Origin of the sequence: Nonomuraea sp. NPDC049625 (assembly GCF_040675285.1) — a bacterium.
Lineage (GTDB): Bacteria > Actinomycetota > Actinomycetes > Streptosporangiales > Streptosporangiaceae > Nonomuraea > Nonomuraea angiospora_A.
The window spans coordinates 12285-68210 of record NZ_JBFAOQ010000030.1 but is presented as its reverse complement, the minus strand read 5'-3'; the positions used below and the strand labels follow the sequence as shown (position 1 = coordinate 68210).

The window sequence follows — 55926 nt, the reverse complement described above, 5'->3', positions numbered from 1 at the left end:
GCAGCACCAGCAGCAACTCCAGTCGTCCGGCCGTGGCGGTGACGGCCGCGATCGCGGCCGCCGCGGTGAGCACGGCATACAGCAACTGATCGCGGAACCCGATGCGCGAGCGTTGTTCGGCCTTGAGGGCGTCGTACTCGCTCAGCAGCGCTGTTACGGCCCGCTCACTCGTGTCCATCGGGTTACTCATGAGGTTCTCCCGATGAGGGTCAGCGGCAGTGCGGCCGCCATGGCCAGCAGCGCGAACAGCAGCAAGTGCACGGCGCGGCGCAGCCAGCGGTACTTGCGGTCGGTCAGCTTCGAGATCTGCAGCAGCTCATGGCCGAACTGCACGCTGATGCCGCTCTCGTGGAGGTTGAGCCCGGCGATGAGTTCCTGGACGGTGCCGGCGGCGGCGTGCCGGACGAAGCCGTAGCCGCCGGCGGCCTGGCTGCCGGCGGGCAGGGCGGGCCGGATCACGGCCAGCAGCACGGCCACCGCGGCCGCCAGCAGCGCGGTGCCGGCGACGATGGCCAGCAGGGCGGGCAGCGGCAGGCGGGCGATGCTCGCGGCCGCGGCCAGGATCGCCAGCGCGGTCCCGGCCCAGCCGATCAGCGCGGTCGCCTTGGCGTCGATCCGGGCCAGCTCGGCACGGACGACCTCCAGCTCGCGCAGCAGCCGGGCGGGCGCGCCCGGGAAGGTGACGGTCGCGGTGGTGGTGCTAGCCGTCGTACCGGCTGCCGTGCCCACGTTGCGCGGGTGCGGGGTGCCCGGATCGAAGGCCGGGATGGGCTGCGTCATGATGGGAGTTGCCTCCTGATCTGTTGGGATCGGATGGGGTGTGCGGGCGCGCCCGCCGTGAGCGTTCTTGGCGGAAGGTCACGGTGATGCGCGCCCGTCTGAATGTGTGGCGGGCTCGTCAGGGCAGGCACGCGGGATAGCGCTGGCTGGGCCGCCGGGTGCAGGCCCGGATCTGGGCAGGCGTGGCGGAGCGCTCGTAAGCGGCAAAGCGGTTGAGGATGCCGACCATCAGGACCTTGTCGGCCTTGGTGCCCATGACGATCCCGGCCGGGTCGCTCTTGGACGCCAGCGGAAACGACGGGGCGGCGGTGCAGGCTGATACAGACAGCGCCACGGCGGTGAGCAGGGTGCGGAGCATGGCAGCGAGTCCTCTCCTCATGCGGCGCCGGTCATGGCGCCGTACAGCACCGCGGCGCGCAGGGCGAAGCCGGCGCCGTCGTCGTCGGGCTCACGTTCGTCGTCGTTGGCGGACTGCAGGTTGCCCGCGGTTCGGCGCAGATACAGGTCGTGCTCGCCGCTAGCGGCAGCCAGGAACGCCAGCATCGGCTCGGCGTTGCGGATCACCGCCAGCGGGTCGTGCCGGTTGATCGTCAGGCGGCTGGCCCAGCGCAGCGCGTCGGCGCGGGCGTAGGCCTGGTCGACGTGGTCGATGCGGCTGGCGCGGTTGTGCGGCGTGCGGGCCGGCTCGACGGCCCCGGGGTCCAGTTCGACCACGATGAGGTCATCGATGTCCAGACCGTCCTGGCCGCGGCTGTCGTCGTCGAAGTCGTTCATCGGCGTGTCTCCTCGGGATGCGTGATGGCGGACCGCGCGGCCAGCAGGGCGTAGGCCAGGCCGGTGAGCGCGGACTGCACCAGCAGGTCGCCGCCGGTCGGGCTCTGCGTGTCGGCCAGGTCGCCGGCGTCTCGCAGGTGCTCCAGCGCCTGGCCGCCGGCGACGGGGCCGCCCGCCAGCGTGTGCAGGATGGCCAGCAGCGTGTGGGCGATGACCGCCTCGTGCGGGTCGGCGCTGTCGATGGTGTGGTCGCGGAGCCGGTCGCCGGCCTCGCCCAGCCGCTCGGCGCCGCGTCGGTCGCCCAGCAGGGCACCGGTGGCGCCGAGCACGGCCTGAAGGACGGCGTGGTCGATCGGGTGGGCCAGCAGGTCGGGGTGCTGGCGGGCCCGCTCGGCGGCGCAGGCCAGCAGGTGCCGGGCCTCGGCGCGGGGCGGGCGCTGGACGATCGTGGTGGTCATGGGATTGATCTCCTTTGGTCAGTCGGACGTGGGGTGGGGGTTCGGGCCGGGCCTACTTGGGTGGCCAGCCGATCGGGCGCCACCACACCGGCGCCAAGTGCCACCAGCCCGGACGGCAGCGGCGCAGCTCGCTGTCGCCCGCGGCGCGGTGCGCGGCGCGGTGGGCCTTCGAGAGCAGCCGCTCGCCGGTGGCCACGCAGCACAGCGCGGTGCGCCAGTCCAGGCGGCCGGCGCGGCGGCCGCTGCTCAGGACGTGGACCCGGTCGACGTCGCTGGGGTGGGAGGACAGCAGCCACCCGACGTAGGTGTGCCAGGCGTCGTAGGGCCGGTTGGCGGGGTCGGTGAGCATGGCCGTGACGATGCGCTGGCCCGGCAGGTCATGGCGGTCGAGGATCTCCGCTGCACGAGTGTCGGCGTCGTACTCCTCCAGCCGCATGAGCCATGCGCGCAGGACGTCCAGCGCCAGCGCGGCGACGAACAGCACGGCCGCCGCCCACCACCAGCGCCAGGTGAGCGTGATCGGCGTGATCAGCGCGGTGAAGGCGGCGAAGGCGGCGCCGATGTTGGCCAGGCCACGGATGATGGCCAGCCAGGACGGCAGGGTCCGCTTGTGGTGGGCCAGGTCGCGGTGGGCCAGCTCGTGCGCGAGGGTGCCGGTCAGCGTGTCAAAGTGGTCGTCGTCCAGCAGGTCGCGGCCGATGGCGATCAGCGGGGCGTGCCCGCATCGGTGGCCTTCGACGGTGGCGGCGTTGTCGCCGAGCTCGGGGTCGATCACGACGCTGACGGCGGCCAGGCGGCCGACGTGCTGGACGCGCCAGACCAGCCCGGCCAGCCGCTCGGTGTCGGCTTGGTCGACGGCGTCGGCCGTGCCGTGATGGGCGACGGGTTCGAGGGGACTCATCATGCTCCTTTCGGGTCCAGGAGAGCTGGTCGCTCCGGGCACCGGCCCGGCCTGGTGGCCGGGCGAGCACCCGCAGCGGTCAGCGCTGATCACGGCAACCGGGCCAGGACGGCCCCCAGCGCGTCCTGGCGCTTGATCAGCACCTCGCAGGCTTTGCCCCCGTGGCTGGGGCCGACCACGCCGTGCTGGAACAGCTGGTCCATCAGCGACTTGGCGTGGGCGTGGGTGATGCGCAGCTTGCGCTGCAGCATCGACGTGGAGCCGAACTGGGTCCGCACGACGATCTCGGCGGCTTCGGCCAGCAGCCCGGCGTCGGCCTGGCCGTCCCCGCCGTCACTGCGCCCGCCGTTCTGGTGCCCCTCGTTCTGGTGCCCGCCATTGCCCTGTCCGTCGTCGCCCTGTCCGTCGCGACGGCTGGCCCCGGCCAGATCGGCGACAGGAGCGCCGCGTCGGCCGCGGGCCACGATCTGGGCGATCTCCTTGTCGGAGACGAAGGCGTTCTGCAGCCGGATCGGCGCGCCGGCGCCCATCGGCACGAACAGGGCGTCGCCCTGGCCCAGGAGCTTTTCCGCGCCGGGCTGGTCGAGGATGACCCGGGAATCGGTCAGGCTCGAGACGGCGAAGGCGAGCCTGGACGGCACGTTGGCCTTGATCAGGCCGGTGACCACGTCCACGCTGGGCCGCTGGGTGGCGATCACCAGGTGGATGCCCGCCGCGCGGGCCAGCTGCGTGATGCGCACGATGGAGTCCTCGACGTCGCTCGGCGCGACCATCATGAGGTCGGCCAGCTCGTCGACGATCACCAGCAGGTACGGGTACGGCTCATAGGTGCGTTCGCTGCCGGGCGGCGGCTGCAGCCTGCCCGCGGCCACCGCGGCGTTGAAATCGTCGATGTGCCGGAACCCGGCCGCGGCCATGTCGTCGTAGCGGCGGTCCATCTCGCCCACCACCCATTCGAGGGCTTCGGCGGCCTTCTTCGGGTTGGTGACGATCGGCGTGATCAGGTGGGGGATGCCCTCGTAGACGTTGAGCTCGACCCGCTTGGGGTCGATCAGGATCATGCGCACCTGCTCGGGGGCGGCCCGCATCAGCACCGAACAGATCAGCCCGTTGACGCACACGCTCTTGCCCGCGCCGGTGGCGCCGGCAATCAGCAGGTGCGGCATCTTGGCGAGGTTGGCGATGATGACCCGGCCCTCGACGTCCTTGCCCAGCCCGGCGATGAGCGGGTGCTGATCGTGGCGCGCCACCGGCGAGCGCAGCACGTCGCCCAGCGAGACCAGGTCGCGCTCGGCGTTGGGGATCTCCACCCCGATCGCGGACTTGCCGGCGACCACCGGCAGCACCCGGATGGCCTCCTGGCCGGTGGCGTAGGCGAAGTTCTTGGCCAGGCCGGTGATCTTCTCCACCTTCACCCCCGCCCCCAGGGTGATCTCGTAGCGGGTGACCGAGGGGCCGCGGGTGAAGCCGACCACCTGGGCCTTGAGGTTGAAGTCGGTCAGCACCTGGTTGAGCTGGTCGGCCACGGCCTGGGTGGTGCGGGCCGATCCCTTGCTGGCGCGGCCGGCCCGCAGCAGGTCCAGGTCCGGCAGCGTCGAGCCGACGGCCCCGGTGCCGGGCTGCGCTGGCGAGGTGGTCGGGTTGTCGGCGAGCGTGCTGGCGACCACAGGGCTGTCGTACGGGGTGGACTCGGTGACCAGCTCGGGGTCGGGCACCGCCACCGGCATGGCAGCCGTGCCAGGCGCGGCCGTCGCGACAGGCACCGTGGCGGCCGGGCTGCCCGCCCGCGTGACGGCGGCCGCGGCCCGCGTCGACGGTGCAGGGCCAGGGGCTGGAGTGGGGGCTGGGGCGGGTTCGTCGTCGGCGGCGGGGGTCAGGTCCTGGAGAACGGGCCGGGCCGCCCTCGCCTCTGCCGGCCCTTCCGCGCCGTCCTGGTGGTGACGGTCGGCCAGCGCGGTGACGGCGTCGGCGGCGATCGCGCCCAGCGCGGCCACCGCGATCAGGCCCAGCACCGGGTAAACAATCATGATGGGGAGCGCGGCGGCGGCCGGGGTGGCGATCGCCCAGCCGACCAGGCCGCCCCCTTGCCCGGCTCGCACGGCGGCCTCGGCCGGGGGCTGGCCGGCGGCCAGGTGGGCGATCCCGGCAACCGAGATGATCAGGAAAGTCCATCCGGTAACCACCCGGACCAGACCGTGCTCGCCATGGCGCAGCAGGCGCCAGCCCAGGGCGGCGGCCGCCACCGGGACGACGGCGGACGCCGTGCCCGCCAGCGCCGCCACCACGATGTTGATCATGGGGAGTGGCTGCCAGGGGTTCGCCAGGACCAGGGCGGCGGCCGTCACCGCCGCCGCGAGGAGCAGGGCCAGGCCCTTCTCGTCATGCGTGCCGGTGAGATCCGACTCCGCCGGGCGTACAGCCTGGCCGATGCGGTGGGCGCTCCACCGCCACACCCGACCGGCCCGGGAGGGGCCCCTTCGGCGAGGGCGGGCGGCTCGAGGGCGAGCTGTGCGGGGTCGGGCAGCGGTGCGGGGCTTGCGGGCGGAACGGCGGCGGGTTGCCATGGCTGTCTCCTCAGCAAACGATCATGAAAGGTGGATCGTGGGGGGTGGGCGGTGCCCGTCCTCGGTCGGCGCGCCCTCCCGGCCGGGCCCTCCCGGCGCGAGGCAGGCGCCGGCTCACCAGTCGTCGTCGTCCAGATCCACGCGCCCGGCGTCGAAGGCCACGGGCTCCGCCCCCTGGGCGCGTTCGACGGCGCGGACCACCGTCACGATCTTGTGGGCCAGGGCGCACGTCAGGCCGACCACGAGCATGGCCAGCCACGGGTCGGTGGTGACGGCCAGGAACACCGCCCACCCGACCACGCCCAGCAGGGCCGCCACCTGCAGCATCGGCAGCAGGACCTCCCAGGGCGGCGGCGGGGAGACGAGCGGCGGGGTGGGGGTGATCGGCGTGCGGAACAGGTGGCGGGACGGGCGCCAGGATGAGTGGCGGTCGCCGGGCGCAGGGCTCCAGGTCACGGGAAACGCGCCTCCTCCAGTCGGTGGCGTGGCGGGCTGCGTGGTTACGGTGCGTGCGCGGCCGCCTGGCCGCGCGAGAGGCTGGTGTCGCTGTCCCGGGGTTGTTTGACGGTCGCTGTTTGACATCCCGGGTCCTTAGGGAAACCAAGATCGTTAGGCGATTTGTCTGTTTAACGGCGGGCGGGTCGTTGTCAAACAACGGGGGCCGGACAACGCCCGCGACGGCCCCCGTTTGGTCACTGTGCGTAGCTGAGCTCGGGCTTGGGGTCGGTCTCCAGGACGACGTACCGGCCCCGGGCCGCGGTCGCGTCGATGTAGCCCTGGCTGGCCAGCAGCGGCAGGGTTTGGCGGACCCAGGTCCCCGAGTGGCCAGTGCGCTCCTGCACCGCCTGGTACAGGTCCTTGGGCGCGAACTCGTTGCCCACGCCGATCCCGGCCAGGATCTCCACCAGGACCGCCACCGCCTCCGCCTTGGACGGCTTGGGGCCCTCCGGCGGCTGGCCGGGGAACTCGATGTCCGCCGACTCATCACGGACGAACTCGCCCGGCGCGGGCAGGTCGCCGGCGGTGCCGAGCCGGACGTCGTCGGTCGCGGCGCGCAGCTCGGCGGCGGTCTCGAACGCCAGGTCCGGGTCGTCGTCGCGCTCCACCATCTCGGCGAACGATGCCGCTAGTTCGTCGGCTGCTTCGTTCTTCATCTGGGTCTCCTCCTCGGGCGTGAGCTCGTCGGGGTCGTGGTGGTCGGGCTGGGAAGGGATCAGCATGGCGATGCCGTCCAAGGTCGGCGGGGTGGATGAGGGGGCGGGTGATGGTGCGGGGGAGGTGAGCGCCGCGGCCTGTGCCGACGCGACGGCGCCACCGTGGGCGGCCGGGTTGAAGGAGTGCTGGCGCGGCGCGGCCTCACGAGCGGCGACGCGGGTGGCCACGAACTCGGCATACGGCTTGCCGAGCGAGTCGGCGGTGACCGGGTCCAGGTCCTGGAACAGGTGCCGGTACTCGGCGACGGCCGCCTGCAGGTCAGCGGCGCCGATGTTCGCGTAGCGGGCGGGCATGGTCCGGCGGGCCTTGGGCACCCACGGGGCCTCCATGTACACGTAGCCCGGGTTGTCGGTGCCCCACGCCGACGGGTCGGCGCCCAGGTCGACCAGCCGATCCGAGAGCACCATCCGGGCGTCGACCTCGTCTTCCACGCCGAAGGACTGGCCGGCGCCGAACATGGCGCGGGCGTCGGTGTCGACCTTGGTGTGGGAGGCGCGCTGCAGCTCGAAGTCAATCCAGATGCCGACCGAGCGGCAGCGCTCCACGATGGTGGTGACCGCCTCCACCCCGACCAGCGCGCCGGCCTCGGCGAAGTGGACCGACAGGAACTTCAGCCCGCAGCCGGGCACCCAGTTGGTCAGGTGCTTGCCCAGCAGGTTGCGGGCGGGGTTGCCCAGGTACGCGGCCCGCGCCGGGATGGTGTGGTTGACCAGCCGCGTCAGCAGCCAGCGGATCATCGGGGCGGTGCTGGCCACGTAGGCGGCGGCCTGGTCGAGGCCGTGCAGCGACTGCTCTGCCTTGACCGAGTCACACAAGATCAGCGCCGACTCCGCCCTGCAGGCGATGGAGAAGTCGCTGACCTGCCCGGCCTCGGTCTTGCCGGCGCCGGGCATGCCCGCGGTCAGCAGGTGCGCCACGACCTTGGGCTTGCCGTTGATTGTGGTGTGCGGCAACACCATGGCCAGCGGGGAGCCGTCCCGGTAGCGGCCAAGCTCGATGGGCTCGATGATGCTTTCACCCGGCGCGTGCGGGCCGTGCCAGGGGATCGGGCTGTCCAGGGCGTCCTTGCGCGGGATCATCAGCAGCAGCTTGTTCTGGAAGTTGCCGACGATGGCGGTGGCGCCCTCGCGGATGCCGCCCGCCCACGACTCGATGCGGGGCAGTTCCTCGGTGATGTCCTCGGGGACCTGGCCGGGCCGCAGCTCGACGCCGGCGGTCAGCCGCTCCCCGGAGTCCTCCAGCACGGTCAGCTGCGAACCGTGCGCGGCGGGCAGGTTCTCCGCCGTCCAGGCCCGCCACTCAGCGGCGCGGTCCTTGCCGCCGCCGGCCTGCCCGGCGGCGGCGGTGGTGACCAGCTCGCCGCCCTCGCTGTGGCGGGCATGGCGCATGTTGTGCGCGATCGCCAACGTGATGCCGACCGCGAGGAAGGTCAGCATCACCTCCACGTGGTAGCCGAACGCCACGACCAGCATGATCAGCGTCAGCGGCGCGGCGACGTCGGCGACCTCCAGCACCTTGCGCCACCACGTGCGCTGGTGCGACAGCTTCCAGCGCAGCAGGCTCAACGCCACGGCGGACCCGCCGAACAGCACGCCTCCCAGCCATTCGACCTGCCAGGCGAAAAAGGCGAGCTGCAGCACCGCGGCGGCCAGGAACGTCAGCGGGATCAGCGCCCACGGGGCGCCGATGCGCAGCGCCTTGGGGAACTCATAGCCCTGCTCACGGTCGGTGCGCCGATCGGCGCCCATCTGCCGCGACAGCTTGCGCACAGCGCGCGCCGCAGCGCGGTCGTCGTCGAATCCGTTCATGATGTGTGCCTCACACGTCCAGCGGGTCGTGATCAGGGGACTTGGTCTTGCCCTTACGCCGGCGCAGCTCCTCCAACTCCACGCCGCAGAACTTCTCGATCCGCGGGTAGATCCGCTTGGCCGCCAGCCGCACCGCGCGCAGCGCGATCGTGGCGGTGTAGATGGTCGCCACCGACCGCGACGCCTTCCACCCGATCGACTTGCCATCGCCGATGTGGTTGGCCTTGCAGTACTTGAGCATCGCGATCAACGCGCCGCGCAGCTCATGGGCGCGGCACTCCAGCTCGGTAATCAGGTCAAGCGCGACCTTGTCGAGTTCGCGCCCATAGCCGCGCACGTCCTCGGTGGTCCTGGTCGGCAGGTTCGCGAGATCTTCGTATCGGGCCATGCCCTAGGTCTCCTTCGGGTTGCGGGTCACGACCACCACGCCGCCGGGCGGCGGCGCGGGGTCGGCGGTGCCGGCCGGGCCGGGGGGCCTGGCCCGCTCGAACGTCTGCGGTGGGCCACTCAGCTCAGCCACCTCGCCGAGCACGGCGCCGACCACGTCGCGCCGGTCGTCGGGGTCGCGCAGGTCGCCGGGCAGATCACCGGGCAGGTCGTCGTGGGCGGGCTCGCGCAGGTAGGGGTAGGGGTCGGGCTGGCCCAGAATGCGCCGGTCGGCGGCACTGGTACGCGGCTCGACCCAGTCGGCGCCCAGGCGCAGCCAGTACCAGACCAGCGCCCCGACCCCCACCACCAGGCCCACCCCGACGACCAGCACGACCAGGGCGGCACCGAGAGCGCACGCCCCCGTCAGCAGGCCAGCGGCCAGCAGCACACGGGCGTAGCGGGCCCAGATCCGGCCCGGCCGGCGCAGGTCCCGCTCGTTGCGCCACAGCGCCCGGGGGTTGATCCCGGCGTGACCGGCCCGGACCCCCAGGGCGAGCGCCCCGGCCAGCAGCACACCGGCTACCAGCCAAAACAGCGGTGTGGTGAACAGCCAGCCCGCTTGTGAAACAGACCAAACAGACGAAACAGACAGTGGGGCGGGGCTCTGGCCGGTCTGCCCGGCCAGGGCCGCGACCACGGCGAGGGCGCTCATCGCCGCCCCCCGCCGTTGGCGGGCTCACCGTGCTCAGCCCAGTCCAGCCAGCAGCACACGGTGCGGCTGGTCGGCTCGGAGCGGACCTCGTAGCTGTCGGCCAGCTCCCGAACGAGGGCCAGGCCGTGCCCGCCCTCGCCCTCCGGACGGGCCGCCCTGACCAGCACGGGCCCCAGGTCGATGCAGGTCACCCCCACGCTGTGAGCGGCCGCGTCCACCTCGACCTGCAAGGCGAACCGGCCACCCGGCGCCCCTGACGCCGAATGCATCACCGCGTTGGTCGTCAGCTCGCTGACGACCAGGACGACGTCGTCGACCCGGCCGCAGCCAGCCGGCAACAGCTCCCGCACCCAGGCTCTGGCCTGCGCAATCGCGGCCGGGAGCCCGTCGAACGCGCGCGAGCTCGCGGTGGGCGCGCTGATGGTGATCGCCATCTACGCCACCCCCGCCCGGTGCGTCGACGGGACGGCGGCCTGGGCCAGCAGCCGCACCGGCCGCGCCCCAGCCAGCGGCAGCTGGCCGTGCTCGGCGAGGTGTTCGCGCACGTAGACCAGCGGGTCGGCCTCGCCGAGCTCGGCGGCCGCCACGCTCGCCCGCGCCGCAGCCAGCAGCTCGCTGTAGGCGGCCGCCAGCATCACCAGCTCCTCGCGCCCCAGCCCGCAGGCGGGCGACACCACCGCGGCGGTCATGACGCACCATCCAGCGCGGTCTGGAAGCTGGCCAGCAGAAACTCCTGCACGGCGCCCACGCCCAGCAGCAGCTCCGCGTCCCCGGGCACCGCCAGCAGGATGTCCCTGCTGCGGGCCCGAATGACCCGGCGCGCCCGCTCGACCTCGCGGGCCAGCTCGTCACGGCTGACGCGCCAGCTGACCAGGGAACCGACACTGCTGGGCACGGTGATGACCACCATGGCCCGATCCGTGGGGTCGGCGGCCAGCGTGCCGGTCCGGGTACGCCCGAAGCAGCCGTCGGCCTCGCGGAAGGTCACCTCGACCCGGTGGCCCAGCAGCGCGGCCAGCTCCCGGTCCCAGTCGATCCGCTCGTGCTCACGATCGATCGGGACCGCCTCGATCGTGGCCTGGGCGAACTTGGCCACCAGCGCGCGGGCGGCGAAGAACTTCAGGGCGATGCTGTGCTCCGGCACCAGCGTGATGACCAGGTAACCGGCCGCCTCGTGCGGGCCGACCTGGACATCGCCTTGCCCTGCGGCCGTGCCCTGCCCGACGATCAGCAGAGTCCGGGCGAACTGCCAGGACACCATCTCGCCGGCGTCGCCGTGCGAGTGCGGGAACAGCAGGTGAACCGCGTACGGGTCGTCGGCCTCGAAGGCCAGCACGGCCTGCACCGGCTCCTGGCCCTGCGGCCGGGAGTGCCGGCGGCCGGGCCGCACCTGGTGCTGGTCGACCGGCCACAGCGTCAGCGCCTGCGTCACGGAGGTCGCGCGCTTCATGCCGCACCCCCGACCCGCCCAGCAGCCTGCCCAGCGGCCTGCGCCACGATCGCCTGCTTGACCTTGCTCGCTGGCGTGCTGCCACATCCGAGCGCCTCGCGGAACTTGCCCACGCCCGCATCAGCCGACAGTTCCCCCGCGGCGATCAGGGCGCGCGCCCGGGCCGTCAGCGCCTCGATGTCGACCCTCTGACGGGGCGGCGGAGCGCCGTACTGGCGGCTGGCGTTCGCCCTGTACTGAAGGCCAGTACGGCCATCAGTACGGCCTGTACCGGCCTCCGGTACGGGCAGCACCTCCAGCACCGACCACAGCGCGGGCAGCACCCAAACCGAGGTCACCGCCACGACCGGGCCCAGGCCGTGCACGATCAGGGTCAGCAGATTGAACGCCACCCCCGGCGCGAACGCCGGCGCGCAGTTGAGGATCAGCGTCAGCGCCAGCAGCAGCGCCTCGACGCGGAACATCTTCTTGCCCGCCGGCGACTTGCGGTCGACCACCTTGCCACGCATAGCCGAGTAGGCCTGCACCGCGACCGTGCCCAGCAGTGGCATGCTCATCGCGGGCTCGTAGAGGAACGCGCCCCACCAGGCGATGGAGAACTTCTCCAGGGTCAGCGCCGTGGCCACCGACGCCTGCACACCGATGCTGGAGACGGCCAGGCCGATCGCGACCCCGACCATGACCATCACCGTGGTGGTGCGGCGCACCCGGGCGTCGCGGTAGGCCAGCGCCACCGGATCCTGAGCCAGCTCATGCAGCCGGGCCGCCTCGATGGCGGCGAGCCGACGCCGACGCACCTTCTTGCTCTCGACCAGCAGCGGCGCCTCATCGGCCTGCAGGTCCACCAAACGGCGCGCCTCAGAGACCTGGCGCCGCAGCCGCCGCACCAGCTGGGTCTCCCCGCTGACGTCGTCGTCCGTGGGCATGAGCTCGCCCTCGACGATCTCGCCGTCCTCGCCCTGGTCGGCGTCCTCGTCGAACTCCTCGCCGTCGTCCTGGGCGTCCTGGGTGTCGACGTCGGCCTGAGCGGCGGGCAGGGGCTCGAGGTCGCTCTGTCGGTCATCGACCGGCTGGCCCTCGGGCAGCGGTGCCGGCGGCAGCGCGGGCGGGGCCTGGTCGAGCACCAAACGGCGCTCGATCTCCGACAAGAGACGGTGCACGTCCTGGTGGGACGGCTCCCGGTTGGGAAGGGCGATGCTCATCGAGCGTCCACCTCCGCTCGCGCTGCCACGGCCTGCGCGGCAACCACCTTGAGCAACTCGGTGAGCCGGTCGCTGACGGCCCGCACGGACTCCATCGACGGCACCCCGGCCGGGCCCATCTCCTCCAGCGCCGAGCCCAGGCGCAGCACGGCGTCCTGCACAGGGCCGGAGACGCTGGAGTCCACCACCTTGGGGATGACGGCGTGCGTGGCCTCCCACGTCTCGTAGAGCGTGGCGGCCAGGCCCTGCCGCAGCCCCGATCGGTTGGGGTTGTTCGGCAGCGTCACGGCCCAGTCGGCCAGCACCTCCCGCAGGTGGGCCAGCTGTTCCAGGGCGCGCTGGCCGGCGGGGATCGCGGGGACCAGCGGGGCCGTGTCGAGCGGCGGGAACGACTGCGTCGCCTCGGCTACGCGCTCCGGCTCCGCTGCGGTCTCACTGGCCGCCATGGCGACGTGCCGGCGGCGCGACGGCCACAGCCGCGACCACCAGTGGCCCCGGCGACGGTCGAACAGCAGCGTCATCGTGTCGGCCATGGCGGCCAGGCCGTCCTCGACCTCAGCACGTACGGCCTGGACCTGGTCGGCCTGCGTGTCCATGCGCTCGGCGAGCGTGCCGGTCAGCGCACGGATCGCGCCGGCGACGTCGGCGTCGCGTTCGGCGGACGCGGTCAAGGCGGCGGCCAGGCCGCGCAGCGCGCTGGCGAGCTGGAACAGGTCCTCGCGGGGGGCGCCGACCGCCTGGCGCACCTCCGCGCGCAGCTCGCCGAGCTGGTCGACGACGCCCAGCACCGCGTGCGCGGTCGCGGCCTGCGCCGCGTACATCGCGGTCGCGGCGTCGTCGCCCTTGCGCAACGCGTAGCGAAGCTGGTCATCGCAGATGGAGGAGTTCTCGTAGAAGCGGTCCTTGTTCGCCGCGTCGGCCAGCAGGGCCTTGGCCTGCTCGGCGGCAGTGAGCTGTACGGGAGATGTGGCCATCACGCCACCTCCACGAAGTCAGCGGGGATCTGCAGGGCGGCGTGAACCTCGGCCTCGGGGAATCGGAGGAGGCGACCCCCCGGCGTGCGGATCGCCGCGATCCGCCCGGTGACGGCCCACCGGGCCACGGTCTTGGGGTCGACGCGGAAGAGACTGGCGACCTCCTGGGAGGTCAGCAGCCTGTCGCCGGTCGGGGACAGATCAGCGATGATTGTCATGAGTCGGGTAATCCCTTCAGGTGTCGCGACTCGCCGCGGCCCCGGTGCACCACCACCGGGGCCGCAACTCTTTGCCGAATCGGGCATTCGAGACGTAAAGTGAAGTGACCGACAGCAAGTGCTGTACAGCACTTACGGTAGACGTGTCACAGGGCGCGGTCAAGCAAGTGCTGTACAGCAATTCACGTAGGGTGGATTCATGCAGCACTCCAAGGAACAGATCCCGCCTTCGCGCCGGATCGCCGATGACCTGAGATCGGAGATCAAATCCGGGCAGCTCCCGCCTGGATTCAAGCTGCCCGCCGTGCGGGTGCTCGCCGAGCGGTACGGCGTGACACAGAATCCCGTGCTCAAGGCGCTGGCCACTCTGAAGGCCGAAGGGCTGGTCAACGCCGTTCATGGCTCTGGCGTCTATGTCCGTCAGGCCCACCCCGTCCGCCAACTGGGGCCCGACCGGTATGCCCGCCACCGATGGCAGGTGACCACAGTTGAGGCTCACACTGATGGCCGCGGCGACAGCCCTGCCATCGTCCAGCAGGGCGGCCAGTCGCAGGATGTGGCTTTGGTGCAGGCCGATGAAGCAACGGCGGCGGCGCTGGGAATTTCCGTTGGGGATCCGGTGTATGAGCGCGCCCGAGTGATGACCCGCGATGGCGCGCCAACGCACACCATGACCTCGTACTACCGCCAGGCCGACGTTGATGGCACGCCTCTCGTAGACGCCCGACCGGGGATAGCAGGCAGTTCCGGCGGCTTCCAGGTGCTGACCGACCAGGGGCTGCCTCCCCAAGAGATCACCGAGAACCTGGCAGCGCGAATGCCGACAGCCGACGAAGCCCTGCTTCTCGAACTCCCGGCCGGCGAGCCGGTTGTGGAACTGCACCGGATCACTCGGACAGCCGATGGCAGGCCGATCGAGTACGCCCGAGGCATCCACGCCGCGAGCCGATTCTCCTGGTCGTACTCCTTCGACATCCCCGACTGATCCACCGTTTGGAGCCATCGATCCTCCAGCGAATCGGACACGAATCGCGCTTGGAATACACGGTACGTACCGCCTACTTGGCCATGAGTAGACCCTGGCGCCCACCAGCTGTCAAGTAGGCGGTACGTACCTCCTGCGACTAGGTACCGCGTACCGGGTAGAGTTGCGGCTTATGAGTGGCATCCCGAAGCGAAGCGTGTACCGCCATGTAGCGGACGTGATCCGCCAGGCCATCGCCGACGGCGACTACCCCCGGGGCGGCGCTCTGCCAAGGGAAGATCTGCTGGCCGACGAACTGGGCGTCTCCCGGGCCACCGTCAATGACGCGATCCGAGTGCTGGTTGCAGAGGGGCTGGTGCGCATCCATCGCGGCAAGGGGATGTTCGTGAGCGAGCTTCCACCGATCGTCCGCAACGCCGAAGCCCGCTACAGCACCGATGCGCGTGAGCGTGGCCGTGGCGCCTTCGATGTCGAGGTGAGGGCCCTTGGCCGCACACCCCGGGTCAGCGTTCGCATCGAACGGGTAGTCCCGCCAGCCACGATCGCCGAGATCCTCAAGGTCCCCGCTGATGAGCCGAGCACCGTTGTGCGGATTCGTCACATGGGTGCCGATGACATTCCGCTGCAGATCGCCACGTCCTACATCCCGCTGGACATCGCTGCCGGTACGGCGATCGAACAGGAGGACACCGGCCCTGGCGGGATCATCTCGCGCTTCGCCGAACTCGGGCACAAGCAGGTCAGGATCACCGAGCGCATCACCGCACGCCCACCTACCGCTGAGGAGGTCTCCTACTTGGCGATGACGGAGGATCAGCGTGTCTTCGAGATCGTTCACACAGGCTGGACCGCGGAAGACCGGGCCGTGGAAGTCTGCATCCACGTGATGCCCACCCATGCTTGGACACTCGACTACGGGTGGAAGACCATCTAAGAGGAGTTGGCGCGGAGGTGCCGAGCGGTTGCTGCCCCGAGCCTCAGACGATCAAGTTGGTCCCGTCATGGAGCCGTACCTGCGGCGTCGGCTCCGCTGTCACAGCGTCCTGCAGGCGGATGGCGAACGCCTCGACCATCCGGTGCGCGATCTCCTCAAGCGTGAGCCAAGCCACCTGAGTGGCCTCCTCCGTAGGGCGTGGCTCGCCCCCGATTATGTGGCAGCGGAAGACGAGCGAGACGACGCCCAAGGCCATGTTCTTGTACACGCCGGTCAACGGCCCGGGCTCGACCAGCACGGCGGTCTCCTCCAGCACTTCGCGCCGCACGGCTTGAAGCGGGCCCTCATCCCGCTCCAGGATGCCGCCCGGCAGTTGCCAGGCGCCGTTGTCGCGCCGGCGGATGGCCAGCAGCCGGTTGCCCTCGCCGACCACGGCCGCTCCGACGCTGACGGAGTGCAGAGACCGCTCGTCTGTGGTCACCACGCCTCCATCGGGAACTGAACGAAGGCGAGCGCCTTGTCGTCGTGGGTCTTAAAGCGTGGCCAGCGCCGTGCTTGTGGGTCGCCGAGCTCGGTCTGATGAACGAGATCAAGCATCGCTTCCACTCCGCGGTCCTTCGCCATGGCGAATCCGGCGGCCCAGTCGTCGATTACTCGATAGGTGTCGACACCGGCGGCGGCACCGTCAGTGGCCAGCAGCGCTGCGGCTACTTCTTCGCGCGGCCAGACACCACGTACAGCCTCATTCGCGGCCTCTGGTACAGCTTCGGCTACCCAGTAGCCGCCAGGCCGGTTGCGGTACTCGCGGGTGAACGCCTGCATGTACCGGAGCCGCTCGCGGTCGAAGGCGCTGCCGGTCCTGATGGCTTCGAGATAGGCAGCCCGGTGGGGGTGGTCGAGCTTGTGGAGCCGATCGTCATGCAGGACGGTGGTCTGTTTGCCGAGGCTCTGGAGGGCGAGGCTGGTGTCGCAGAGCACCAAGCCCTCGACCACCTGTGCCGTCCAGCGCAGGATGGTCACCGCGGCGGATGGGGCCCTGCCCGGCCGAAGGTCGTGAGTGACGGCCAGGCTGGCGATCGCTTCGGCGAGCGCGTCGCGTAGGTCAGGGCCGTCAGATGAGGCGAGTTGGCGAGCCAGTTGCTGCCCAAGCATGTCGGCGTACCAGCCGCCACTTCCTGGCCCAAGCTCCACGCTTGTGGCGCCGTCCAGGACGATCACCGCTTGGGGCAGCAGAAATATCCGGTCCTCGGACTCGCCGTCACCGGCCCGCTCTGCGGTCTCGACGGTCGCTTCAACGTGTGTATGCGGCATGTGGACTTAGCTATGAGGCACGTGCACCAATGTCTGAGTGTGGTGTACCTGTATACCAGCTCAGCAGCTCGATGCCGGGCTCGCGGGGCCGGGGCCGGGCAATCCGCCCGGTCCCCGCCAAGGGTCCTGCACTCTCACCTATCCCTTGATCGGCGAATGCTTCAGGAAGACCCTCGGTCGACGGAGACAGTCAGCTCTGCTAACTGGTTGCCAACGTCGGCTGTTTGCGCGGCGCCCGTCGTCATGACGACGCTGTAGCAGAGTGCCAGGCGTCAACCTGATCTCTCCCCATGAAAGCCGTCGGTCTCGACCGTCAGTCTCGGCGATCCGCTCCCGGCTAAACCAGCTCGCGGCGGGGGGTGTAAACGGTCCGGCATGCGCTGAAGATCCTTCGACCTGCGATAGAACGCAGTATGATCTCAATACTTCTGTGATGAGAAGCCAGAAAGGCCGCTTCCGGTCGCCCGGGGCGGCCTTTCTGCGTGCCTGCCGATCACGACCTCTCTAGGATGTCGCGTGTGTCGCTAACGCGCTTGACGCGCCGAGGCGTCACTTCATCACAGGAGGAACTGCATGACCCAAGCACAGCGACGAGCGAGAAGAGTGGCCGTCGCGAACAACAAGGGCGGCACGGGCAAGACGAGCAGCACGATCAATCTCGCCGCAGCTCTCGCCGAGGCCGGCTACAACATCCTGGTCATCGATCTCGACCCGCAGGGCAACGCAGGGCGGCGCCTCGCATATTTGGCGGACCCAACCCAGCCGACCGTCTCAGACGTGCTGAAGACCCTGGCGGAGCAGCCAGACGCCGACTTGGAAGGCTGCGCGGCGGACGCTTTCACCGAGATCGGCTGGCCCGCCCCATACAACGAGCGCATCACCCTGCTGCCCTCCCGCACCGACCTGGAGAACCGGGCGATGCTCGAGGCTGGCCAGCTGGGCGCGGTGCACCGCCTCGAAGTCGCCCTCGACGGCGCCGACGACGAGTTCGACATTGTCCTTATCGACTGCCCGCCGAATTTGGGCCACCTCACCCAGCTCGCGCTCGCCGCCGCCGACGTGACGCTGTGTGTGATGGATCCCGAACTCGACGGGATCGAGGGCGCCATGGCTTTGCGCGACTTCGTCACCAACAACCGCAAGAAGCTGAGCAATCCGAGCCTCGAGGTTGTTGGCTACGTCGTGAACCGCGTTGACACGCGCACTGGCGCCCACAAGTTCCAGGTGGAGGAGTCGATCCCGGAGGCTTTCGGCCAGGACCTGTGGGAGCCGCTGTTGCCCGAGCGGGTCGCCATCAAGGACGCAGCCGACGCCGACCCGCCCCGACCGCTGCGCGCGCTGGGGCGCGACGGCGAAGAGATGGCCTCCCGCTTCGACAAGCTTGCTGCACAGTTGGCCACTCGCATCGGGCTTGGAGTGCCGACGGCGGAGGTGAGCTAGATGGCAACGAAGCCTGCGCGCGGTCGGCCGAACAGGGAGCCGCGTATCGTCGCCGCTCCGGAGCCCGTGTCGGCAGGCGATCAGACGGCAGCCGAGGTCGAGGCAACGGCCAGTCCAGCGGTAACACTCGCTTCTGAGCTGACAGGGACGGGCGGCACGGCACTGTCCCCTGTTAGCGCATCGCCGGAGCCCGCTGGATCCCAGACGCCGTCGGACGTGTTCGTAGAGAAGATGTCCCGCGGTGCCGTGCCGACGCTGGAGGACTGCGAGAGGCACATCACGGCGATCACCACACAGTGGTTGCTCGCGGTCGGTCGTGCGCTGGCCGCCATTCGCGACCACGAGCTTTTTCAAGAGAAGGGGTATACGTCGTTCACGGCCTATATCAAGGCCGAGCACCCCTGGCACCCCTCATACGTCTCTCGCGTCATCGCCGACATTCCCGTGGTAGAGGCATTGTCCGAGCATGGCGTGGATCGTGACCTGAACGAGGGTCAGGCCACTGCCGTACGGCCGGTGCTGGAGATGCACGGTCGTGAGGCTCTGTACGAGGTGTGGGACTCCACCCAGGGCAAGAAGTCCGCCGCCGCTCTCGTCCGGGTGGCTCGCGCCAAGGGCTACCTGTCCACCGAGCACGCCGACGAGTTCGCGCGAGAAGGGACTGCGCATTCGAGGAACCTGGCCCGCTTCCGGCAGTTCGCCGAGCTCGTCAGCGACGGCGAGGGCAGGCGACTGATCGAGGCGGCGAAGGAGGATCCGGACTGGGGCAAGGGTGCCCTCCTTCCCGCACTCAAGCAGGCGGTGTGGATGTTGGAGTCCGAGTTCGGCGATCGATAGTTGATCTTGATGACAAATTTGTCATCAACGCTTCGGGGGGCGCCCAGCCAGATCTGGCTGGGCGCCCACCCGGGGGGGGGGGCCCCCCCCCCGCGGGGGGGGCCCCCCCCCCCCCCGACGTTCCAGGCGACAGCAAGGGCTCCCGACGGCTGTGATGATCTTGTCGCACTGTCGCACAGTGCGACAAGATCATCACAACGGGCGCAGTCGTTCAGACTCAGCTGTTGATCTTCCCGGAGGTGCCGGGCCCGTCGCCGCTCGCGGCGGGATGTTGGAGAACAGTCGCCTGAGGGGTGCCATCTTCGGCGTGGTCAGGGTGGATTGTGGCGTTCTGCTGCCACATCGCGTTGATGATGGCTTGGGCCTTGTCCGGTGGCAGCTGGGCGATGATGCCAGCAGCGACGCCGCGGTGGAGACTTCCCAGCAGCGCTGCGGCGTGGTCGGCGGGCAACTCGGCCACGATGCCGGCGGTGGGGCCTTCATCCTGATCGTCGACCAGGAGATGGACGTTGCCGAAGCGGCGGCGCGGCATCAGGTCGGGGCGCAGCCGGTTGTATTCGGCGCGTGACCAGGCCTCCGTCCAGCCCCGGACCGACATCCACTCGTCCTGACGCTCCATCCCGTTGCGCTCAACGCCGTAGGAGATCAGCCCTTCCACGACCGCCTTGAACAGTTCGAAGGACGGCGGCCGTCGTCCGGTGAAGGCCTCTGACAACGAACTGGGGCTGTGGTAGCCGCCGTTTCTGCGCAGCCAGGCGCTCAGCACCCGTAGGCTCGGGTTGCCCACCGCGATCTTCAGGACGCGGGTCTGGTATATCAGGTCGTCGAAGGTCTGCGCTGCCTCCGGAGCGGGCACCGAGGCCAACGGACTGGCCAGGTCGGGCTTGACTGGGCGTAGCCTGCCCGCGCGGATGGCCTGGCCGGTGCGCGAACGGGTGGGGACGACCACGTCGGCTTCGCCGAGCTTGCGCCGCAACTGGCCGGCAGCCTGCTGAGTCTGTTCCCATTCGCTGTGCCAGGCCGCGACCTCCTCATCAGTGGCGCCGCAGGCGTGCACGAATGCCTCGGTCACCTGCCAGGTGGGCAGCTTCTTACCCGCGCATGCTTCGGCCAGCAGCGCGTGGGAGCACCAGACCTTCGCGGCCAGGCGGCGGAAGGTCGTGGGCGGGGTGACCGCGTCCATTCGGTCGCGCAGTTTCTGGGCGAAGACCCCGACGGGGCCCTTGTCGAGGATCGCATTGCGTTTGCGCCCCATCACCGCCGCCCCTCGATCAGCCGTCTCGGCGGCGAGCCAGCACCGCCAGCCGGGACAGAACCCCGAGTGCCAGCCCACTCAGGCTGGCCGGGACACCCACCGCCACCATGAGGTCCTGGCCCTGAGCCAGCAGGACTAGCACCACGACCGTGAAGAGGATGAAAGTGATCAGAAACAGCGCGAACCACCAGCGCCACTGCGGGTCGGACGACGACCCCGCTTCCGACCCCGCTGCCGTGGTCGTGTCCAGTGCGGGCGGGGGTGTCGGCCCGCCGGGCAGCAGGTCACCCTCCGGGACGGTGATGTCCTCTGGGTCGGTCAGGGGCAGCGCGAGCTCCTGCCGCGCGACAGGTCGAGAGGAAGGGTCCTCGGTCACGGGTGCCTCGCTTCACGGAATGGTCTGGAGCACCGTGCTCGTCTCCCGTAGCCGTCGGGGTGTGCGCGCACGTGGTGCCTTTCATCGTGCCTGGTGCCCTTGAGATCACGAGAGCGCTTTTGTTCTGGGTTTTTGTCAGAGCGTGCGCAATGCGTTCGGTGTGGCGCCGTTTTGGCAATTGTTCGCGCGACAACCCTTGACAATTCCTGCGCTCTGCCAGGTCGAGGGGATGGTGTACGAGATCGTTCGACGCGGGTCGGAAAGCGCTCGGGATTCGACCCGGCCGGCCGGCGCTGCCGCATGGTTGAAGCCATCGCGCCGAGCGAGGCGCAGGTCGAGGTGCTCTTGGTCTGGAGCGTGGTGCCTTGGCAAAGCTCGGGCTCCTGTTAGCCGCAGGGGACTGATCGTTTCGGGATGGGAGGCCCACCACGTGCTAAGCCTCAGAGAGTTGCTCTTCGCTGCTTGCGGGGCGCCCATCTCCGTACTCACACGAGTGCGGGACCGACGACAGCACTGGTCAGCGCCCCGGTGGCGGCTATCCATCGGGGACCCGCCGGCAGTCGTCGGTCCGATTCGAGCCAACCAACATCGGCCCCGGCCTGTAAGAGCCGCGAACTATCCGGGACATGCCCCTGTCAACATGCGGGATCCAGGCCGCCGAACCAGACAATGCACGCTGGCCGACAGTGGCGATGGTCCCCCAGTGGGTCATGCCGTTTCCCACCCACACCCCCCGACGGACGCGCTGCAGCTGTCCGCCGGGCGCGTGAAGGCGCGCTCGCCGGCGACGACCCGGGCCGGCTGCCCCTCAGCACCTTCGTCAGCCGCTGCTAGGGACGGAACGTCACGACCGTCCTTGAGGCTGACGCGCTGACCGTGCTGCGATCTGGTGGAAATCCCCCCCTTGCCGACCCCCTCGTCCGCGTTGTGGACGTTGACCACCGCCACGCGTCAGCGCCTGTTGAGCGGCCGAACGCTCCACGACGATCGCTGAACGAGGACGATGAGAGGACCTCAACGGCAACTCCAGCCGGAAGGTAGGGCTGAACTGCCCGACGACCAGGGGAGGAAAGCAGTGGACGAGACAGAACGCCTCAAGTCGTTGATCATCCACGCGGCGCAGGAACTGTGGGACGACAAGGACGCGCTGAGCAAGTTCCTTGGCGTGGTGCGGCGCAGCGACACGTTCACCGGCCTGGCCAACACGCTGGAGAAGAACCCCGTCAGACCGGCGAACGCCACGTTCTACGGCGTGAAGAGCAGGGAATTCCAGGGCTGACATTCTCGACGCCGCAGAGATCCTCCGCCACGAATACGCCCGCCCAGAAGGTGGTCGCATTCCCCAAGGGCCAAGGCCGCGTCACCTTCCCTCTTGCTTCACCGGACCATCAGCACCAGCGGCGCGGACGCAGGTAACGCCTTCGTCACTATGCGTCCGACTCATGCTGATTCCGGGCCACGACATCCCAGCCCCAGACAGCGACAGGGAGAGCGGAGGGTTGGGGGGTTACGAGGTATCGCGGGTGAGGAAGTTCGCGACCGTTAAGGCGAGGAGAATGAAGCCGCTGAAGGCCGCCCCTCCGGTCAGGATTGCCATTGCTGTCGACACGCCGCCGATCCACGCCAGGCCGCCAGCGATGACGGCGACGATGAAGCCGGTGACAACGATGATCGCCAACCAGAGTGCCCGGGTGTTCATCATGCCCTCCTTGCCCGTCTGCAGGTCACACGCGGTTTTCCGCGTTGCATCCACCTTGTGCCCGGCTGGCGCTGTTGCGGGCACCGGCAACGGTGCAGTCCGTCGCAACACCGTTGCTTGCTGTGTGCAATGCCTCAGAATGGAGTTGTGAGCGCAGAGGAGAACTCCTCGGGAGAGTTAGAGCTCTCCGTCGATAGGTTCGACATCGTTGCCAGGGATGAGCCGCCCGACCAGCTGCTGGCGCAGGTGCTGAGGCAGCTCTTCCAGCAGGTGGCGAGTGCGCGGCAGCTGAGCCAGAACAGGTACGCGGCGCGTATTTACCAGTCGCCGACGAGCGTTTCACGCTGGCTGCACGGCAAAAGGGTGCCTCCCGCGCAGTTCGTCGAGCAGCTCATACGTGATGTCGAGGCAGCGACAGGGATGGTCATACCGCCTGGCGTCCGGACGTCCATTGAGAACCTGCATGTGCGGGCGCTCGCGGCGATGAGCCCGGCCGCTGCCAGGGAGCAGGAGTACGTCTACCAGCTGCACCAGGCACAGGTCCGCATCGAGGAGGCCGATGTAACCATCCAACTTCTGCAGGCCAAGGTGGTGAGCTTGCAGGAGGCGGTCAACCAGCGAGACGTCGAGATCGAGCGCATCACGGGGCTGCATCTGCAAGCTGAGAGCCGGGCGACCGAGATCATCTCCGATTATGAGGATCGGATCCAGCGGCTTGAAGGCGAACGTGAAGAGTTGGACGCCGACCTCACGCGCATGAAGGTCAGTGTCGAGCGGTACGAGGCCGAGCGGGAGAGGGCGCGCCAGGAGTCGGTGGAGCTTGAAGACGCGCTCACCGAGATGCAGCACAGCATGGAAATCACGGGAGTGGAGGATCTCGGCACCCTGGGGGTGGTGGTCGAGCCGAACCGGCAGCCTGAAGTCTGGGAGAGAATTCCGCTGCGCAACAAGAACTTCACCGGCCGGGAGCAGGAGCTCCAGCGGTTGCGGGAACGCTTACGCAGCACTACCCAGCTGGGCATGCCTCAGGTCGTGGTCCTGGAGGGCATGATCGGCGTCGGCAAGACACAGTTGGCGATCGAGTACGTGTGGCGTTATCGGTCCGCGTATGACCTGGTCTGCTGGATTGCGGCAGACCAACCGTCCTTGGTTCGATCAAGTCTTGCCGGGATGGCGCCTGCGCTCGGGTTCCCCACCGCCACCGCCACCGGGATCGAGGAGGCGGCCTCCAGCGTGGTGAAGGCGCTGGGCCAAGGCGTGCCTTATCGGCGGTGGTTGCTGGTGTTCGACAACGCGGTCGATCCGGAGGATCTGCTGGACAGCCTGCCGAGGGGCCAGGGTCATGTGCTGATCACATCCCGGGATCCGGAATGGGCAGGGCCTTATGAGGTTCACCGCATCGACTGCCTCACGCGGCCGGAAAGTATCGCGTTCCTGCGCAAGCGCCTTGGCGTGGATGTCGGGAGGGAAGCCGATCAGCTTGCGGAGGAACTTGGTGATCTTCCGCTGGCCTTGGAGCAAGCAGCAGCGTTCCAGAGCCGCACCGGCATGTCGATCCGTGAATACTCATCCTTGTTACAAGAGGACATTCTGCAGCTCTTGAGCATGAGGAAACCGCACGACTATCCACATGTGCTTCCCGCAGCTTGCCGCCTATCGATGGCGCAACTCGAAGAACAGTTACCGGAAGCGGCGCAGGTCATGCGGTGGTGCGCCTTCTTCGGGCCCGCCCCCGTCCCCCGCCCCTTCTTCCGCCGCCCCCTGTTGCACAGCCAGTTGCGCGATCTCCTCCCCGATCCCCTCTTGCTGAGCAGGATCCTGGGAGAGCTTCAACGCCTCGCGTTGATCCGGCTGGACTCCTCGACCGGCACGATTCATGTTCACCGCCTCGTCCAGGCACTTGTCCGCGCTTACTGTCCGGAAGCCGAACGCGAGGAGCTCCGTCATCACGTTCACCTGCTGATGGAGGCCAACACACCGAGAACCCCGGAGGATCCCTCCAACTGGCCGACCTTGCAGGCGCTGGCGCTGCATGTCATCCCGGCCGGCTTATCCGAGTGCGCCGTGCCGGACGTGCGACACGCTGCGCTTCGCATCGCCCGCTACCAGTATCTGTCCGGGAACTATGACGGCGCCCGCACCCTCCTGCACGCCACGATCGACAGCGGGACCAAGCATGGACTGCCGGATGTGTTCATCGCCCGCCGCCATTTGGCCGACCTGCTGCTGGCGCTCGGTGAATACCCGGAGGCCTACGCCCTCGCCGGGGATAACGTCGCGGCTCTGCGCGCAGAATTCGGCCCGGAGCATTCGGAAACGCTGGCGGCGGCCAGCGGGTTAGGCAAGTGCATCCGTGCGCAAGGCCGCTTCCTCGAGGCTCGGCAACTGCACCAGGAAATCCTGAACGACTGCGAGCGGGTGCTGGGCTCTGACGAACCGGGGACGTTGCGTGTCCTGCACGACCTCGCTTACGACCATGGCCTGACCGGCGACCACGCTACCGCCAGATCCCTCTTCCAAAGGGTGTTTCTGGAGCAGAGCAACGCATCCCACAGCGTCAGCCCTGTTGACGTGCTCGCCTCGTGGAACGGCCTGGCCCGTGAGCTTCGGCTGTGTGGTAGCTACACGGATGCCTGCGACATAGGTGCGGAGGCATACAGATACGGCCGTCAAGAGCTGGCAGTCGAACACCACCAGACCCTGCTGACCGCCAAGGATCTGGCCATCGCCCACAGGAAGAGGGGCGCCCTGACAGAGGCGCTCGACCTCGCACAGGAGACCCACGCACGGCTCGAGCGGCGTCTGGGCGCAAACCACCCCGACACCTTGGCGGCAGCGATCACCTTGTCGAATTCGCTGTGCTCGGTAGGACGGCTGGAGGAGGCATGGGAGATCGAGAAAACGAAGGCGTTTCGATACCCCGAGGTCCTCGGCAAGGATCATCCCTTCAGCTGCGCGTACATGATTAACGTGGCGCTATTGCGTCGGCTGCGCGGCGATGCCAGGGCCGCCCTCTCTCTCAGCCGCCAGGTCTATGACCGTCTCACCGCTCTCGACCAGAGCCACGACCTCTTGCTCGCCTGCGCCGTCAACCTTCAGTCGGATCTCGCCGCCACCGGCGCGACAGCGGAAGCGTGCGAGCTTGGCAAGGCCACCTTGGACAGCATGCGTGAAACGCTGGGCATGGATCATCCCCTAACCCTGGCTTGCGCGGCCAACCTTGCCCTCGACCTGGCGGAGCGGGGAGCCGATGAGGCGGCTCGGCTGCATACCGAGACCATTGAGCGCTACGAGCAAGTCCTCGGGGTTGGACACCTCGAGACGGGGATCGTCCGCACGAAGGGTCGCATCAACTGCGATTTCGATCCGACTCCGCTTTGACGGACCCCTCCGACCGGACCAAGGCGTAGTTCTCGGCGCTGTTCAGCAGGCCAACCAACTCGGCCACCAGCAGTGAAGGAGCGATCAGCTGATGTACCGGACGTTCTTCGTGGAGGACAAGGTCATCCGCGGCGTTCCTGTGCGCATCAACCGGCTGCACTGGGTAGACGGGGAACGCACTTACGAGGTGGTCCAGCGCGACACCATGAAAGTGGTGCCCGGGGGCGGTGACTTCCAGCACTACCCTTCCGACGAGGAGATCGCCGCGCTCCTTAAATGACCCGGCTGGCACCATGTGATGCGTCACCGCTCTCTGACCCTGTCTCGCGCTCCGGCCACCGGTCGGGCAGCGTACGGCCTGACCATCGACTGATTGTCCCTTCCGGCCCAGCCGCGCTCGTGGCGGGGGCGGCCCTGGAGCGTCGTGCTGCGGGGGGCGCCTCACGTGGAGTGCGCGAACGCCTCGGGAGGATCGTTGGGCGCTGTCTGGCGCGCGGCGGCCGGGAGCCGCACGCCCGGACGGCCGATCCGCCAGGCAGTGCCCCGGCGCGCACCGCGCCGAGGCGTTCTTGACCCGCATAAGAACAATTCGGCAACTTGCCGTGCTTAGTGCCCGGTGGTGAGGAACGAGCCACAAGCCGTCGATCGGCCCCGACCCTCCAGGCCGGGACGAAGTCTGCCGATCGTCCAACCTCAGCCCACGATCTTTCGGCAACTCGGCGCGCCTGTCCATCGCAGATGCATAGGTCCATCGCGGTGGATCTCACCGCGATGGCGGAGACGTCGCCCAGTCCGCCGGGCGATACGAGACACTCATGCCGTCGACCACCTGGCGAGAGGAGCCGTTGGAATGAGACATCCAGGGCCGTTCGGGTTCCTGCTGGAGGGTTGGGAGAACCGCAGCGTGTGGGGCTGGGATGAAGGCACCGGCAGTTGGTGGGCGCAGCTGTGGCGCGACGACCTGCCCGACGATCCGGTCGCCGATGCCCCGCATGTGAGCATCGGCCCGCTCGCCGGGCAGCACATCTCCGCGGTGAGCGGCCTGGTGCCGCTGATCGCCGCTGCCACCGGAGCCGATCCGGACCGTATCGACCAACTGCTGGCCGAAAGCATGCGCTGACCCGGGCTCGCCCCACTCAGGGGGTGAGCATGACCATCCCGGCCAGCGGGTCGAGCGGGGACAGGTGAGCACGGGTCGAGACGTTCCTCGAGCGTTGCCGGCCGACGTCCCAGGCCTGCGGCGACAGCGTGCCGTGACCTGCAAACAGGCGTCCACGACCTGGATCGAAGTCTCAACACCTGGGCGGCTGACACAGACCGTAAACACAAGACTGCAATCTTGTGACGATGCCCCCTAGATTCCTCGGCACGGCAACCGAGGAAGGGGCGCAATGTCGGAAATATGGGAGATGTCCGCGTGGGAGCTGGCGCGGCAGATCCAGGCTCGCACAGTGTCGAGCCGCGAGGTGGTCGAGGCGCATCTGCGGCGGATCGCCGAGGTCAACCCTCAGGTGAACGCGGTCACCGCCGTCCTGGCCGAGCAGGCGCTGCAGGCGGCGGACGCGGCCGACCATGCCCTGAGCTCGGGCACGCCGGTCGGCCCGCTGTGCGGGGTCCCGGTGACCGTGAAGGAGAACATCGACGTCGCGGGATCGGCCACGACGCTGGGCATCGTCCCGCTACGCGACGCGGTCGCCGCCGCGGACGCGCCGCACATCGCCGAGCTACGCGCGGCCGGGGCCATCCCGATCGGGCGGACCAACATGCCGGAGTTCGGCATGCGCTGGCATACCGACAACGATCTGCACGGCGCCACCCGTAACCCATGGTCAGCCGCGCACACGCCCGGCGGCTCCAGCGGCGGCGACGCCGTGGCCGTGGCGACCGGTATGGCGGCGCTGGGGCTGGGCAACGACGGGGGCGGCTCGCTGCGCTGGCCCGCCCAGTGCTGCGGCGTCGCCGCGTTGAAGCCGTCGCTGGGGCGCGTGGCCCAGGTCGGCCTGCCGGCCGGCACGGGCGGTCCGCCGCAGCCGACGCCGTTCGGGTTCCAGCTGCTGGCCGTGCACGGGCCGATCGCCCGCAGCGTACGGGACCTGCGCCTGGCCTTCACCCACATGTGCGCGGACCACGGCGGGGACCCCTGGCACGCGCCGGTGCCCCTGCACGGTCCCCCGGTTCCCGCACCCGTGCGGGTCTGGCTCGCCACCGACCCGGACGGCCCCGCTCTGGACCCCGGCGTCGCGGCCGCCCTGCGCCAGGCCGCGGAGCGGCTCTGCGACGCGGGGTACGTCGTGACGGAGGGCCGGGTCCCGGCCCTGGTGCGGGCCGGAGAGATCTACACGCAGCTCTTGTCCGCCTACGGCCGGGTGCACGAAGTACAGCCACCGGTCGAGTCGGTGGCCTCCGAGGGGTTCGTCCGTTTCTGGGCGGAGTACGAGCCGCACTGGAACCGGGCGGCCGGCCAGGCGGCCTTCGATCCTATGATGGAACGCGCCGCGATCGCGCGTGCCTGGATGGCGTGGATGAGCCAGGCTGCGCTCGTCCTCGCGCCGATCTGCACCGGCCCGGCCTTCGCCGTGGGATCCGACCTCGACGCCGACCGGCTCGCTCGGTGGCCGGCGTCCCTGCGCATGGCGTGGACCGTCAACCTCCTGGGGCTTCCAGCGGTGGCCGTCCCCACGGGCGTGGCCGAAGATCTGCCTCAGGGCGTCCAGATCATCGGGCCGCGCTTCCGCGAGGACCTGTGCCTGGACGCCGCCGAAGCGATCGAGGCCCGCACTCCTTCGCTGACTCCGATCACCCCGCGCTAGCCGCCGGGAGGGCTCATCGGGCGCGGCGCAGACCGCGCAGGAAGCTCCACAATCCGCTCATACCGAGATCGCCGGAGCCTACGACCAAGCAACCGCATGGTCACGTCGCCAGCACGACCTCCTCATCCATGACATCAGGCTCTGCTAGCTCCGCCCTCATGTCCAGCGTGCAATGCCCTGCCCACGACCTTGATGGCCGCCGCCACGGCGGCCAGTCGGCGTCCCTCGATGCGGTAGGTCTCCAACACCTGCTCGATCACGTGCGGCTCCGCGTGCGGCTTGAGATCTACGGCCACACCGCGGTAGCCAGCGCGAAGGCGGCCAGGGCGTACTCGGTGTGCCGGGCGGCCATCCACGTGACTACGTACGGGTCGTGCACCACCTGGTGGGCTCAGAAGTCCGCTGGCAGGAAGTCCAGCAGAAACGCCATGGCTTGCGTGGCCCAGTCCGGATCGTCGGCGGGCAGCGGAACCTGCGCTGGCCAGCCAGCGGGGCGGCCCGCCGCGGCGGCCTGACCCGGGGGCGCCGCCTGGGCGGCGCGGTCCTCGATGAACTGCTGGTGTTCGACGACGCGGTAGTCGACGCCAGCGATGAGCTCCACCTGGTCCAGCGGGAGCCATTCCTCGCGTGGATGAAGGCCTCCCCGCGGGCCGGGCGTGATCGCAACCCAGGAGACGAGCACTTCCTGGCGTCCGTCGGCGTGGGTACGCCTCTTGAGCAGGTAGCCTGCACTGTCAGGCAAGATCTTGATTGCTGGCGGATCGGGCATAGCCCACCTACTGTATCGAACACATGTGCGGGCCACCTTTCGGCCAGGGCCGTGTCACCTCTGGCAACGGCCTGACACGGCACCGCATCCCAGGTCACGATCCAAGACATGACGGCAAACGACGATCACATGAACCTGCCGACCTATCACGCCCGACTGGCTCGTGCACGGATCGACCAGGTCGAGTCCGCGATCTCGGACAAGCAGCGCGGCGACCATGAGCACGCGCATACCCTGGCCGTCTGCGCTCAGGCTGAGGCAACGCTTGCGGTTGCGGCCGCCCTGGACAGCATCGCCCGATCGTTGTCCTTGATGGCGGACAAGCCGACGTTCCGGGGCTGAGCACCACAGACGGGATGGCTTGCCTGCGATCACTGCTCTCGCTCTGGCCCCGCGTCCGCCTCCACGATCCTGCGGGTTTCCCCCGAATCATCCCTGTTGCGCAACATCGAGGTTCCCCCTGACGATGCGAGTCGTGGGGTGGTCGGGGCCCAGGACTTGTTCCCGATCGGTGAGTGTCGCCTCGTACAGGGGGATGGCTCGGCCAAGGCGCAGCTGACCGCCGTCGTCGACGGGCTGCGCGGGCGCGGCCTCGTGGACGCCGCCGGCGGGTTCACCGACGCAGGCCGGGAGACCAGGCAGCGGATCGAGGAGCTCACCGACGAGCTGGCCGCGCCGGCGTACGACGTGCTCAGCGCGGACGAGCTCGACGAACTGACCGCGGGGCTCGAGCCGATCGCCGCCGCGGTACAGGCCGTCGACAACTGAGCGGGCGCATCAAGCGGCAGCGACGGCCATGACCGCCAGCCCGGCCACCGAGGTGAGCAGGTCGTTGCGCGGGATCACCCGCCTGGCGTAATCGAAGGCGCCGCCGCCAAGCGGCGCGCGAGGCCGCCGACGCGGCTGCCCGGCAAGAAGAAGACCAGCCGCAGCTCATCATGGGGCAAGACCCGGCACAAGAACCCCCGCACCGTCACGCGCTACGTCAAACCCGGTGCTGAGGCCATCGCCAAGGTCACTGAGGTTCTGGCGCCCCGCCGCCGTACCCACTGACAGAGATGAAGGGCCAGCTGATCGACCCGGAACCGTCCTCGGCCAGATAGCTCTGAGTCTCCCGGCCATTTATCGCCGGGAGACTCACGGGCATACCACGTCACATTCCGACCCCGAAGAAGATCGTCGAAGCCCCGCCGCAGATGCCTGACCAGGCACAACGCTCACGCCTACAGAACGCGGGTCTGACACGAGTCCTACTGAACCTCTTGTCGGGCGAAGAGGAAAAGCAGCCAGTGAGGTGATCTCAGCGAAATAGTTCGGACGAATTGGGATTTCTTGGACGCCGCTGGTGGCGTTCCGGGCCTATCGGGAGGAGTTGCCGAAGGCCGGAAACAGACGTGGAGCCCCCGGTAGAAGAGCTCTCACCACAAGAAATCCCAGCCGCCGGAAGGCTCCACGTGATTGCTCATCGTGCCACGCTCGACGTTTCCCGCGCACTCGTTCAGCACGTCGCCCGCCTCCTGCATGAAGAACGCCGACTGCGCGGCACGCCGAAAGACAGCCGAGTCTTGAGCCCCTTCCGGCAAGCGGTCATGGTGGTGCGCTGGTTCCGCGGCGAGCAGGACATCCCCAAGCTCGGCCGCGATCACCGCGTCTCCCGGGCCACCGCCTACCGCTACATCCACGAGGGAATCGAGGTTCTCGCAGCTCAAGCCCCAGATCTTTCCGGAGCCCTGGACCGCGCCCACGCCGAAGGACTGGCCTACGTGATCCTGGACGGCACCCTGATCCCCATCGACCGCTGCGCCGAGCAGACCATCAGCGTCAAGGGTGAACCCATCGACGCCTGGTACTCAGGCAAGGCCCACCAGCACGCCGGCAACCTCCAAGCCCTCTCGGCACCAGACGGCCTGCCGTTGTGGATCGGCGAGGTCGAGCCCGGCTCCGTCCATGACCTGTCCGCCTCCCGCGCGCACGTGCTGGGCGCGCTGTACGCCGCAGCCGCAGCCGGCCTGCCCACTCTCGCCGACAGCGGCTACGACGGCGCCGGAATCGGCATCCACACGCCGATCAAGCAGCCCGAAGGAAACCAGATCCTCAGCCCGGACAACCGCACCTACAACCGGCTTCTACGAGCCCTGCGCTGTCTCGGCGAACGCGGCTTCGCCCTGCTCAAAGGCCGCTGGCGGACCCTCCAGCACATCACCGTCAGCCCCAGCCGAATCGGCGACATCGCCCGCGCATCACTTGTCCTCACCCACTTCGAGCACAATTACCTGCCGGGAATTCGCTGAGATCACGTCAGTGCACATACTACCTATTAGGTACATGTCCACCCCCCAGCAAATCATTACAACCAAAGTCAAATCGCTTGCAGAATTAAGATGAAATATAGATAACGGAGCGTTCGCTTCCGGATGCCTAAAATTAACACTTCACTTTTCCCGGAAGGACGGGTTTTATAGGCGAGCGAACAAGCGCGCGCCAGCAAAGATCCGTTCCGACAACCCAAGGGAGAGTTACTGCATGCGCAAAAGACTCATAGCTGCATTCATGGCCTGCCTGGCACTAACGCTCGGCATGATCGTGACCCTGACCAGCGCCGCCCAAGCCGCCGACCCATCACAGTGCGCTACCGATCGCCAAACGGCCATCGACCGCCAACTCACCAAGGCGCCAGGAGGCAAGGCACTCGACGAGCGCACCATCTCCTACCTCGAGGGCAAGGTCCTCGTCACCCTGGTCTCGCCGCAGTCCTGCGGGGAGACCACCACCATGGCCAAGTCGGACTGTCCCCTTGGCTGGCTCTGCTTCTGGGAAGACCCCTCCTTCCAGGGCACCCGATGGCAGTTCCAGGATGAGGGTTACTGGCAGGATCTCCGGCAATGGGGCGTCGACATCTTCTACTCCTTCTACAACCACCGAGCCGATGCCTTCCTGCTGCGCAGAACGAGCTCCTCTAACGTCCTCTGCTACAACGCAGAGGGCTCCGGCTCCAACGTCGGTACCACTGTCGGAGGGTACCGATACATATTCCTGCGCCAGACGGCCGGATGCTGAAGGCGTTTGTTTGAAGTCTAGGGACAAGTAGTCCCTCGAATGGGGATTCTCCGCCTAACCTGGAGGGATCCCCATTCGCCATTTCTCATTCACTGCTGGCAGTCCATTCTTGATCAAGGAACAGTGTGTACCCGATGACCGCCGGAGGCCGGACATTGAGCTTTCCGGCCTCTTTGGTGAGCACCTCTTCCAGGGCCAGGAGCCTGCCGTCCTCGGAGCTGACGATCAGGATCCATCTCTTCGGCAGCGAACGGTCGAAGTCGAACGCGAAGGCCTGACCTCCGCGTCCGGCCCTGTCCGCCACCTCGCCGGCCAGCACGAAATCGGGCTGCCGTGCCAGCATCCGCCATAGTCGGCTCGACATAGAGGGCTGGACCACATGGTGAGCATGCAGGATACGGATATTCCACAGCAGCCGGTAGGTCTGCGAGGCGTCCTGGGGCGTGCTCCCCCACAAGAGCCGTTCCTTGAGGTCTTCTAGGGAGGAAGCAGCCGCGAGTTCGCTCGGCGGGGGACCCACCGTACGCCGAGCGGCGGGGTACGTCTCGTCAGCGCGCGGCGCCACATCACTCACCGCCGCAGCAGTGATCTCGCTGGCCTGCTCGAACAGATCCGGGCTCCCCCGGAACTCCACGCGGCGTACCTCGCCGCCCGCTGCCAGCGGCGTCCACTGCTTGACCACTTTGGGGACGACCGCCGAGGTGGTCGTGCCATCAGCGGTGGCCACGCTCAAGTCCCACGTGTTCATGGTGATGCGGCCATAGGCCGCTCCAGCAGGAGGCCGGGCATCGGCCTGTCGGGCCGCAAGCGCGGCCAGCGCAAGCAGAGCCTCTTCGGCAGATGGGACAGACATCGATGCTCCAGCAAGTCGGTAGGCGAGCAGGGGAGGTGTCGCGAGCAGGGGCGGCGGCGTCAACGACCTGTAAGCCAGCACGCCGGCGGCGACGGCCGCCGCGGTTCCCGCGCCGGCGGCGACAAAGCGCCGACGCGTCCACAGGCGGTGTTGCCGCTCGCCGGCAGCCGAGCCGGCGAGCGGCTGCTCAAGGATGGCACGCAGCACGGCCCGGGCCTGTCGTTCCTGAGCCGCCCCGGCGAACATGCCGGGGGGTACCGGGTTCACCCGCCCGACCAGTTGCTCAACGTCCCGCGAGTCGTTCATCGTCGCTCACTCCTTACCTTTGCCTGCGGGAGCTGGATCAGATGCGGCAAGAAGGCGTCGCTCCGCCAAAACGGCCAGAAAACGCCGTTTAGCGCGAAAGGCCCTCACCGCCATCGTCGCCGGCGTACAGCCCAAGACCACGGCAGCCTGGCGAACAGTCAGTTCCTCCCAGCCGAGAAGCTGAAGCACCTCTTGGTCGGCCGGTGACAGCGCTTGCAGGGCTTGCGTCAGCGCCAAGGCCCCAGCGACATGATCTCCCGGGTCCGGAACCGTCGCAGCGTCTCGGTCTCGTCGATCGGCGGCAATTCGGGCGACCAGTCGCTCACTGCGCCGCTCCCGGCGCTTCTCGTTGGCCAGCACCCTTCGCGCCACCCCGTACAGCCATGGCAAGGCATCCTCGTCGGCCTGCGGCACCACCGACCGCTTGCGCCAGGCAATCAGAAAGGTCTCGGCCGTCACGTCACGAGCCGTGTCCAAGTCCACCCGGCGTGCCGTATACCGCAGTACGTCCTCATAGCAGGCATCGAAGAGCCGGATGAATTTGCCCGCTGGCTCTTCCATGACACCTGCCTCCCGCAGATCGCTACATCTGTCTATGTCCGACAGGCCAACAACGATTACGAGGGCGTCGTCGCTACTGGACACTGCACTCGCACATCGCAGATGCATAGGTACGTGCCTGTGGATCTGTAGCTGTTGACCTCAACATCCGCGCTGGCGGGAGTTGTCCAGTCCAGCGGGCGATACGAGACACTCATGCCGCTGACCACTTGGGGAGGGGAGCCGATGGAATGAGACATCCGGGGCCGTTTGGCTTCCTGCTGGAAGGCTGGGAGAACCGCAGCGTATGGGGCTGGGATGAAGGAACCGGCAGCTGGTGGGCGCAACTGTGGCACAACGACCTGCCCGACGACCCGCTCGCCGACGCCCCGCACGTGAGCATCGGCCCGCTTGCCGGGCAGCACATCTCCGCGGCGAGCGGCCTGGTGCCGTTGATCGCCGCCGCCACCGGGGCCGATCCGGACCGTATCGACCATCTGCTGGCCGACAGCATGCGCTGACCGGTCCCGGGGCCCCGCCGCCCGTCGGCGTAGCCGGCGGGGCCCGGGCGGGTCAGCGGCTCAGCCCAGGCCCGCGGTCGACGCCGTGGTCGGGCGGCCGGTAGGCCTGGCGGCGCTCATGCTCGCGCTGCCGCCCGGGTGTGGGGCGGGTGGGGTCGTCGGCCCGGGCGGCGGCCGCGCGCTGGCGTCGGGCGTGCTCGACGCGGGCGGCGCGTTCGAGCTCGCGCCGGTCGGGTGGCAGGCCGGCGCGGCGCTGGCGCTCTCCGCGGAGGGCGTCCAGCTCTTGCTGGGCGAGCTGGTGAGCGTGGCGGGCGCGGCCGGCGCGGTACGTGGCGTCGTCGACGTCGCGGGCCCGGGCCTCGCGCTGGACCGTGGCGAGGTCGCGTTCGAGGTCGGCGTGCTGGCGCCGCACCAGCGGCCAGGCCGCCGGGGGCGGCGCTGCGGCGGCGGCCTGTTGGGCAGCCCTCTCCAGGGCGGGGCCTTCCTTCAGGACGGGCGCCAGGCGCTCGCGCACGGCGGCCAGGTCCTCGCGGATGCGGGGCAGGGTCGCGTCCAGTTCGCGGCGGCGGGCCCGGTGAGAGGGGCGCAGGCGGCCCAGCCCGTCCAGCTCGCGCTGCAGATCAGCCTCATCCTGGCGCAGCTGGCGGAGCTGCTCACGGCCGTCGACGACGGCCTGGCGTGCCTGCTGCAGGCGGTGGGCGGCGTGCTCGGCGGCGTCGATCTGGCGGACTTGTTCGGTGAGCCGTGCCCGTGTCTGCTGCAGCGCTCGTTCGGTGAGGCCGCCGCCGTCGCGGGCGTAGTGCTGAGCTTCCTGTTCGGCTGCCGCGAGCGTGAGGGCCGCCGCCGCGGCGCGCTGGGTGAGCGGCTTCATGCGGGCGGCCAGCTGGGCGTCGGTGAGCAGGCCGACCCCGTACGGCTGCTGGGTCAGGGTCAGCAGGGCGCTGGCGCGCTGTATGGCGGCCTTCGCCTCGCGTTCGGCGTCCTGCAGGTCCCGTTGGGCTTTGCACAGGCCTTCGTCGCCGGCGTCGGCGTCGGCCTGACCGTCGGCGGTCGGCGGCTCTGCAGTGTGCTCGGCGTCGTGGCGGTCCGCGTCGCGGGCCTGGCCGGTCAGCCGCTCGACCGTCCGTGAAGCGCGGGCGGGGTCGGCGGCGCGCTCCCGTTCGGTGTGCCGGCGGGCGATCGGCTCGGGCTCGGCGGTCACCAGGCGGTCGGCGCGATCGCCGCGCAGGGTGGCGGCGTAGGCGGCCAGCGCGCGCTGCAGCTCCACCTCATAGCTGTCCGGCTCGCCGAGCCGGGCCCGGTCGGCGTCGCTCTCCAGCAGCTCGCGCGGCAGGTAGAGGCGGACCGCCTCCCGGTCGCGCGACATCGCCGCATACAACGAGTGCGGGTCCAGGCCCATGCCGTAGACCAGCGCCCGGTCGACGGTGGCGCCCTGCGTCGCGGCCACCGTCAGGGCAGTGCCATAACCGAGCCCGCCGACGGTGATGTACTCCGGGGTGATCCACTCGGATTCCAGGCGCAGCCCGTCGGCGTACGGGGCGCGCCACTCGACCAGCACCCGCCGCTGCTCGTCGATCGCCATCACGCGGCCGCGGTACCCGTTGAGCACGTTGGCGCCCTGGCCGCGCCGCCGGCGGTAGTCGTTGGTGTGCACCCGCACGTAGTCGCCGACCGCCAGGGCGAGCGTGCGGCCACCCGCTTGCCGGTAGCGCACCTCGGGGCCGGTGATCTCACCGGCGGCGCGGCGCACCGCCCGCGCCGCACTATTGAGCCGGTCGACATCGGCATTGCTGCCGGCCAGCAGAGCCACGTTCGCCAGCTCCGCGTGCACATCCCCGGCATACGCGGCGCGAGCCTGCTGCCAGTCGGCCAGCATCGCCGCCAAAGTGTCGTCCGCGCCGCGCCCGGCGTGCACCCGCCCGGCCTGACCCCAGGTACGCAGCGCCTGCTCACGCCGCCCGGCCCGCCACAACGCGAGGGCAGCCCGCTCACCCGGGTCGCGCTGACGCCGGTTCTCGCCCAGCACCAGGCCGTCGACCTGACGGTGGATCGCGGCGAACACGCCACCCACGCCGATGGCGCGCAACTGGACCGGGTCACCGATCAGCACCACCTTGGTCCGCGTACGACGGGCTTCGGCCAGCAGGGTGGCCAGCTGCCGGTCATCCACGATCGCGCCCTCATCGACCACCAGGACGTCCACGCCGTCCAGGCCAGGCCCGCCCTCGATGCGCAGCAGCCAGGTGGCGATCGTGTCGGAAGCGATGCCGGACTCGGCGGCCAAGCCCATGGCGGCCACCGCCGCGGTGGCCGCGCCGGCGACCACCAGACCGCGGCTCTCCCACGCCGAGCGGGCGGCGGCCATCAAGGTCGTCTTACCCGCGCCGGCCACGCCGATGACCGCCTCGACCGCGTGCCCGCCGCGCACCAGGCGGCCCAGGACCTCGCGCTGGGAATCGCTCAACGCGATCCCGGCGCCGGCCTCGAACGCGCCCAGCGCGAGCTCGGCGGCCGCATCGTCCACCAGGGCCAGGCCCGCGCCGTACCCGGCGCGCGCGGCCGCCAGCGCGTCCTGTTCGGCGCCGGTGACGTCGGTGGAGGTGTAGCGCTCGCCGTTGGACAAGGTGACGGCGCCGGCCGGGGTGGCCAGCCGCAGCACCGGGCCGTGCCGCAGCACTTGGTCGGTCAGCGCGTCGGCGTCGGCTAAGCCCGCCACGCCGTCCGGCAGCGCGTCCATCACTTCGGCCAGCACGTCGGCCCGGGACACGATTTTGGTGTGGCCGGTCAGCCCGTGCTCCGGCCGCCAGATCCACGCGGCGATCTCCTGCGGGCTGGGCCGCTGCGGCAGCCCTGGGGCGGCGCCCACGCAGGCGGCGGTCAGCCGTGCCGCCTCGACGCCGGCGGCACGGGCCTGCTCGCGCCAGGACGTACGCGCGTCCACCGGCCCGGCCGGGCTGCTGCCCTGGGCGACGCTGCCCTGGGTGACGCTGTCTTTGGCCTCGCGGGTCTTGGCGCCGGCGGCCTTGCGCTGGGCGGTGCTGGCCGCCGCGGCGTCGGCCAGGCCCAGCTGGGCCAGCAGTTCGGCTGCAGCCTGGCCGCCCCGCTTGGAAAACAGCATCCGCAGCTCGGCGCCGACACCGGCGATCTCCCACGCGCCGGTGTGCTCATCGCGTCGCCAGGCGATGCCGTAGCGCTCGGTCAGCAGCCGCCGCAGCCGGGCCTGCACCAGCGTCCCGGCCGCCTTGTCATGCCGCAGCAGGTCACGTCCCCCGTCGCCGAACACGCCCCACGTGCCATCCACCGCGCGCATCATGTTGGCGAACATCACGTGCGCGTGCAGATGCGGATCACCGACCTGACCCTGGACCGGCCGGGCCGAGCTGTGCCACATGATCCACCCGCTCAGCCCGGTGCCTTCCACCCGTGTCCCGGTCTTGCCCTCGCCCTTTTCGCCGCGGATGCCATAGCCGACCCAGACCTCCACGGCGGCCACCGTGTCGTACACCGCCTGGGCGAAGGCGTCCTCGATGCCGCGGGCCAGCTCATCGTCGGCCAGCCCATACAGCACACTCACGGACTTGGGCAGGTCCAACGTCAAGTCATAGCCGCGGTTGCCGACCCGGACCCGGGCCTTGCGGTGCGCCCGGGCAGCCTGCAGCCGGTCAGCTGTGTAGACGTCGGCCAACTCGACACCGGCCACCTTGGCCAGCCGCTCGGCGTCACCGATCGGGATCTGGTGGGCCGCGCCCTCACGTTCGACCCCGCGCGCCAGCCTGCCGGCGCGTTTGACCGCCCACTTCACCCCGGACACCAGCCTCTCCACGGTGACCTCGCGCTCGCCGGCGGCCTGCTGCAGCGCCTGCAGCAACGGGATCGCTGCCAGACGCGACAGCGGATGGCTCGCCTTCTTCGGCTCCACCAGCCGCTCGCCGGTGCCGGGATGGCAACCGTCCATCAGCGCCCAGGCGGCCTGGTGGTGCTCGGCGGTCAGCGGCAGGCCCGCCGCAATCCCCTCCTGCGCCAGCCCCAGCTCGGCAAGGCCGGCCCCGATCCACGTCAGGCCGCGCCCCACCTCCTGCCCGGCAAACGCCGGCGCGGCCTCACCGGCAGCCTGGCCGTCGGCCAGCCGATAGCTCACCTGATCGCAGCCGGCGCCCTCGCTCAGCCGGTAGTCGATCTGCGCCCGGTCCGGCCCGAGCACCGTCACCCACGCCACCCGGACCACCCCCGAACGCGCCCATGACCTGCGGCTTTTCTCGCTCCTCGTATGGCGTTAGCCATACCTGGGTTCTTCTGATCTTGAAGCTTGGTAGATAAATGGTGACATTTCTGATTCATGAGCGGCAATGAGAATTGTCAGATTCGCTCGTGACCATTGGCGTCAATGAGAGTGTTCTTGGGCTCGTGATGGTGGGGCTGGGTGGCTGTGCGGGGCTTCGTTGCGGCGACCGCCCGAGACGCAAAGAGTCCCTTGGCTCCCCTCGCGGAGGAGGGTGTTGAGCGACGAGTTTCTGTCAGTGGAAACGACAGGTTCTTGGCGGTGGCTCACGACAAGTCGGTGTCAGTGAGGGTGACACTCCGTTCATTGCGCTTCTGGAGGCACAGCCGGGCGGCGCGCGGGCCTGGAAGCCGTCTCGCGGTGCGTGGGTGCCGGCCGGTGCGCTGGGACTGTGGTCGAGACTAAACAAACATCGTCGTCCAGGCTGACGCGGTGGGGCCGTTCTGGCTGTGGAGCAGGCCGCTGTCCTTGAGTGCATGTTCGGCGTCGAGGTGGTCCGGCGCCAGCTCTCATATCCACCGTGCCGTGGAGGACGTTGTCGGCCAGGGCACGGCGCTGGTCGTCAGTGAGCACGTCCAACCGGGCGGAGATGACCCAGCCATCCGGGGGACGCGGCGGAGCGCCACCGGGCCGGCAAGCGCGGGATGTGCGTACGCGTGGCTCAGCCCTGTAGTGACCCGATCGAGCGGCCACCGCAGCGCCGCGGCGTCGGTGTACCAGCGAGGCCGCCGGGCCAGGGTCGGCCTCGGAGATTCACGGCCGCCTGACGTCGGTGGGCTCGGGCACTGGGCTCAGTGTCGTGGCGGCTGGTCGGCGGGCCCGGCTCACCGCCGTACCCCCGTGAGCTTCTCCAAGCTTGCGAGCAGGCTCTCCGCCTGAGGTCTGAGCAACCCTCGGGCCAGCACCTCAATCGCGTCCGTGGCGATGCGCACGTCGGCGGTGTCGAGCAGGCCGAGCCTCCGGCTGCCAGGGAACAGTTGCAGCTCTCTGATCTCGCTGTGAGGTACCTGGGCAACGGTGGAGGGGTGGTAACTGAAGTCCAATTCCGCTGCGTGGACGTACCGGTCGCTTACCAGGACGATCGCCGAACCCGGCGTGATGCCGCGCAACCGGCAGGGGACGAGGCAGACGAATCGCTCCTGTTCCTCCAGGAGTTCCAGGACCGTATCCACCAAATGGTCCTTGTTGCCCAGGGTGCGCTGCATGAGCGGCAGCTGCCTGCAGAGCACGGCGTCTATCTCGGCCCGCGAACGCGGCACTCCCACGGCAGACGGCTTGACCGCTTGCCGGGCGGGTGGCCCACCGGAGTCCTGGGTGAGCAGGAGGTATTCGTGTGTCGCGCGTACGCTGAGGTCAAAGAACCACTGCCGGACGTCGCCTGGCAGCCGTGCGCGGCCGACAAAGATGAGTGCGCAACCGATCAGGGAGAGTAGCTCCTGCTGCCGCCAATGCTCGCCGAAACCGCTGCGGTCGGCCCAGTTCTGCCCTGCTTCGTGGAACGCCGCGCTGACCTTGACCGACCCGAAGACGGAGGTCGCGGGTGACGCCTGAGGATTGACGATCGCCGCCATGAGATCGTGGCGTCCTGGAGAGCCGTCCGCAAGATCGGATAGCCACTCGCGGGCCAGGCTCAGCAGCAGATATACCGGATCGCGGGCCAGTGGTGCGTCGTTCGCGAAACTGGCGAAATCGATGAGTTTGAAGCTCTGCGGATCCCCCTTACGCACTAGAATGTTGTTCGCGTTCAGATCGCCGTGCGCGTTCCCACGCTGGACGAGCAGTTGCTTCGAGCCGTCATCGCTCGCCAGCGCCAGCGGATTGCGGACCTGCCCGCCCTCGCCATCGGAGACCCATCCGACCGTCGCGGGCACCCCGTGCTCGGCCGCCCACCTGGACAGGTTCCTGCCCGGGGCCAGCCGGTCGCCAAGCACCAGGCGAAGGTAGGCGCTCGCCGTCATGAGCTCGTGCTGATGAACGTCTCCGGGGTTCCATCCGTCGAGCACGGATTCGACCACGATTACACACGTCATAGCCAGGCTTTTGTGGTGTCGCATCTCCGCCAGCGGGACGACGGTGGCGTCATAGCCAGTGGAGGAAAGCCAGGACGCCTCCTGAGCATGAACCTGAGAGGTGCGGCGACGCAGGTCGCGAGCGCCTGGGGTGCCCAGCGAGGACTGCGCGATCAAGCGGTCGAGGCGCGATTCGTCAGTGTGATCACCCATGATCGGCGCCTCCCTCAAGCTCTTCTTTCTGCTGGGTTCGCCAGCGATACAGCACTCCCTCGACGGCACGCACAGACTGCTCGCCCAAGAGTTCGACGATCTCTTCTTGGGAGTACCCGTCGAGGGTCAGGGCGACGATCGCCTTGGTGCGCTTGTCAAGGCATGCCAGATCCTCACAGACGCGGGTGTTGCCTAAGACGATGGTCTCGGGATCGGCAGTCGGGCGATCGTCTGGTTCCACCGTAGAGGCGTCACGCAGCTGAGCCTGATTCCATTTCCTGGAGTGGGCGCGATGCTTGCGGAACTCGTTGGGGAAGACGTACAGGCACGCCCCCATGAAGTACGTGGCCAAGCTGGCGCCCCCTTCGAAGCGCCAACCCTCACCGAGCAGAGCCCGCTCACGAAACCGCCCCAGCGCCACTGCCACGGTCATGGTGGCCAGTTCCTCGCGCACATCGGAGTCACGGTGCAGTTCCTCCAACTCGGCCTCGCTGGGATGCACCCTGAGTCCTCGGGCGGCAGCAAGCCTGAAGACGTATCCGGTGTACATCCATCCCCGCAGCACCGACATCCCGTAGCGGGCGAGTTCCGTTTCAAACCGCTGATAATGCGGGCCGGCGAACTGATACCGGGCCAGTTCATCGCGTAGCTCCCGGTCGACGGCCCGCCGCCGGAGGCTTCCTTGCATCTGGCGGGCTTCAGCGGCATCGACCCCAGCGGCCATTCCGGCAAGGACCTCGTCCGACGAGACAACAAGATCATATGGGTCGCCTTCGCCAGGTTGTACGCCGTGAGCAGGCGCGCCGGACGAGCCCTCCGGGCCCGCCGTCTGCTCGCTGCCGCTCACTGTCGCACCCCTCACCGGGCTCGTCGCCGGCCGACCCGCCAAGTCGGGTGGCTCTCCCCGCGGCTGAAGTGCGCTCGCGCGCTCCCAACTTCAGCCATACCAAGGAACAGACCCTTGTAAGTGCCTGCGCAGCGGACACCCCACGGACTTTCCCAAGATTTTTTAGGCCGAACTGATCATGGAATTCCGCGTGGGGTTGTGGCCCATTGTGGACCTATAGCCGCCGTTCGATCACCAACTTCCACGACCACCATGGGGAGGCTCTCGTGACCCCGACGGCGCGTTCCGTTCGGCCTCTGCTTGATCACGCCAGCAGGCCTGCGCGGATCGGCAGGTAAAGGGCATGCCTGCGGCCACCCCGGACAGTTCCCAGGACGCGACATCGAACGACGTCGCCGTGTCTTGCCAGGCAAGGAGGCGTCAAATGGCGGTCCCCGGTGCGGCCACGGCCGCCGCGCTCACCGGCATGCTGGGCGGCTGGGGCACCCTCGCCGCCGCCTCCTACTTCTCGCCCACCCTCGTCTACGTCGTGGCCGAGATCCTGCTCATCACCGTGATGCCTGACTGCGCTCAAACAGACGTCTGCGGCTGCGCTACAAGCCCCCTGGGATGCCGGAGTGCCCGAGGGCCCCTGACTGCCTTAGCCCTTGAACGGAGTCGCAGAACGATTACCGTCAAGGGCATGACACCGGCCGCGACGGAGCCACCCGCGCGGGCTTCGCTGGTGGCGCGGTGCCGCCGGTACCTGCGGTCGCTGGCTGCGCTCAACAAGACCCGGTACTGGCTGCTCACCCGCGCCCTGTGGGTGGCCCTGGCGTTCATCGGGGTCTTCGTCGTCGACGGCGTGCTCATCGGCTGGTCGACGGCGTACGAGGTGCTGATCGGCCTCAAGTCGCCAGCGGAGGCGGGATCGGCGCCGGTGACATGGCTGGTGTCCATCGTGGGCTGGCTGGCGATCCCGGCGTTCGTCGGGGGCACCGTGGGCTACCTGGTGACCCGCCAGATCGAGGACCGCCGCCGACGTTCGACAGCAGACGTGGTCGAGGACCTGCGCCGGCGGGCTCGGGCCAACCGGCGGCCGGAGAGCCGGCGATGAAGTCCCTGGCCGACCTGCACAAGCGGGGAGGGGACTGGGAGCGGTTCGTCGAGACGTTCGTGACCAAGGGCCACCACGGCCGCTGGGCGCACGCCGAAGATCACTGGGAGCGGACCGTGGTGGAGTTCCTCAACACCGAGGAGATGGAGAGGCTGTCGGCGCGGCGGGCCACGGAAGAGGCCCAGCGCCTGGCCATGGCGAACCTGTGGTACCCGGCCAAGCGCTGGGGGACGTGTTCGTGGTGTTCCTGACCCTCCGGGGGTGGGACAGACGGGCGGGAGGCCGCTACGTTGGCTGTATGGCGAGCACGGGCACAGTGACGGCGCAGCAGGTGACGGCACGCCTGATTCTGCGCGCGGCTCCTTCTTCGGAGACGACCGACGACATCGCCTCAGCCGCGGCCGCGCTGGTCGACCTGGCCCGCGCCGGCGACGTCACCGAGGAACAGATCGACCGGGTGATCGCCGAGCACACCACCAGGTCCCGGTCGTCGGCGGGGGAGCGGCCGCTATCGGAAGTGCACTTCCTGACGGTGGCCGAGGTGGCCACGCTCATGCGGACCTCCAAGATGACGGTCTACCGCCTGGTCCACAGCGGGGAACTGCCCGCCATCCGTGTGGGCCGCAGCTTCCGCGTCCCCGAGCAGGCTGTGCACGACTACATGCGCGAGTTCCACGATCACCATCCCCAGTAACGGCAACACCGTTAGGCCAACGACTGGAGGAAGCGCGTGCAGAACATGTCCCCGGCCGTAGAACGGCTTGTCCGGCTCATGCTGCTGATCCCGTCCGACCCCCGCGACCCGCTGTGGGACAGCGCAGGGGACGACTGCGGAGACCTCCCCACCGTCGCGTCCATCCGTGGATGGGTCACCGACACAGCCAAGATGTGGCCCGAAGGAGCCCCCCGCACCCTGGCTGAGATGGTCCTCATCGTGTTCGGCAACCCCAGCGAGAACACCCTCCGCCTGCTGTCGCAAGCGATCGCCCCAACCACCTCCAGCCCTCACCTGGGGACCGGCGTCGGCGCTGCGTGGGCGGCTCGTGCCTGCGAGACGGCCATCGACGTCCTGGCGGAGGCCGACTCGTTGGAGTACGTACTGGAGCGGGCGAAGACCGACTGGGGTTAAGGATGCCCCCCACCAACGAACCTCGTTGGCTGAGCTGGGCCCCTGTCTCAGCGCTGGCCGTCGCGAGGATGTGCTGAAGGAGCTCTGCCTCGCGCGTGGTGAAGCGGACCTCGCCGACCGCCGGATGGTGGACCTGCGCGTCGTTACCGCGCCCGGGTCAAGCCATCAGTTCGTCTCAGGGAAGAGGGCCTGCAGTACGTCGACCGCCGCCGATAAGCCTTGGCGCCATGATTCCGACTCCTTGCGGAATTCATCGTGCGGTTCGGCCAGCTCGCCTCCGGCGTTCGAGCTGTCCAAGAACAGCGACAGCGACCAGGCGGACAGATACCTGCTGAGATGATCGAGGGTGGCGGTGATATCGCTGGTGGCAGGGCCGCCGTGCGCGATGGCGTTACGGGCGCGACGCAGCCGTGCCCCTGCCGTCGTCCACCGCGCGAAGACCCTGTCGGCCCACTCGTCGAGTGTGGTGGGCGAGGCCAGGCGGGATGAGAGCTGGCGCAGTCGGCGGCCCACCCGGCTGTGCAGAGGGTAGAGCTCGATCAGCCGGGGGAGCGCCTTCACGGCGGCCACGCCGCCGAAGTTCACCATGCCAGGCGCAGGAGAAGTTTCGATCTCTTGACGCAACTCGCGCAGCTCGGCGTGGTGGCCGGCCGCCTTGCCCTCCGCGTCCCCCAGGGCTTCGCTCACCACCTGGACCAAGTGGTCGATGATGGTGGCGCGGATCCACGCCGAGGCCAGATAGGTGTCCAGGTAGCCGGTCCAGGTCAGGGTGTCGACTCTGGTGGCGGTGAGCTCGATGACCCGAACGTTCAAGATGAGGGCGGACAGCGACTGCTGCTGCTGGGCCTCCTGCCACCAGTGCACCGCTCCCACCGTCTCCCGCAGTTCCTTGTCGGCTTGGGCCAGCTTGTCCCACACCTTGGGGGTGAGCTCGCTCAGCATGCGTCCGACGGGATCGAACAGAGGCCGGCGCCGACGGGAGTCGGGCAGGCTGAACGTCCGCCAGCCGCCGATGACGCCGTCGATCGCATGCAGATGCCCGTCGAAGGGGATCCACTCACTGCTTCCAGCCCGAAAGCGGGCCAGGCCGACGAGGGCGTGGAGGCGTTCCCTGGCGGTCTGGACAGGGTCGGCGAAGACGCCTTCCCCGAGATCGACTCTGGCCATGACGACGTCGGCGCCCTCCTGCACAAACTCGTAGCTCGCGTCGCTGTCGGGGTGGCTCAGCTCGGCGGGAAGAGGCTGCATCATGCGTGGGGATCCGTCTTGCCATCGTGCGCGCAGCCAGGGTCCGTCGAACAGCGTGACCGGGCCGATCTCCTTCATGGTCAGCGGGGAGGCGGCGTTGGCGAAACTCAGCCAGACCACGTGGTGCGCCGGGCTCGGCGTCCGGAACAGCAGGCGGCGGCACAGCTCGGCGAGCTCTTCCTCCGTCAGCTCCGACGGCTCACGTCGTTCTCCCCATTGATCGTCTGGTGACTCAATGTCGCCCAGCTTCACCCTGGCGCAGGTCACATCGAAGGTTGAGCCGTCCAGCACCGAGCACAGCTCGCTGCTCAGCTCGCTCGGGTGCCAGTCAGTGAAGCGCGCCAGCCGCCAGAACAGGTCGCGGCGGGCCGCGATCACGTCGGCGGGGCACGCCTCGTCGCGGCAGGCGGCCCGCAGATCGTGCCAGGCAGCCTCCAGAACTGTCAGGTCGGACCACCGCTGGCGCAGTGCGTTCATGGCGGCCTTGGCCGGCTCGCGGTCTGGGTGCTCAGCTGTCCCCGGAAACCCCGTGAGGGCGACCTGCACGGCCTGCAGCTGCGGTTGCAGCGCGGTTTGGACGGCTGGTCCTAACCGGGTCACCGCTGCGGTGAACTCCTTGATCGCATCGGTCCAGGGCCACTGGTGGAGCCTCTTGACATACGGCCGTCGATCACCGAGCCAGCCGGCGACCTCCTCGCTGGCCACCACGGCGTCCACGGCATCCCGGTCGCTCCACCAGGGCCTGCTGTCCTGCCACCCCAGAGCCTCGCGCAGCTCGTCAAGCGGGGTGTGGGAGCCGAACCGGGCGGAATGTGGATCACGCATTGGTCCAGTGTGCTGCTTCCAACGTCACGATGGGCGACGAAACCTCATGGTCTGTTGCCAGGTAGGGGGAAGAGGAGGAAGCGCGGCCCTCTTTTGAACAGCCCAGGTCCTCGCGCAGACGGCTGTGGCGGGGCTGATCAGCCGCGTCGGCGCGCCGCGGGGTCACGGCTTTGCTGCCAGCGGGCCAGGGCCTCGGGGGAGACGCGGGCGAGTGAGGCAACGGAGGTGTGGCCGGAGTAGGCGAGCAGGGTGGAGGTGTCGGCGCCGGCCTTCGGCGGCGTGCGTGAACGCGCTGTGGAGCAGCTGGTGCAGCGTGTACGGGCTGTCGGTGACCAGCTCGATGTCGGCTGGGCGGTGGCGGTCGGCCTTGCGTGCCTGCGGCGGAATCGCGCCGAGCCCGGTGAAGTCGACCACGTAAGTAACAGCCTTCCTGGCATAGCTGAGGGGCGCCGTCCGAGACCACACTCGGACGGCGCCCCTCAGCGCACACCACCGTGTAACAGGCGCATGTACGGATGACGCTGACGTTGACGGCGGGGAGGCTTCTTACCCTGCCGCAGGCGCCCGCCGGAGAGATCGCGGGGGAGGGATCGATTCCGGGGAGGGCTCGGCCACAGCCGACAGGCGCGGGGCTGGAGGCGCCGCGCCAACGGGATGGATGCACTCCCTCGCCTTGACCCAAAGCGGGAGCCACAACTCTTCGATGTCTCGCTGACGAGCGCCGAAGACGGTGAGCAGGGCGGCCATCAGCTCCCATCGTGGATGCCTGTGCCCTCTGAAGACCCCCGACAACGTGCCAGACGACGCCGCAAGAGGGGCGAGCCTTGACCGGAGATCCTTGTACTTCGGCGCCCCAGCCAGGACATATGCCCGCTCCAGTTCGCGAGCGAGGTGCTCTCGAGGATCGTCTCCCGGGCTCTCCCGCCCGGGAGGCGGCAGGGGAACCCCCCGGATGGGGGCAGGCATCGCCGGAAGCCACAGAGCGTCTGCTGCTGCGCGCTCCCGGCTCCCGGCATGGCTCTGTCTGCCCATCTCGGCGATGATCTGAGCCGCGTCCGAGAGCGGGATGGAGGTCTCCACCGAGACCTGGACAGCGGCAGGCGTGAAATCGATGTCGAGAGGCCTGCCTGAGGCGAGGAACTCCCGGACCTCCGCGAGCGTGGCTTCAGAGACTCGGAGCGGCTGCTTCGTGCCCCGGGAGTCCCAGCCGGCCTTGAGCGTCTCAACCAGATGTTGAACGCCCTGAGAGTCCCCCGCGAAGGAGGTGTACTCCACGACGAAGGCCGCGCACAGGTCGAGAGCGCCCTGGCTGATGAGGCAGTAGATCGTCCTCATCTTCCGGGTCGACAGGGGGAGAGCTACCAGGCGCGGCATGGGGTTCATCACGACTCCCCGTTGTCCAACTCGTGCTGGCGATCCTCCCGCTCATGAGGGTTCGCCATGGCGGCCCTCAGCGTGAAGGCCAGGATCCGCCCCAGGAACGAACGCTGAGGCAGCACGCTGACCACGCCCTGGGCGGCAGAGATCATCACGACCGTGCGGGTGACGTGGCCGGCGACGAGACAGGTTGTCGTCGCGGAGGCCAGGGCCACCCAGAGGTCGTATCCCTGCGGCAGCAGCATGACGATGAATGTCACGTACGTGACCAGCACGCCGACGAACACGATCGCCCAGGGAGCCTGCTGCTCCCTGGGCGATCGCCCGCCGGACGGCTGGGCCGGACGTCGGGCCTGCTTTCTCCCCCTGCCAGAGTTCCCGCCCCCGGCAGGGGGAGGAGACGCCGACGAAGCCATTAGGCCTCCCTGATTTCGTGTGCTTTATCTGATTGAGTCCAGGTGGGCGCCTGCGGTTAGTAAACCGCCTGGCACGAGCGCCTGTGGGAGAACCTCGTAAGCAGCCCCCTGTCGGCAAACAGGGGTTCGAGAGTTCCTCATTAGAGTGTGTCACCTCCAACCGCCGTGCGCCACTCAACTGCACAGCGGTCGGGCTCCGCTCCCAGAGCAAGTAGACACGGAACGACCCTCCGTCATCAAGGGGAGGTGTCGCTGCAAACCTTCGCCACGTTCAACGCTGCAGAAGGTATAAAAAAGCGAAGAGGCCTCTCGTTGCCGCGAGAGGCCTCTTCTTCTTGCTTCCGATGCCCACCTGGACTCAACAGATAGTCGCCTCGGAATCAGGGATGGCGGGGCCGTCTTTAACGGGAAAAAACAGCCGGACTTGCCATCCTCTGCTTGCGGCCGGAGAACACTCCAACCACAAGATTGAATCCCTTTTATTGTACATGCACTTGCAGGCGCAAGGTCTAGACCCCTCTAGACGCAAGAACCACCTGGTCCACAGCAGGTTCCGCAGGTCGGCAGTCCTCCGCTCCTGGATGCTATTAGAGGATTATCGAGCACTTGGAGCAAGTGGTAATCCAGAATGAAGCGGAATGAAGCGCTGTGAAATCTTATGAAACGCCATGAAATGTTTGGGTATAAATATGAACACTCATTTGCAGGCCGCTTAACACTTAAAACGTCTTAAGAGTTTCGTATGGGGAGGTAGACGCAGAACACGTTCCTATCACAGGAGTACAGCCCGGGCTCTCAGCCTCGAAATCACCACTAAATCAGGCTTCATGTGAGAGTGTTTCAAGTTCGCATGGATGTGAAGCATTGCCGACCTGAGTGACGCGAATTTCGCTAACGTTGAACGTAACATTCTGTTGCTGTAATTAGCAAAATTATATTATGCACCTGACGGGTGCATCCATAGGCTAACGGTAAGGCGGATTTCCTGATTCCGGGTGGTAGAAAATCATCCCCGGGATGAGGATCTTATACCCGCTATGAGCCTTATGTCCTTCACTTTGTGTGCGCATGTGATGACTAAAAGTAGTCACTGAGACTTTCTTAACTGAGAGTCCTGGAACTCATGCACTTAGTAGTCGCGTGAAGGGGTGTCCTGGTTGCCAGGAGACGGGCGAGAGCTCGAGGCGCGCCCCGCCGCGTCACAGGTCGACGATCACCTTTGGCCGGGCAGGGCCGACGCCTTCGCAGTCGCCGATAAGGACCAAGTGGAAGGTGGCCTGCGATCTTGTACGTGAATCAGCGGGGACTTACTGACGTACGGGTCATAGATCGTGCAGGACGGTGTCGGCGGGGTCACCGAACAGCGGGCCGGGAGTGGCGAGCAACTGGTCGACGGCCTCAGTACGGGACGCGGCGCGATGCACGACGACGCGCCCGTCAGGGTTCAGGGCCTGCCAGCGGCGGCCGGAGCGGTAGACGCGGCCCAGCTCCGTGTCGTCGTAGCCGTCGTGGACGTGCACGCGATAGGAGCCATCGGCCAGGCGCGGCAGGTTGTCGGCCAGCGCGGCGGCGGCCAACTGCGCCGGGGTGAAGGGGCAGATCGGCCGCTCGCGCGGGGAGCGGGCGCGCGGCCTGCGGGCAGTGCGGGCCGCGGGGTCGAGCTCGGGCAACGGGGCGGGGGCGACAAGCGCGGCCAGCAGCGCGGTCACGGCCTGCACGCGGCTGGTGCTGGCCGATCCGGGCACCGGGCCGTCGAGGGTGCAGGCGACGTCACGGCCGCCCTCGTCGCGTTGCAGCCAGCCGACGCAGCGGCCGCGCACGATGACGTCGACGCGGCCGGGCACGCGGCCTTTGAGCAGGCTCCAGGACGCCAGGCTCGCCGGCGAGGTGTCCACGGCTCTGCCGCGGTCGTCGGTCAGCGGGCCAACCGTCACCGCCGCGCGTTCAGCACCGGCGATGCCCAGCGCGGCCGCCGCGCGCCGGGCGAGGTCCAGCCCAACCACCACGCCGTGCCCGTGCGTGTCGTCGGTCGGCAGCGTGGTGACCAGCCGCCCGCGGGCGTCGTGGACCTGCCAGCCGTCGGGGGCGGCGTGCAGCCATCCCGCCCGTGCCCCGTCGGCCAGGAGGAGAGCGTCCTCGCCGGCGAGGCGCGCGAGGTACAGCTCCGCCACCGGCGCGGCCGGGGCCCGCTGGTCGACCGGCTGGGCATGCCCGGCGAGGCCTTCGCCGGACGCCTCGGTGAGGGCCTGGCCGCCGTTGCCGTCGGCCGCCGGCATGGCGTTTGCGTCACGGGGCTGGTCATCGGCCTCGCGGGCCGGGGGGCTCGCAATGTCGGCCGGCTCGCGCGCCGGGCTCGGCGAGCTCGTTGCCGTGGCGACCGGGACGGCGGGCTGGTCGTCATCGTGTTCCTGGTCAACGGCGTGGTCGACGGCGGCCGCCGTGGTGGTGTCGGCGGCCGCGCCGCTGGGAGGGGCGTCGTCTTCCAGCGCCCGGTACAGCGTGGAACGGCCGACGCCGAGCTCGCGGGCGATCTGCGTGACCGACTGGCCGCGCGCGCGGCGGGCCTGGGCGGCGGCGAGCACGTCGTCGGTCACCGCGGTCGGGCGGCCGCCCGTACGGCCGGCGGCGCGGGCGGCGGCCAGGCCGTCCAGGGTCCGCTCTTGGATCAGGTCGCGCTCCATCTCGGCGGCCATCGCGGCGACCAGGAACAGCATCTTGTCCCCCATCGTCTGGCCGTTGGGACGGTGGATGCCGGCGCAGATGCCGGTCAGGATGTGCAGGTTGATGCCGCGCGGCGCGAGCTCGTCTTCCAGGAAGACCAGCAGCTCCTTCACGCTGCGGGCCACCCGGTCGGGCTTGGTGATGACCAGCGTGTCGCCCGCCTTCATGCCGTTCAGCGTCGCGGTGAGCTTGGGCCGCTCGGCGCGGCGGGTCGAGATGGTCTTCTCCTCGACGATCTCGCGGCAGTCGGCGCCGCCCAGCAACTCCAGCTGCGCCGCGTGGTCCTGGGCGCGGGTGGAGATCCGGGCGTAGCCGACGCGGATCGCGTTCGCGAGCCCCCGGCGCTCCGCCGTCTCGGTCATGATGCTCCGTTCACGATCTGTTGTGCGGGGACGTTCCGTGCACGGGAGTTCGGACATCCCGTGCAGACGACTTCGGACACCGACAGGAGGAGGCGGCGGGCGCCCCGAGGGGCTCGCCGCCCTCGCGATCAGTCGGTGCCGATGCCCGCCGCCTGCCACTCGCGCAGGGTGGCCAGGAACTCCGGCGTGGGGGTGATCTCGATCGGGACCCCGACGCCTTCGATCTGGACCGCTGCGGCGAGCGTGGCGTGGACGGTCGCGGGGCCGTCGTCGGTGATGACGTCCCAGCTCTCGACCGCGCCGCCGTCGTCGTAGCAGCGGGCGATGTCGCGGATCTGGTTGATCTTCATGAGCTGGCCTCTCTTCGGTGGGCTTACTCACTGTCCCGAAAACCGTCCCGAAACACAAGAGCCCTGGGGATGCTTTCGGGACAAGTTTCGGGACGCGCGTTCCTGCGGAAACGCCGATGTCCGGAGTCCTCTGCACGACCGTCCCGTAAACGACCGATTCGGGCAGGCGTGATGGGGAGGTGGCGCTTTCGTCACTATGGGCTCCGCTCGCACTGATATGAGAGCACTCTGGAGGCATGTCGAAGACGCCAGCGGAGCGCGGGCCCCGCTCGCGGGTGCGGCGGGGCGTGGTGATCGCCGCGATCGCGGCAATGGCGGTCTTGCTCGTGGTGGGGCTGGTCGGGTTCTTCGCCGATCCGCTGCCTCTGCCGGCGCAGGTGCTGGATCAGCGGGCCAGCGTGGTCAGCATGCTCATCGGCGCCACCGGGCTGGTGGTCGCAGTGACAGCATTGCTGCTGCAACTGCGCGCCGAGCGCGTGCCGGACACCGTCGTGACATCCGGCCGGTTCAGTGCCCCACAGGACAAGCCGCCCAAGGTGTCGGCCTCAGATGAGGGAGCGATCGCCATCGGAGGGGACAACCCCGGCATCGCTTCAAGCGGTGATGGTGCGAAGAACGTGCTGATGCGGGGGCAGGCCTCGGCCCAGGGCAGCACGATGTATCAGGCGGCCGGCGACCAGATCCATCATCACTACCCGCCCAAACCGGAGCCGGATCAGATCGTCGAGGGCGATATCCCGCAACGCCCGCCCAGCTTCCAATCACGCGAGCAACTGCTGCAGCGGCTGGCCGACCTGCTCGGCGACCAGGCCCCCGGCAAGAGCGGCGACAGGGGCGGGCACGGGGGAGCGGTGGTGATCTGTGCGGTGGCGGGCACGCCCGGGGTGGGCAAGACGCTGCTGGCCGCTTCCTATGCCTGGGCCTGTCAGGCCGCGCGCTGGCCGGTTGTGGCCTGGATCGCCGCCGAGACCACCGACCAGATCCTGACCGGCCTGGACGCCCTGGCCGAACGGCTTGGGGAACGCCGAGCCGACGACGACGCCGCGGCGGGCGCGGCCCGGGCCAAGGCATGGCTGGCCGCCACCACGCAGCCAGCATTGCTAGTCTTCGACAACGCCACCGACGTGGCGGTGGTGCGCCGCTGGTGCCCGGCTACCGGTGCCACCCGGGTGGTCATCACCACCCGCGACCGCGCGTTCTTACGCGCCTTCGAACCCCTCGAAGTCGAAGTGTTCACCCCTGTCCAGGCGGCCTCCTTTCTGCACCGGCGCACCAACTTGACCGATGCCGACGGCGCCGCCGAGCTGGCTATCGAGCTCGGGCACCTGCCGCTGGCGCTGGCCCAGGCCGCCGCCGTGATCGCCCGCCTGCATCTCGACTACCTCGGCTACCTGGAGCTGCTGCGCAACTTCCCCGTCGGCGACTACCTGCCCGCCCAGCACGGCGACGCCTACCCGGCCGGCACCGCTGAAGCAATCTTGCTGTCGATCACCCAGGCGGAGACAACCCTGCCCTTCGCCCAGCAACTGCTCGCGATCCTGGCGGTGCTGTCCCCCGCCGGTATCCCCCTGCAGGTGCTATCCGGCCTGAGCGGCACCGGGAACGAGCCGGTGCGCCTCAGGGAAATGCTCGCCGATCTGGCCGACACCTCACTGATCACCTTCAACGAGGACGGCTCCGCGATCTTGATGCACCGCCTGGTCCAGCGCGTGCTGCGCGAACGCACCGCGCACCACGGCGACCTCGACACCATCTTGGAACAGGCCGTCCACCTGCTCCACGCCTTCAACGCCACCCTGCCCGACGGTGCCCAGACCTGGAAAGCCCGCCCTGCGGTCGAGATACTCATCGAACAGACCAACACGCTTTACCGGCAGGCCCACGCCAATGACGGCCTCACCGCTGATCTGCTGACGCTCCGCGGCCAGTGCAGCCGGTATCTGTATGATCTGGCCGATCTCACCCGCGCTATCCCCCTGCTGCAGACAACCCTGGCCGATCGGGAGCGGGTGCTGGGCGCCGACCACCCTGACACGCTGACCTCCCGCAACAACTTGGCCAGCGCCTATGAGTCGGCGGGGGATCTGGGCCGGGCCATCCCTCTATTCGAGGCTACGCTCGCCGAACAAGAGCGAGTGGTGGGCGCTGATCACCGCTACACCCTGCGCTCCCGCAACAACCTCGCCCACGCCTACCAGGCGGCGGGGGATCTGGGCCGGGCCATCCCGCTACATGAGGCGACGCTCGCCGACTTCAAGCGGGTGCTGGGTGCCGACCACCGCGACACCTTGGCCAGCCAGGCCAGTCTGGCCTACGCCTACGAGTCAGCGGGGGACCTGGGCCGGGCCATCCCACTGTACGAGACCACCCTCGCCGACCAGGAGCGGGCGCTGGGCGCCGACCACCCCGATACCCTGGGCTCCCGCAACAACCTGGCTGGCGCCTACCGTGCGGCGGGGGATCTGGGCCGGGCCATCCCGCTGTACATGGCCACCCTCGCCGACTTCAAGCGGGTGCTGGGCGCCGACCACCCCCACACCCTGGCCAGCCAGGCCAATCTAGCCGGCGCCTACCGAACGGCAGGCAACCTGGGCCGGGCCATCCCCCTATTGGTGGCCACGCTCGCCGAGCGGGAGCGGGTGCTGGGCGCCGACCACCCCGACACCCTGCACTCCCGTCATAACCTGGCCGACGCCTACCGAGAGGCGGGGGACCTGGACCGGGCCATCCCACTGTACGAACAGGCGCTCGCCGACCGGGAGCGGGTGCTGGGCGCCAACCACCCCCAAACCCTGATCTCCCGTCATAACCTGGCCAGCGCCTACTATTCGGCGGGGGCTCTGAGCCGGGCCATCCCGCTGTACGAGACCACCCTCACCGACCAGGAGCGGGTACTGGGCGCCAACCACCCCGACACGCTGACCTCCCGCAACAACCTGGCTGGCGCCTACCGTGCGGCAGGGGACCTGGACCGGGCCATCCCACTGTGCCAGCAAACCCTGGCTGAGTGTGAGCGGGTGCTGGGCGCCGACCACCCCCAAACCCTGGTCTTCCGCAACAACCTCGCCGGTGCCTACGAAGCCGCGGGCGATCTGGGCCGGGCGATCCCGCTGTTCCAGCAGACCCTGGCCGAGTGTGAGCGGGTGCTGGACGCCAACCACCCTTACACGCTGACCACCCGCCACAACCTCGCGCACGCCTACCAGACGGCGGGGGACCTGGGCCGCGCCATCCCGCTGTACGAACAGGCGCTCGCCGACTGCGAGCGGGTGCTCGGCGCCAACCACCCCACTACTCGAGACGTACGGGGCAACCTTGAGATAGCCGCTGCGGAACATGGTCAAAGATCTGCTGAGTGACGGTGGATCCGGATGCCACCAGGACGCGTTCGGCCTGTCGGCTAGTCATGAAGCCTCAGCCGACAGCTTCATTTAACGATCGTTTTTTGAAGATCTTGAGAACGACGCTCCAGAGCCCCGAAACGCCTTCAAAAACTCCTTCAACAACCCCGGCGTTTCAACAACCCCGGAACACCGTTTGTTGAGAGGATGATGGGCGTGACCGACGCCCTGCAGCTACCCGCCGACCCGCTGGCCGCCTTCCCCGCCCACCGCAGCGAGATCCGCATCGGCTACGCCCGCGTCTCCACCGCCGGCCAGAACCTCGAGCGACAACTCGACGCCCTCAAGGCGGCCGGGTGCCGGAAGGTGTTCGCCGACAAGAAGTCCGGCAAGACCTCCGAGCGACCCGAGCTCGCCGCCTGCCATACGTTCCTGACCGAGGGCGACACCCTGGTCGTTCCGTCGCTTGACCGCTACGGCCGCTCTCTGGCCGACCTCATCACCATGGTCGGCGAACTCCGCATGAGAGAGATCGGCTTCACCTCGCTGCACGAGAACCTCGACACCACCACGCCCGGCGGCCGCCTCATCTTCCACGTCTTCGCCGCCCTGGCCGAGTTCATTCGTGAACTCATCGTCGCCGGCACCCGCGAGGGCCTGGCCGCGGCCAAGGCCCGCGGCCGCACCGGCGGCCGCCCCACCGTCATCACCCCGGAACTGCTGCGCGCCGCTCGCGACATGCTGCCTAACCCGGAGAACTCGATCACCTCGATCGCCAAGCTGCTGGGCGTCTCAGCGGGGACGCTGTACAACCACATCCCCGACCTACGTCAGCTCCGCGAAAACGGCCAGACCCGCGAGCTCACCAGCGATGAGAGGACGCCAGCGGCGGAACTCGCATCCGAGCGACGGGTTACCTGAACGCCGACAGGTTGGCTCGCACCACCGTCGTCGTAGGATGATCCGCGCCCAGCACCCGCTCACAGTCGGCGAGCGTCGCCTCATACAGCGGGATCGCCCGGTCCAGGTCCCCCGCCGACCGGTAAGCGTAGGCGAGGTTGTTGCGGGAGTTCAGGGTGTTCGGGTGGTCGACGCCCAGCACCCGCTCCTGATCGGCGAGCGTCGCCTCATACAGCGGGATCGCCCGGCCCAGATCCCCCGCCGACTCATAGGCGCCAGCGAGGTTGTTGCGGGAGGACAGGGTGTTCGGGTGT

54 protein-coding genes (1 of these 54 cut by a window edge) are annotated in these 55926 nt (G+C 68.8%); 20 read left to right on the top strand and 34 right to left on the bottom strand.

Going from position 1 to position 55926, the window contains the following annotated elements:
* From AB0J87_RS60255 to AB0J87_RS60175, 17 genes are all read right to left on the bottom strand, one after another.
* On the bottom strand, positions 1-190 hold the 5' portion of the coding sequence (locus AB0J87_RS60255; RefSeq protein WP_363984450.1) for a hypothetical protein. Its footprint begins 371 nt before the window's first position; 190 of the gene's 561 nt are visible here — the first part of the coding sequence; it begins with the start codon at positions 188-190; its stop codon lies beyond the left edge, outside the window.
* The gene (locus AB0J87_RS60250; RefSeq protein ID WP_363984448.1) at positions 187-780 is read right to left on the bottom strand and encodes a Pycsar system effector family protein; all 594 of its coding nucleotides are present in this window, start codon (positions 778-780) and stop codon (positions 187-189) included. The genes AB0J87_RS60255 and AB0J87_RS60250 overlap by 4 nt, the downstream gene beginning before the upstream one ends.
* A gap of 118 nt (positions 781-898) precedes the next feature.
* Positions 899-1138 (bottom strand): hypothetical protein, encoded by a 240-nt coding sequence (locus AB0J87_RS60245; protein ID WP_363984446.1) that lies wholly within the window; start codon positions 1136-1138, stop codon positions 899-901.
* Positions 1139-1155: 17 nt separating this feature from the next.
* A complete protein-coding gene (locus AB0J87_RS60240) occupies positions 1156-1554 on the bottom strand; it encodes a hypothetical protein (RefSeq protein ID WP_363984444.1) in 399 nt (132 codons plus the stop codon).
* The gene (locus tag AB0J87_RS60235) at positions 1551-2012 is read right to left on the bottom strand and encodes a hypothetical protein (protein WP_363984442.1); all 462 of its coding nucleotides are present in this window, start codon (positions 2010-2012) and stop codon (positions 1551-1553) included. The genes AB0J87_RS60240 and AB0J87_RS60235 overlap by 4 nt, the downstream gene beginning before the upstream one ends.
* Before the next feature lie 52 nt (positions 2013-2064).
* Positions 2065-2916, bottom strand: coding sequence for a M48 family metalloprotease (locus tag AB0J87_RS60230; RefSeq protein ID WP_363984440.1), 852 nt, complete (start codon positions 2914-2916; stop codon positions 2065-2067).
* Positions 2917-3002: 86 nt separating this feature from the next.
* On the bottom strand, positions 3003-5366 hold the full coding sequence (locus AB0J87_RS60225; RefSeq protein WP_363984438.1) for a DNA translocase FtsK: 2364 nt from the start codon (positions 5364-5366) through the stop codon (positions 3003-3005).
* A gap of 225 nt (positions 5367-5591) precedes the next feature.
* Positions 5592-5933 (bottom strand): hypothetical protein, encoded by a 342-nt coding sequence (locus tag AB0J87_RS60220; RefSeq protein ID WP_363984436.1) that lies wholly within the window; start codon positions 5931-5933, stop codon positions 5592-5594.
* A 236-nt stretch (positions 5934-6169) separates the two neighbouring features.
* Positions 6170-8500 carry a hypothetical protein gene (locus AB0J87_RS60215; protein ID WP_363984434.1) on the bottom strand — a complete coding sequence of 777 codons (2331 nt, stop codon included), beginning with the start codon at positions 8498-8500 and terminating at the stop codon, positions 6170-6172.
* 10 nt (positions 8501-8510) lie between these two features.
* Positions 8511-8888 carry a hypothetical protein gene (locus tag AB0J87_RS60210; RefSeq protein ID WP_363984433.1) on the bottom strand — a complete coding sequence of 126 codons (378 nt, stop codon included), beginning with the start codon at positions 8886-8888 and terminating at the stop codon, positions 8511-8513.
* 3 nt (positions 8889-8891) lie between these two features.
* A complete protein-coding gene (locus AB0J87_RS60205; protein WP_363984431.1) occupies positions 8892-9581 on the bottom strand; it encodes a hypothetical protein in 690 nt (229 codons plus the stop codon).
* Positions 9578-10015, bottom strand: a complete 438-nt coding sequence (locus AB0J87_RS60200; RefSeq protein WP_363984429.1) for an ATP-binding protein — start codon at positions 10013-10015, stop codon at positions 9578-9580. The genes AB0J87_RS60205 and AB0J87_RS60200 overlap by 4 nt, the downstream gene beginning before the upstream one ends.
* On the bottom strand, positions 10016-10270 hold the full coding sequence (locus AB0J87_RS60195; RefSeq protein ID WP_363984427.1) for a hypothetical protein: 255 nt from the start codon (positions 10268-10270) through the stop codon (positions 10016-10018). It abuts the gene before it with no gap.
* A complete protein-coding gene (locus tag AB0J87_RS60190) occupies positions 10267-11031 on the bottom strand; it encodes an SsgA family sporulation/cell division regulator (RefSeq protein ID WP_363984425.1) in 765 nt (254 codons plus the stop codon). The genes AB0J87_RS60195 and AB0J87_RS60190 overlap by 4 nt, the downstream gene beginning before the upstream one ends.
* Positions 11028-12233, bottom strand: coding sequence for a hypothetical protein (locus AB0J87_RS60185; protein WP_363984423.1), 1206 nt, complete (start codon positions 12231-12233; stop codon positions 11028-11030). Before AB0J87_RS60185 ends, AB0J87_RS60190 begins: the two co-directional genes overlap by 4 nt.
* A complete protein-coding gene (locus tag AB0J87_RS60180) occupies positions 12230-13207 on the bottom strand; it encodes a hypothetical protein (protein ID WP_363984421.1) in 978 nt (325 codons plus the stop codon). Before AB0J87_RS60180 ends, AB0J87_RS60185 begins: the two co-directional genes overlap by 4 nt.
* Positions 13207-13425, bottom strand: coding sequence for a BldC family transcriptional regulator (locus tag AB0J87_RS60175; protein ID WP_363984420.1), 219 nt, complete (start codon positions 13423-13425; stop codon positions 13207-13209). The genes AB0J87_RS60180 and AB0J87_RS60175 overlap by 1 nt, the downstream gene beginning before the upstream one ends.
* A 199-nt stretch (positions 13426-13624) precedes the next feature.
* Here AB0J87_RS60175 and AB0J87_RS60170 point away from each other — a divergent pair, with 199 nt between their 5' ends.
* Both AB0J87_RS60170 and AB0J87_RS60165 read left to right on the top strand, forming a co-directional pair.
* Complete coding sequence (locus tag AB0J87_RS60170; RefSeq protein ID WP_363984418.1) at positions 13625-14410, top strand: GntR family transcriptional regulator; 786 nt, start codon at positions 13625-13627, stop codon at positions 14408-14410.
* Positions 14411-14582: 172 nt separating this feature from the next.
* Positions 14583-15344, top strand: coding sequence for a GntR family transcriptional regulator (locus tag AB0J87_RS60165; RefSeq protein WP_363984417.1), 762 nt, complete (start codon positions 14583-14585; stop codon positions 15342-15344).
* A gap of 43 nt (positions 15345-15387) precedes the next feature.
* Here the strand turns inward: AB0J87_RS60165 and AB0J87_RS60160 are convergent, their stop codons facing one another.
* Both AB0J87_RS60160 and AB0J87_RS60155 read right to left on the bottom strand, forming a co-directional pair.
* Complete coding sequence (locus AB0J87_RS60160) at positions 15388-15825, bottom strand: NUDIX domain-containing protein (protein WP_363984415.1); 438 nt, start codon at positions 15823-15825, stop codon at positions 15388-15390.
* Positions 15822-16655 (bottom strand): hypothetical protein, encoded by an 834-nt coding sequence (locus tag AB0J87_RS60155; protein ID WP_363984413.1) that lies wholly within the window; start codon positions 16653-16655, stop codon positions 15822-15824. Before AB0J87_RS60155 ends, AB0J87_RS60160 begins: the two co-directional genes overlap by 4 nt.
* A gap of 573 nt (positions 16656-17228) precedes the next feature.
* Here AB0J87_RS60155 and AB0J87_RS60150 point away from each other — a divergent pair.
* The gene (locus AB0J87_RS60150) at positions 17229-18095 is read left to right on the top strand and encodes a ParA family protein (protein WP_363984411.1); all 867 of its coding nucleotides are present in this window, start codon (positions 17229-17231) and stop codon (positions 18093-18095) included.
* Entirely contained in the window at positions 18096-18932 is an 837-nt protein-coding gene (locus tag AB0J87_RS60145) for a hypothetical protein (RefSeq protein ID WP_363984409.1), read from the top strand.
* A 217-nt stretch (positions 18933-19149) separates the two neighbouring features.
* Here the strand turns inward: AB0J87_RS60145 and AB0J87_RS60140 are convergent, their stop codons facing one another.
* Together AB0J87_RS60140 and AB0J87_RS60135 are read right to left on the bottom strand one after the other, a co-directional pair.
* Entirely contained in the window at positions 19150-20187 is a 1038-nt protein-coding gene (locus AB0J87_RS60140; RefSeq protein WP_363984407.1) for a helix-turn-helix domain-containing protein, read from the bottom strand.
* A 16-nt stretch (positions 20188-20203) separates the two neighbouring features.
* Entirely contained in the window at positions 20204-20563 is a 360-nt protein-coding gene (locus AB0J87_RS60135; protein ID WP_363984405.1) for a hypothetical protein, read from the bottom strand.
* Positions 20564-21638: 1075 nt separating this feature from the next.
* Between AB0J87_RS60135 and AB0J87_RS60130 the strand changes: the two genes are divergently transcribed.
* A complete protein-coding gene (locus AB0J87_RS60130) occupies positions 21639-21842 on the top strand; it encodes a hypothetical protein (protein WP_363984403.1) in 204 nt (67 codons plus the stop codon).
* A gap of 228 nt (positions 21843-22070) precedes the next feature.
* On the opposite strand, the gene AB0J87_RS60125 is transcribed toward AB0J87_RS60130, so the two are convergent.
* The gene (locus AB0J87_RS60125) at positions 22071-22265 is read right to left on the bottom strand and encodes a hypothetical protein (protein ID WP_363984401.1); all 195 of its coding nucleotides are present in this window, start codon (positions 22263-22265) and stop codon (positions 22071-22073) included.
* A 144-nt stretch (positions 22266-22409) separates the two neighbouring features.
* Here AB0J87_RS60125 and fxsT point away from each other — a divergent pair, with 144 nt between their 5' ends.
* The 4 genes from fxsT to AB0J87_RS60105 all read left to right on the top strand — a co-directional run bounded on the left by fxsT (position 22410) and on the right by AB0J87_RS60105 (position 28453).
* Complete coding sequence (fxsT, locus tag AB0J87_RS60120; protein ID WP_363984399.1) at positions 22410-25643, top strand: FxSxx-COOH system tetratricopeptide repeat protein; 3234 nt, start codon at positions 22410-22412, stop codon at positions 25641-25643.
* Positions 25644-25734: 91 nt separating this feature from the next.
* Positions 25735-25923, top strand: a complete 189-nt coding sequence (locus AB0J87_RS60115) for a hypothetical protein (RefSeq protein ID WP_363984397.1) — start codon at positions 25735-25737, stop codon at positions 25921-25923.
* A 570-nt stretch (positions 25924-26493) separates the two neighbouring features.
* Positions 26494-26763: a hypothetical protein gene (locus tag AB0J87_RS60110; RefSeq protein ID WP_363984396.1), complete on the top strand. Its 270-nt coding sequence runs from the start codon at positions 26494-26496 to the stop codon at positions 26761-26763.
* Positions 26764-27034: 271 nt separating this feature from the next.
* The gene (locus AB0J87_RS60105; RefSeq protein WP_363984394.1) at positions 27035-28453 is read left to right on the top strand and encodes an amidase; all 1419 of its coding nucleotides are present in this window, start codon (positions 27035-27037) and stop codon (positions 28451-28453) included.
* Between the two features lie 391 nt (positions 28454-28844).
* Here the strand turns inward: AB0J87_RS60105 and AB0J87_RS60100 are convergent, their stop codons facing one another.
* Entirely contained in the window at positions 28845-29222 is a 378-nt protein-coding gene (locus tag AB0J87_RS60100; protein WP_363984392.1) for a hypothetical protein, read from the bottom strand.
* A gap of 108 nt (positions 29223-29330) precedes the next feature.
* On the opposite strand from AB0J87_RS60100, the gene AB0J87_RS60095 reads away from it, so the two are divergent.
* From AB0J87_RS60095 to AB0J87_RS60080, 4 genes are all read left to right on the top strand, one after another.
* Entirely contained in the window at positions 29331-29564 is a 234-nt protein-coding gene (locus AB0J87_RS60095; protein ID WP_363984390.1) for a hypothetical protein, read from the top strand.
* Between the two features lie 156 nt (positions 29565-29720).
* Positions 29721-29990 (top strand): hypothetical protein, encoded by a 270-nt coding sequence (locus AB0J87_RS60090; protein WP_363984388.1) that lies wholly within the window; start codon positions 29721-29723, stop codon positions 29988-29990.
* A 686-nt stretch (positions 29991-30676) separates the two neighbouring features.
* Positions 30677-31513 (top strand): transposase family protein, encoded by an 837-nt coding sequence (locus AB0J87_RS60085; RefSeq protein WP_363984511.1) that lies wholly within the window; start codon positions 30677-30679, stop codon positions 31511-31513.
* Between the two features lie 232 nt (positions 31514-31745).
* Positions 31746-32279, top strand: a complete 534-nt coding sequence (locus tag AB0J87_RS60080) for a peptidase inhibitor family I36 protein (RefSeq protein ID WP_363984386.1) — start codon at positions 31746-31748, stop codon at positions 32277-32279.
* Positions 32280-32364: 85 nt separating this feature from the next.
* On the opposite strand, the gene AB0J87_RS60075 is transcribed toward AB0J87_RS60080, so the two are convergent.
* Positions 32365-33438, bottom strand: coding sequence for a hypothetical protein (locus AB0J87_RS60075; protein WP_363984384.1), 1074 nt, complete (start codon positions 33436-33438; stop codon positions 32365-32367).
* Positions 33439-33444: 6 nt separating this feature from the next.
* Positions 33445-33999, bottom strand: coding sequence for a sigma-70 family RNA polymerase sigma factor (locus AB0J87_RS60070; protein WP_363984382.1), 555 nt, complete (start codon positions 33997-33999; stop codon positions 33445-33447).
* Between the two features lie 230 nt (positions 34000-34229).
* Between AB0J87_RS60070 and AB0J87_RS60065 the strand changes: the two genes are divergently transcribed.
* Positions 34230-34499, top strand: a complete 270-nt coding sequence (locus AB0J87_RS60065; protein WP_363984380.1) for a hypothetical protein — start codon at positions 34230-34232, stop codon at positions 34497-34499.
* 52 nt (positions 34500-34551) lie between these two features.
* Here the strand turns inward: AB0J87_RS60065 and mobF are convergent, their stop codons facing one another.
* The 3 genes from mobF to AB0J87_RS60050 form a co-directional block, all read right to left on the bottom strand.
* Entirely contained in the window at positions 34552-38715 is a 4164-nt protein-coding gene (gene mobF / locus AB0J87_RS60060) for a MobF family relaxase (RefSeq protein WP_363984378.1), read from the bottom strand.
* A gap of 887 nt (positions 38716-39602) precedes the next feature.
* Complete coding sequence (locus AB0J87_RS60055) at positions 39603-41000, bottom strand: hypothetical protein (RefSeq protein WP_363984376.1); 1398 nt, start codon at positions 40998-41000, stop codon at positions 39603-39605.
* Positions 40993-41847, bottom strand: coding sequence for a hypothetical protein (locus AB0J87_RS60050; RefSeq protein WP_363984374.1), 855 nt, complete (start codon positions 41845-41847; stop codon positions 40993-40995). The genes AB0J87_RS60055 and AB0J87_RS60050 overlap by 8 nt, the downstream gene beginning before the upstream one ends.
* Before the next feature lie 424 nt (positions 41848-42271).
* Between AB0J87_RS60050 and AB0J87_RS60045 the strand changes: the two genes are divergently transcribed.
* From AB0J87_RS60045 to AB0J87_RS60030, 4 genes are all read left to right on the top strand, one after another.
* Complete coding sequence (locus tag AB0J87_RS60045) at positions 42272-42943, top strand: DUF6313 family protein (RefSeq protein ID WP_363984372.1); 672 nt, start codon at positions 42272-42274, stop codon at positions 42941-42943.
* Positions 42940-43194, top strand: coding sequence for a DUF6313 family protein (locus AB0J87_RS60040; RefSeq protein WP_363984370.1), 255 nt, complete (start codon positions 42940-42942; stop codon positions 43192-43194). Before AB0J87_RS60045 ends, AB0J87_RS60040 begins: the two co-directional genes overlap by 4 nt.
* A 266-nt stretch (positions 43195-43460) precedes the next feature.
* Positions 43461-43637 (top strand): helix-turn-helix domain-containing protein, encoded by a 177-nt coding sequence (locus AB0J87_RS60035; protein WP_363984509.1) that lies wholly within the window; start codon positions 43461-43463, stop codon positions 43635-43637.
* 36 nt (positions 43638-43673) lie between these two features.
* A complete protein-coding gene (locus tag AB0J87_RS60030) occupies positions 43674-44072 on the top strand; it encodes a hypothetical protein (protein ID WP_363984368.1) in 399 nt (132 codons plus the stop codon).
* A 165-nt stretch (positions 44073-44237) separates the two neighbouring features.
* Here the strand turns inward: AB0J87_RS60030 and AB0J87_RS60025 are convergent, their stop codons facing one another.
* The 5 genes from AB0J87_RS60025 to AB0J87_RS60005 form a co-directional block, all read right to left on the bottom strand.
* Positions 44238-46037 (bottom strand): hypothetical protein, encoded by a 1800-nt coding sequence (locus AB0J87_RS60025; RefSeq protein WP_363984366.1) that lies wholly within the window; start codon positions 46035-46037, stop codon positions 44238-44240.
* Between the two features lie 654 nt (positions 46038-46691).
* Positions 46692-47528: a hypothetical protein gene (locus AB0J87_RS60020; RefSeq protein ID WP_363984364.1), complete on the bottom strand. Its 837-nt coding sequence runs from the start codon at positions 47526-47528 to the stop codon at positions 46692-46694.
* Complete coding sequence (locus tag AB0J87_RS60015) at positions 47528-47809, bottom strand: hypothetical protein (protein WP_363984362.1); 282 nt, start codon at positions 47807-47809, stop codon at positions 47528-47530. Before AB0J87_RS60015 ends, AB0J87_RS60020 begins: the two co-directional genes overlap by 1 nt.
* A gap of 1451 nt (positions 47810-49260) precedes the next feature.
* Positions 49261-51021, bottom strand: coding sequence for a recombinase family protein (locus tag AB0J87_RS60010; protein WP_363984360.1), 1761 nt, complete (start codon positions 51019-51021; stop codon positions 49261-49263).
* 128 nt (positions 51022-51149) lie between these two features.
* Entirely contained in the window at positions 51150-51371 is a 222-nt protein-coding gene (locus AB0J87_RS60005) for a hypothetical protein (protein WP_363984358.1), read from the bottom strand.
* A gap of 287 nt (positions 51372-51658) precedes the next feature.
* Between AB0J87_RS60005 and AB0J87_RS60000 the strand changes: the two genes are divergently transcribed.
* A complete protein-coding gene (locus tag AB0J87_RS60000; protein ID WP_363984356.1) occupies positions 51659-54730 on the top strand; it encodes a tetratricopeptide repeat protein in 3072 nt (1023 codons plus the stop codon).
* A 198-nt stretch (positions 54731-54928) separates the two neighbouring features.
* Positions 54929-55633 (top strand): recombinase family protein, encoded by a 705-nt coding sequence (locus AB0J87_RS59995; RefSeq protein WP_363984354.1) that lies wholly within the window; start codon positions 54929-54931, stop codon positions 55631-55633.
* Here AB0J87_RS59995 and AB0J87_RS59990 read toward each other — a convergent pair.
* A partial coding sequence (locus AB0J87_RS59990) for a tetratricopeptide repeat protein (RefSeq protein ID WP_363984352.1) occupies positions 55626-55926 on the bottom strand: 301 nt, incomplete at its 5' end. The genes AB0J87_RS59995 and AB0J87_RS59990 overlap by 8 nt on opposite strands.

What these genes read in the sequence shown, in the direction of transcription:
- AB0J87_RS60250 (WP_363984448.1), bottom strand. Translation starts at nt 780, where the DNA reads ATGACGCAGCCCATCCCGGCCTTCGATCCGGGCACCCCGCACCCGCGC.
- AB0J87_RS60245 (WP_363984446.1), bottom strand. Translation starts at nt 1,138, where the DNA reads ATGCTCCGCACCCTGCTCACCGCCGTGGCGCTGTCTGTATCAGCCTGC.
- AB0J87_RS60240 (WP_363984444.1), bottom strand. Translation starts at nt 1,554, where the DNA reads ATGAACGACTTCGACGACGACAGCCGCGGCCAGGACGGTCTGGACATC.
- AB0J87_RS60235 (WP_363984442.1), bottom strand. Translation starts at nt 2,012, where the DNA reads ATGACCACCACGATCGTCCAGCGCCCGCCCCGCGCCGAGGCCCGGCAC.
- AB0J87_RS60230 (WP_363984440.1), bottom strand. Translation starts at nt 2,916, where the DNA reads ATGATGAGTCCCCTCGAACCCGTCGCCCATCACGGCACGGCCGACGCC.
- AB0J87_RS60215 (WP_363984434.1), bottom strand. Translation starts at nt 8,500, where the DNA reads ATGAACGGATTCGACGACGACCGCGCTGCGGCGCGCGCTGTGCGCAAG.
- AB0J87_RS60210 (WP_363984433.1), bottom strand. Translation starts at nt 8,888, where the DNA reads ATGGCCCGATACGAAGATCTCGCGAACCTGCCGACCAGGACCACCGAG.
- AB0J87_RS60205 (WP_363984431.1), bottom strand. Translation starts at nt 9,581, where the DNA reads ATGAGCGCCCTCGCCGTGGTCGCGGCCCTGGCCGGGCAGACCGGCCAG.
- AB0J87_RS60200 (WP_363984429.1), bottom strand. Translation starts at nt 10,015, where the DNA reads ATGGCGATCACCATCAGCGCGCCCACCGCGAGCTCGCGCGCGTTCGAC.
- AB0J87_RS60195 (WP_363984427.1), bottom strand. Translation starts at nt 10,270, where the DNA reads ATGACCGCCGCGGTGGTGTCGCCCGCCTGCGGGCTGGGGCGCGAGGAG.
- AB0J87_RS60190 (WP_363984425.1), bottom strand. Translation starts at nt 11,031, where the DNA reads ATGAAGCGCGCGACCTCCGTGACGCAGGCGCTGACGCTGTGGCCGGTC.
- AB0J87_RS60185 (WP_363984423.1), bottom strand. Translation starts at nt 12,233, where the DNA reads ATGAGCATCGCCCTTCCCAACCGGGAGCCGTCCCACCAGGACGTGCAC.
- AB0J87_RS60180 (WP_363984421.1), bottom strand. Translation starts at nt 13,207, where the DNA reads ATGGCCACATCTCCCGTACAGCTCACTGCCGCCGAGCAGGCCAAGGCC.
- AB0J87_RS60175 (WP_363984420.1), bottom strand. Translation starts at nt 13,425, where the DNA reads ATGACAATCATCGCTGATCTGTCCCCGACCGGCGACAGGCTGCTGACC.
- AB0J87_RS60170 (WP_363984418.1), top strand. Translation starts at nt 13,625, where the DNA reads ATGCAGCACTCCAAGGAACAGATCCCGCCTTCGCGCCGGATCGCCGAT.
- AB0J87_RS60165 (WP_363984417.1), top strand. Translation starts at nt 14,583, where the DNA reads ATGAGTGGCATCCCGAAGCGAAGCGTGTACCGCCATGTAGCGGACGTG.
- AB0J87_RS60155 (WP_363984413.1), bottom strand. Translation starts at nt 16,655, where the DNA reads ATGCCGCATACACACGTTGAAGCGACCGTCGAGACCGCAGAGCGGGCC.
- AB0J87_RS60150 (WP_363984411.1), top strand. Translation starts at nt 17,229, where the DNA reads ATGACCCAAGCACAGCGACGAGCGAGAAGAGTGGCCGTCGCGAACAAC.
- AB0J87_RS60145 (WP_363984409.1), top strand. Translation starts at nt 18,096, where the DNA reads ATGGCAACGAAGCCTGCGCGCGGTCGGCCGAACAGGGAGCCGCGTATC.
- AB0J87_RS60140 (WP_363984407.1), bottom strand. Translation starts at nt 20,187, where the DNA reads ATGGGGCGCAAACGCAATGCGATCCTCGACAAGGGCCCCGTCGGGGTC.
- AB0J87_RS60125 (WP_363984401.1), bottom strand. Translation starts at nt 22,265, where the DNA reads ATGATGAACACCCGGGCACTCTGGTTGGCGATCATCGTTGTCACCGGC.
- AB0J87_RS60115 (WP_363984397.1), top strand. Translation starts at nt 25,735, where the DNA reads ATGTACCGGACGTTCTTCGTGGAGGACAAGGTCATCCGCGGCGTTCCT.
- AB0J87_RS60110 (WP_363984396.1), top strand. Translation starts at nt 26,494, where the DNA reads ATGAGACATCCAGGGCCGTTCGGGTTCCTGCTGGAGGGTTGGGAGAAC.
- AB0J87_RS60105 (WP_363984394.1), top strand. Translation starts at nt 27,035, where the DNA reads ATGTCGGAAATATGGGAGATGTCCGCGTGGGAGCTGGCGCGGCAGATC.
- AB0J87_RS60100 (WP_363984392.1), bottom strand. Translation starts at nt 29,222, where the DNA reads ATGCCCGATCCGCCAGCAATCAAGATCTTGCCTGACAGTGCAGGCTAC.
- AB0J87_RS60095 (WP_363984390.1), top strand. Translation starts at nt 29,331, where the DNA reads ATGACGGCAAACGACGATCACATGAACCTGCCGACCTATCACGCCCGA.
- AB0J87_RS60080 (WP_363984386.1), top strand. Translation starts at nt 31,746, where the DNA reads ATGCGCAAAAGACTCATAGCTGCATTCATGGCCTGCCTGGCACTAACG.
- AB0J87_RS60075 (WP_363984384.1), bottom strand. Translation starts at nt 33,438, where the DNA reads ATGAACGACTCGCGGGACGTTGAGCAACTGGTCGGGCGGGTGAACCCG.
- AB0J87_RS60070 (WP_363984382.1), bottom strand. Translation starts at nt 33,999, where the DNA reads ATGGAAGAGCCAGCGGGCAAATTCATCCGGCTCTTCGATGCCTGCTAT.
- AB0J87_RS60065 (WP_363984380.1), top strand. Translation starts at nt 34,230, where the DNA reads ATGAGACATCCGGGGCCGTTTGGCTTCCTGCTGGAAGGCTGGGAGAAC.
- AB0J87_RS60055 (WP_363984376.1), bottom strand. Translation starts at nt 41,000, where the DNA reads ATGGGTGATCACACTGACGAATCGCGCCTCGACCGCTTGATCGCGCAG.
- AB0J87_RS60045 (WP_363984372.1), top strand. Translation starts at nt 42,272, where the DNA reads ATGGCGGTCCCCGGTGCGGCCACGGCCGCCGCGCTCACCGGCATGCTG.
- AB0J87_RS60040 (WP_363984370.1), top strand. Translation starts at nt 42,940, where the DNA reads ATGAAGTCCCTGGCCGACCTGCACAAGCGGGGAGGGGACTGGGAGCGG.
- AB0J87_RS60020 (WP_363984364.1), bottom strand. Translation starts at nt 47,528, where the DNA reads ATGAACCCCATGCCGCGCCTGGTAGCTCTCCCCCTGTCGACCCGGAAG.
- AB0J87_RS60010 (WP_363984360.1), bottom strand. Translation starts at nt 51,021, where the DNA reads ATGACCGAGACGGCGGAGCGCCGGGGGCTCGCGAACGCGATCCGCGTC.
- AB0J87_RS60005 (WP_363984358.1), bottom strand. Translation starts at nt 51,371, where the DNA reads ATGAAGATCAACCAGATCCGCGACATCGCCCGCTGCTACGACGACGGC.